Origin of the sequence: Candidatus Rhodobacter oscarellae (genome assembly GCF_001078595.1) — a bacterium.
Taxonomy (GTDB): Bacteria; Pseudomonadota; Alphaproteobacteria; order Rhodobacterales; family Rhodobacteraceae; genus Rhodobacter_B; species Rhodobacter_B oscarellae.
In genome coordinates this window covers 1,724,788-1,778,915 of the sequence record NZ_LFTY01000002.1, presented here as the reverse complement: position 1 = coordinate 1,778,915, position 54,128 = coordinate 1,724,788, and the positions used below count along the sequence as shown (strand labels likewise).

Annotated in this window: 61 protein-coding genes and 1 tRNA gene (2 of these 62 only partly in view); 42 read left to right on the top strand and 20 right to left on the bottom strand. The window is 64.3% G+C overall.

Annotation, left to right across the window (positions count from 1 at the left end):
• Positions 1-1,280, bottom strand: partial view of a malonate--CoA ligase gene (locus AIOL_RS13480; RefSeq protein WP_049643458.1) — the 5' portion only. It extends 232 nt beyond the left edge of the window; the window shows 1,280 of its 1,512 coding nt (coding positions 1-1,280); the start codon lies at positions 1,278-1,280; the stop codon falls past the left edge of the window.
• Between the two features lie 159 nt (positions 1,281-1,439).
• Here AIOL_RS13480 and AIOL_RS13475 point away from each other — a divergent pair, with 159 nt between their 5' ends.
• Both AIOL_RS13475 and AIOL_RS13470 read left to right on the top strand, forming a co-directional pair.
• Entirely contained in the window at positions 1,440-1,922 is a 483-nt protein-coding gene (locus AIOL_RS13475; RefSeq protein WP_049643457.1) for a hypothetical protein, read from the top strand.
• 50 nt (positions 1,923-1,972) lie between these two features.
• The gene (locus AIOL_RS13470) at positions 1,973-2,992 is read left to right on the top strand and encodes an NADP-dependent oxidoreductase (protein WP_049643456.1); all 1,020 of its coding nucleotides are present in this window, start codon (positions 1,973-1,975) and stop codon (positions 2,990-2,992) included.
• 100 nt (positions 2,993-3,092) lie between these two features.
• On the opposite strand, the gene AIOL_RS13465 is transcribed toward AIOL_RS13470, so the two are convergent.
• Together AIOL_RS13465 and AIOL_RS13460 are read right to left on the bottom strand one after the other, a co-directional pair.
• A complete protein-coding gene (locus AIOL_RS13465) occupies positions 3,093-3,518 on the bottom strand; it encodes a TIGR01244 family sulfur transferase (RefSeq protein ID WP_049645441.1) in 426 nt (141 codons plus the stop codon).
• A gap of 87 nt (positions 3,519-3,605) precedes the next feature.
• Positions 3,606-3,821 (bottom strand): hypothetical protein, encoded by a 216-nt coding sequence (locus AIOL_RS13460; protein ID WP_049643455.1) that lies wholly within the window; start codon positions 3,819-3,821, stop codon positions 3,606-3,608.
• A 126-nt stretch (positions 3,822-3,947) separates the two neighbouring features.
• On the opposite strand from AIOL_RS13460, the gene AIOL_RS13455 reads away from it, so the two are divergent.
• From AIOL_RS13455 to AIOL_RS13380, 16 genes are all read left to right on the top strand, one after another.
• Positions 3,948-4,202 (top strand): DUF2312 domain-containing protein, encoded by a 255-nt coding sequence (locus AIOL_RS13455; RefSeq protein ID WP_049643454.1) that lies wholly within the window; start codon positions 3,948-3,950, stop codon positions 4,200-4,202.
• A gap of 45 nt (positions 4,203-4,247) precedes the next feature.
• A tRNA-Thr gene (locus tag AIOL_RS13450) sits at positions 4,248-4,323 on the top strand.
• 507 nt (positions 4,324-4,830) lie between these two features.
• Complete coding sequence (gene phnF, locus AIOL_RS13445; RefSeq protein ID WP_049643453.1) at positions 4,831-5,547, top strand: phosphonate metabolism transcriptional regulator PhnF; 717 nt, start codon at positions 4,831-4,833, stop codon at positions 5,545-5,547.
• The gene (locus tag AIOL_RS13440; RefSeq protein ID WP_049643452.1) at positions 5,540-5,947 is read left to right on the top strand and encodes a phosphonate C-P lyase system protein PhnG; all 408 of its coding nucleotides are present in this window, start codon (positions 5,540-5,542) and stop codon (positions 5,945-5,947) included. Before phnF ends, AIOL_RS13440 begins: the two co-directional genes overlap by 8 nt.
• A complete protein-coding gene (gene phnH / locus AIOL_RS13435; protein ID WP_049643451.1) occupies positions 5,948-6,496 on the top strand; it encodes a phosphonate C-P lyase system protein PhnH in 549 nt (182 codons plus the stop codon).
• On the top strand, positions 6,496-7,560 hold the full coding sequence (locus tag AIOL_RS13430) for a carbon-phosphorus lyase complex subunit PhnI (RefSeq protein ID WP_049643450.1): 1,065 nt from the start codon (positions 6,496-6,498) through the stop codon (positions 7,558-7,560). The genes phnH and AIOL_RS13430 overlap by 1 nt, the downstream gene beginning before the upstream one ends.
• Positions 7,557-8,468, top strand: coding sequence for an alpha-D-ribose 1-methylphosphonate 5-phosphate C-P-lyase PhnJ (locus AIOL_RS13425; RefSeq protein ID WP_049643449.1), 912 nt, complete (start codon positions 7,557-7,559; stop codon positions 8,466-8,468). Before AIOL_RS13430 ends, AIOL_RS13425 begins: the two co-directional genes overlap by 4 nt.
• A 44-nt stretch (positions 8,469-8,512) precedes the next feature.
• A complete protein-coding gene (locus AIOL_RS13420) occupies positions 8,513-9,262 on the top strand; it encodes an ATP-binding cassette domain-containing protein (RefSeq protein WP_235439027.1) in 750 nt (249 codons plus the stop codon).
• Positions 9,263-9,390: 128 nt separating this feature from the next.
• Complete coding sequence (locus AIOL_RS13415; protein ID WP_049643447.1) at positions 9,391-10,110, top strand: phosphonate C-P lyase system protein PhnL; 720 nt, start codon at positions 9,391-9,393, stop codon at positions 10,108-10,110.
• Between the two features lies 1 nt (position 10,111).
• Positions 10,112-11,257: an alpha-D-ribose 1-methylphosphonate 5-triphosphate diphosphatase gene (locus AIOL_RS13410; protein ID WP_235439025.1), complete on the top strand. Its 1,146-nt coding sequence runs from the start codon at positions 10,112-10,114 to the stop codon at positions 11,255-11,257.
• Positions 11,258-11,354: 97 nt separating this feature from the next.
• Complete coding sequence (gene phnC, locus AIOL_RS13405; RefSeq protein WP_049643445.1) at positions 11,355-12,161, top strand: phosphonate ABC transporter ATP-binding protein; 807 nt, start codon at positions 11,355-11,357, stop codon at positions 12,159-12,161.
• 37 nt (positions 12,162-12,198) lie between these two features.
• The gene (phnD, locus tag AIOL_RS13400; protein ID WP_049643444.1) at positions 12,199-13,113 is read left to right on the top strand and encodes a phosphonate ABC transporter substrate-binding protein; all 915 of its coding nucleotides are present in this window, start codon (positions 12,199-12,201) and stop codon (positions 13,111-13,113) included.
• Positions 13,114-13,180: 67 nt separating this feature from the next.
• Positions 13,181-14,119, top strand: a complete 939-nt coding sequence (gene phnE / locus AIOL_RS13395) for a phosphonate ABC transporter, permease protein PhnE (protein WP_049643443.1) — start codon at positions 13,181-13,183, stop codon at positions 14,117-14,119.
• 29 nt (positions 14,120-14,148) lie between these two features.
• Positions 14,149-14,973 (top strand): phosphonate ABC transporter, permease protein PhnE, encoded by an 825-nt coding sequence (gene phnE, locus AIOL_RS13390; protein WP_235439024.1) that lies wholly within the window; start codon positions 14,149-14,151, stop codon positions 14,971-14,973.
• A gap of 23 nt (positions 14,974-14,996) precedes the next feature.
• Complete coding sequence (locus tag AIOL_RS13385) at positions 14,997-15,596, top strand: DapH/DapD/GlmU-related protein (RefSeq protein ID WP_235439022.1); 600 nt, start codon at positions 14,997-14,999, stop codon at positions 15,594-15,596.
• Positions 15,589-16,341 (top strand): Stf0 family sulfotransferase, encoded by a 753-nt coding sequence (locus AIOL_RS13380; protein ID WP_082152583.1) that lies wholly within the window; start codon positions 15,589-15,591, stop codon positions 16,339-16,341. The genes AIOL_RS13385 and AIOL_RS13380 overlap by 8 nt, the downstream gene beginning before the upstream one ends.
• Before the next feature lie 198 nt (positions 16,342-16,539).
• Here the strand turns inward: AIOL_RS13380 and AIOL_RS13375 are convergent, their stop codons facing one another.
• The 5 genes from AIOL_RS13375 to AIOL_RS13355 are packed head-to-tail and all read right to left on the bottom strand — an operon-like array spanning position 16,540 to position 20,893.
• Positions 16,540-17,757 carry an alpha-D-ribose 1-methylphosphonate 5-triphosphate diphosphatase gene (locus AIOL_RS13375; protein WP_049643439.1) on the bottom strand — a complete coding sequence of 406 codons (1,218 nt, stop codon included), beginning with the start codon at positions 17,755-17,757 and terminating at the stop codon, positions 16,540-16,542.
• 3 nt (positions 17,758-17,760) lie between these two features.
• Positions 17,761-18,423 (bottom strand): class I SAM-dependent methyltransferase, encoded by a 663-nt coding sequence (locus AIOL_RS13370; RefSeq protein ID WP_049643438.1) that lies wholly within the window; start codon positions 18,421-18,423, stop codon positions 17,761-17,763.
• Positions 18,420-19,226 (bottom strand): phosphonate ABC transporter, permease protein PhnE, encoded by an 807-nt coding sequence (gene phnE, locus AIOL_RS13365; protein WP_049643437.1) that lies wholly within the window; start codon positions 19,224-19,226, stop codon positions 18,420-18,422. Before phnE (AIOL_RS13365) ends, AIOL_RS13370 begins: the two co-directional genes overlap by 4 nt.
• Positions 19,219-20,034: a phosphonate ABC transporter ATP-binding protein gene (locus AIOL_RS13360; RefSeq protein ID WP_235439021.1), complete on the bottom strand. Its 816-nt coding sequence runs from the start codon at positions 20,032-20,034 to the stop codon at positions 19,219-19,221. Before AIOL_RS13360 ends, phnE (AIOL_RS13365) begins: the two co-directional genes overlap by 8 nt.
• Positions 20,027-20,893, bottom strand: coding sequence for a PhnD/SsuA/transferrin family substrate-binding protein (locus AIOL_RS13355; protein WP_049643436.1), 867 nt, complete (start codon positions 20,891-20,893; stop codon positions 20,027-20,029). The genes AIOL_RS13360 and AIOL_RS13355 overlap by 8 nt, the downstream gene beginning before the upstream one ends.
• A gap of 68 nt (positions 20,894-20,961) precedes the next feature.
• Here AIOL_RS13355 and AIOL_RS13350 point away from each other — a divergent pair, with 68 nt between their 5' ends.
• Positions 20,962-21,183 carry a Hint domain-containing protein gene (locus AIOL_RS13350; RefSeq protein WP_049643435.1) on the top strand — a complete coding sequence of 74 codons (222 nt, stop codon included), beginning with the start codon at positions 20,962-20,964 and terminating at the stop codon, positions 21,181-21,183.
• 52 nt (positions 21,184-21,235) lie between these two features.
• On the opposite strand, the gene AIOL_RS13345 is transcribed toward AIOL_RS13350, so the two are convergent.
• Positions 21,236-21,706, bottom strand: coding sequence for an RrF2 family transcriptional regulator (locus AIOL_RS13345; protein WP_082152581.1), 471 nt, complete (start codon positions 21,704-21,706; stop codon positions 21,236-21,238).
• Between the two features lie 104 nt (positions 21,707-21,810).
• Between AIOL_RS13345 and AIOL_RS13340 the strand changes: the two genes are divergently transcribed.
• The 8 genes from AIOL_RS13340 to AIOL_RS13305 are packed head-to-tail and all read left to right on the top strand — an operon-like array spanning position 21,811 to position 28,842.
• Entirely contained in the window at positions 21,811-23,025 is a 1,215-nt protein-coding gene (locus tag AIOL_RS13340; RefSeq protein ID WP_049645438.1) for a GTP-binding protein, read from the top strand.
• Positions 23,022-23,294, top strand: a complete 273-nt coding sequence (locus AIOL_RS13335) for a DUF6525 family protein (protein WP_152912525.1) — start codon at positions 23,022-23,024, stop codon at positions 23,292-23,294. Before AIOL_RS13340 ends, AIOL_RS13335 begins: the two co-directional genes overlap by 4 nt.
• 10 nt (positions 23,295-23,304) lie before the next feature.
• Positions 23,305-24,828, top strand: coding sequence for an ABC transporter substrate-binding protein (locus tag AIOL_RS13330; protein WP_049643433.1), 1,524 nt, complete (start codon positions 23,305-23,307; stop codon positions 24,826-24,828).
• Entirely contained in the window at positions 24,825-25,508 is a 684-nt protein-coding gene (locus tag AIOL_RS13325) for an ATP-binding cassette domain-containing protein (protein WP_049643432.1), read from the top strand. Before AIOL_RS13330 ends, AIOL_RS13325 begins: the two co-directional genes overlap by 4 nt.
• 35 nt (positions 25,509-25,543) lie before the next feature.
• A complete protein-coding gene (locus AIOL_RS13320; RefSeq protein ID WP_235439019.1) occupies positions 25,544-26,227 on the top strand; it encodes an ABC transporter ATP-binding protein in 684 nt (227 codons plus the stop codon).
• Positions 26,224-27,162, top strand: coding sequence for an ABC transporter permease (locus AIOL_RS13315; protein WP_049643430.1), 939 nt, complete (start codon positions 26,224-26,226; stop codon positions 27,160-27,162). The genes AIOL_RS13320 and AIOL_RS13315 overlap by 4 nt, the downstream gene beginning before the upstream one ends.
• Entirely contained in the window at positions 27,155-27,949 is a 795-nt protein-coding gene (locus AIOL_RS13310) for an ABC transporter permease (RefSeq protein WP_053101271.1), read from the top strand. Before AIOL_RS13315 ends, AIOL_RS13310 begins: the two co-directional genes overlap by 8 nt.
• Positions 27,946-28,842 carry a DMT family transporter gene (locus AIOL_RS13305; protein ID WP_049643428.1) on the top strand — a complete coding sequence of 299 codons (897 nt, stop codon included), beginning with the start codon at positions 27,946-27,948 and terminating at the stop codon, positions 28,840-28,842. The genes AIOL_RS13310 and AIOL_RS13305 overlap by 4 nt, the downstream gene beginning before the upstream one ends.
• Before the next feature lie 96 nt (positions 28,843-28,938).
• Here the strand turns inward: AIOL_RS13305 and AIOL_RS13300 are convergent, their stop codons facing one another.
• From AIOL_RS13300 to AIOL_RS13285, 4 genes are read right to left on the bottom strand one after another with little or no spacing between them, the layout of a single operon-like run.
• Positions 28,939-29,712, bottom strand: a complete 774-nt coding sequence (locus tag AIOL_RS13300; RefSeq protein ID WP_053101270.1) for a heme ABC transporter ATP-binding protein — start codon at positions 29,710-29,712, stop codon at positions 28,939-28,941.
• Positions 29,709-30,770 (bottom strand): FecCD family ABC transporter permease, encoded by a 1,062-nt coding sequence (locus AIOL_RS13295; RefSeq protein ID WP_235439017.1) that lies wholly within the window; start codon positions 30,768-30,770, stop codon positions 29,709-29,711. Before AIOL_RS13295 ends, AIOL_RS13300 begins: the two co-directional genes overlap by 4 nt.
• A gap of 19 nt (positions 30,771-30,789) precedes the next feature.
• Complete coding sequence (locus AIOL_RS13290) at positions 30,790-31,626, bottom strand: heme/hemin ABC transporter substrate-binding protein (protein ID WP_049643425.1); 837 nt, start codon at positions 31,624-31,626, stop codon at positions 30,790-30,792.
• On the bottom strand, positions 31,626-32,669 hold the full coding sequence (locus AIOL_RS13285) for a hemin-degrading factor (RefSeq protein ID WP_049643424.1): 1,044 nt from the start codon (positions 32,667-32,669) through the stop codon (positions 31,626-31,628). Before AIOL_RS13285 ends, AIOL_RS13290 begins: the two co-directional genes overlap by 1 nt.
• 198 nt (positions 32,670-32,867) lie before the next feature.
• On the opposite strand from AIOL_RS13285, the gene AIOL_RS13280 reads away from it, so the two are divergent.
• The 10 genes from AIOL_RS13280 (at position 32,868) to AIOL_RS13235 (ending at position 41,552) form a co-directional block, all read left to right on the top strand.
• The gene (locus AIOL_RS13280; RefSeq protein WP_049645437.1) at positions 32,868-34,838 is read left to right on the top strand and encodes a TonB-dependent receptor plug domain-containing protein; all 1,971 of its coding nucleotides are present in this window, start codon (positions 32,868-32,870) and stop codon (positions 34,836-34,838) included.
• 113 nt (positions 34,839-34,951) lie between these two features.
• Positions 34,952-35,374: a hypothetical protein gene (locus tag AIOL_RS13275; protein ID WP_049643423.1), complete on the top strand. Its 423-nt coding sequence runs from the start codon at positions 34,952-34,954 to the stop codon at positions 35,372-35,374.
• 4 nt (positions 35,375-35,378) lie between these two features.
• Complete coding sequence (locus AIOL_RS13270; protein WP_049643422.1) at positions 35,379-36,032, top strand: MotA/TolQ/ExbB proton channel family protein; 654 nt, start codon at positions 35,379-35,381, stop codon at positions 36,030-36,032.
• The gene (locus AIOL_RS13265; protein ID WP_235439016.1) at positions 36,016-36,408 is read left to right on the top strand and encodes a biopolymer transporter ExbD; all 393 of its coding nucleotides are present in this window, start codon (positions 36,016-36,018) and stop codon (positions 36,406-36,408) included. The genes AIOL_RS13270 and AIOL_RS13265 overlap by 17 nt, the downstream gene beginning before the upstream one ends.
• A complete protein-coding gene (locus AIOL_RS13260) occupies positions 36,405-36,791 on the top strand; it encodes an ExbD/TolR family protein (RefSeq protein ID WP_049643421.1) in 387 nt (128 codons plus the stop codon). Before AIOL_RS13265 ends, AIOL_RS13260 begins: the two co-directional genes overlap by 4 nt.
• Positions 36,788-38,125 carry an energy transducer TonB family protein gene (locus AIOL_RS13255; RefSeq protein WP_049643420.1) on the top strand — a complete coding sequence of 446 codons (1,338 nt, stop codon included), beginning with the start codon at positions 36,788-36,790 and terminating at the stop codon, positions 38,123-38,125. Before AIOL_RS13260 ends, AIOL_RS13255 begins: the two co-directional genes overlap by 4 nt.
• A gap of 191 nt (positions 38,126-38,316) precedes the next feature.
• Positions 38,317-39,186, top strand: coding sequence for a formate dehydrogenase accessory sulfurtransferase FdhD (gene fdhD / locus AIOL_RS13250; RefSeq protein ID WP_082152579.1), 870 nt, complete (start codon positions 38,317-38,319; stop codon positions 39,184-39,186).
• Positions 39,179-39,790: a molybdenum cofactor guanylyltransferase MobA gene (mobA, locus tag AIOL_RS13245; RefSeq protein ID WP_049643418.1), complete on the top strand. Its 612-nt coding sequence runs from the start codon at positions 39,179-39,181 to the stop codon at positions 39,788-39,790. The genes fdhD and mobA overlap by 8 nt, the downstream gene beginning before the upstream one ends.
• Positions 39,787-40,299, top strand: a complete 513-nt coding sequence (mobB, locus tag AIOL_RS13240; RefSeq protein ID WP_049643417.1) for a molybdopterin-guanine dinucleotide biosynthesis protein B — start codon at positions 39,787-39,789, stop codon at positions 40,297-40,299. Before mobA ends, mobB begins: the two co-directional genes overlap by 4 nt.
• A complete protein-coding gene (locus tag AIOL_RS13235; protein ID WP_049643416.1) occupies positions 40,299-41,552 on the top strand; it encodes a molybdopterin-binding protein in 1,254 nt (417 codons plus the stop codon). The genes mobB and AIOL_RS13235 overlap by 1 nt, the downstream gene beginning before the upstream one ends.
• Before the next feature lie 45 nt (positions 41,553-41,597).
• On the opposite strand, the gene AIOL_RS13230 is transcribed toward AIOL_RS13235, so the two are convergent.
• Positions 41,598-42,167: a YcbK family protein gene (locus AIOL_RS13230; RefSeq protein WP_049643415.1), complete on the bottom strand. Its 570-nt coding sequence runs from the start codon at positions 42,165-42,167 to the stop codon at positions 41,598-41,600.
• Positions 42,168-42,540: 373 nt separating this feature from the next.
• Between AIOL_RS13230 and AIOL_RS13225 the strand changes: the two genes are divergently transcribed.
• The 4 genes from AIOL_RS13225 to AIOL_RS13210 are packed head-to-tail and all read left to right on the top strand — an operon-like array spanning position 42,541 to position 46,758.
• Positions 42,541-44,109 (top strand): L,D-transpeptidase family protein, encoded by a 1,569-nt coding sequence (locus AIOL_RS13225; RefSeq protein ID WP_049645435.1) that lies wholly within the window; start codon positions 42,541-42,543, stop codon positions 44,107-44,109.
• 53 nt (positions 44,110-44,162) lie between these two features.
• Positions 44,163-45,260 carry a UDP-3-O-(3-hydroxymyristoyl)glucosamine N-acyltransferase gene (gene lpxD / locus AIOL_RS13220; RefSeq protein ID WP_049643414.1) on the top strand — a complete coding sequence of 366 codons (1,098 nt, stop codon included), beginning with the start codon at positions 44,163-44,165 and terminating at the stop codon, positions 45,258-45,260.
• A gap of 29 nt (positions 45,261-45,289) precedes the next feature.
• Positions 45,290-45,550 carry an acyl carrier protein gene (locus tag AIOL_RS13215; protein ID WP_049643413.1) on the top strand — a complete coding sequence of 87 codons (261 nt, stop codon included), beginning with the start codon at positions 45,290-45,292 and terminating at the stop codon, positions 45,548-45,550.
• Positions 45,547-46,758, top strand: coding sequence for a beta-ketoacyl-[acyl-carrier-protein] synthase family protein (locus tag AIOL_RS13210; RefSeq protein ID WP_049643412.1), 1,212 nt, complete (start codon positions 45,547-45,549; stop codon positions 46,756-46,758). The genes AIOL_RS13215 and AIOL_RS13210 overlap by 4 nt, the downstream gene beginning before the upstream one ends.
• A 4-nt stretch (positions 46,759-46,762) precedes the next feature.
• Here the strand turns inward: AIOL_RS13210 and AIOL_RS13205 are convergent, their stop codons facing one another.
• Positions 46,763-47,410, bottom strand: coding sequence for an invasion associated locus B family protein (locus AIOL_RS13205; RefSeq protein ID WP_049643411.1), 648 nt, complete (start codon positions 47,408-47,410; stop codon positions 46,763-46,765).
• A gap of 420 nt (positions 47,411-47,830) precedes the next feature.
• Between AIOL_RS13205 and AIOL_RS13200 the strand changes: the two genes are divergently transcribed.
• Positions 47,831-49,399 (top strand): helicase HerA-like domain-containing protein, encoded by a 1,569-nt coding sequence (locus AIOL_RS13200; RefSeq protein ID WP_049643410.1) that lies wholly within the window; start codon positions 47,831-47,833, stop codon positions 49,397-49,399.
• Positions 49,400-49,529: 130 nt separating this feature from the next.
• On the opposite strand, the gene AIOL_RS13195 is transcribed toward AIOL_RS13200, so the two are convergent.
• The 5 genes from AIOL_RS13195 to AIOL_RS13180 all read right to left on the bottom strand — a co-directional run.
• Entirely contained in the window at positions 49,530-50,702 is a 1,173-nt protein-coding gene (locus AIOL_RS13195; RefSeq protein ID WP_049643409.1) for a cytochrome P450, read from the bottom strand.
• 49 nt (positions 50,703-50,751) lie between these two features.
• On the bottom strand, positions 50,752-51,567 hold the full coding sequence (locus AIOL_RS13190; protein WP_152912524.1) for an alpha/beta fold hydrolase: 816 nt from the start codon (positions 51,565-51,567) through the stop codon (positions 50,752-50,754).
• A gap of 88 nt (positions 51,568-51,655) precedes the next feature.
• Positions 51,656-51,817, bottom strand: a complete 162-nt coding sequence (locus tag AIOL_RS25520) for a hypothetical protein (RefSeq protein ID WP_160314484.1) — start codon at positions 51,815-51,817, stop codon at positions 51,656-51,658.
• A gap of 52 nt (positions 51,818-51,869) precedes the next feature.
• A complete protein-coding gene (locus AIOL_RS13185; RefSeq protein ID WP_049643407.1) occupies positions 51,870-53,174 on the bottom strand; it encodes an HlyC/CorC family transporter in 1,305 nt (434 codons plus the stop codon).
• Positions 53,175-53,677: 503 nt separating this feature from the next.
• On the bottom strand, positions 53,678-54,128 hold the final stretch of the coding sequence (locus tag AIOL_RS13180) for an AEC family transporter (RefSeq protein ID WP_049643406.1). It continues 479 nt past the right edge of the window; the window shows 451 of its 930 coding nt (coding positions 480-930); the start codon falls outside the window, past its right edge — the gene reads right to left on this strand; it ends in the stop codon at positions 53,678-53,680.

The following is a 54,128-nucleotide window of genomic DNA, read 5'->3' as shown; positions in this document are numbered from 1 at the left end:
GCGCTTTCCTGCACGCCCGGCTGGTCGTCCAGCGCCAGCTCCACCTCCTTGGGGTAGATGTTGTAGCCGCCCGAGATGATCAGGTCCTTGCCGCGGCCCACGATGGTGACGTAACCGTCCTCGCCCTGCTTGGCCAAGTCGCCGGTGATAAAGAAGCCATCCGCGCGCAGCTCTTCGGCGGTCTTTTCCGGCATCTGCCAGTAGCCCTTGAAAACGTTCGGCCCGCGCACCTCCAAAGTGCCGATCTCGCCGCGCGGCAGCTCTGCGCCCTCGGCGTCGCAGACCTTGGCCTCCACCCCCGGCAGGGGCATGCCGACGGTGCCTGCGCGGCGGTCGCCCTCATAGGGGTTGGAGCAGTTCATATTGGTCTCGGTCATCCCATAGCGCTCTAGGATGCGGTGCCCGGTGCGGTCCTCGAAGGCGCGGTGCGTCTCGGACAGGAGCGGCGCGGAGCCCGACACAAAGAGCCGCATATGCCGCGTCAGGGCCTGGTCGAACCGCGCGTCCTCCAGCAGGCGGGTGTAGAAGGTCGGCACGCCCATCATCGTCGTCGCCTCGGGCAGCCGCGCGATCACCTGATCCAGGTCGAACTTGGGCAAAAAGATCAGCGCCGCGCCGCTGAGCAGCGCGATATTCGTCGCCACAAAGAGCCCATGCGTATGGAAGATCGGCAGCGCATGCAGCAGCACGTCATCGCCGGTGAACCGCCAGGCTTCGGCCAGCACGTGCGCGTTCGACAGCAGGTTCTCTTGGGTCAGCATCGCGCCCTTGGAGCGCCCGGTGGTGCCGGAGGTGTAGAGGAACGCGGCCATGTCGCCTGGCGTGCGGTCAACGGTTTCAAACACCTCGGGGCTGAGGGCGGCGCGCTGGGCGAACCCGCCGGTGCCATCGCCGTTCAGCACCATCAGCGCGGCGCCATGGCGGTCGGCGATCTCGGCCAGGGCGGGCCGCATGGCGCCATCGCAGAGCATCAGCTTGGCGCCGGAATTGCCCAGGAAGTAATCCACCTCAGAGGCGGTATAGGCGGTGTTCAGCGGCAGAAAGATGACGCCGGTTTGCGCGCAGGCGGCATATACGGCGAGGGCTTGCGGGGATTTCTCGATCTGCACGGCCAGCCGGTCGCCGGGCTCCAGCCCCGCATCCGCGATCACATGCGCAAACTGCGCCGCCATGGCCACGAAGGCCCCATGGGTCAGCGTGCCGCCATCCGGCAGATGCAAAAACACCGTGTCCTTGCCCGCATGGGCCCCAAACAGCGCGTCATATAGGGGATTTGCCATAAGTCACCTCCGGGCGCCCATTTCACCGATCCGGCGCGCAACGTAAAGTCAGTTTCGCCGGGACACAAACGCCCTGCGCAACGCCGGACCCAACTGCATGTTGCCGATGACGCGATATTGTGCGCTGATATCCTGACGCCGGTGAATTGGGACGCAGACATGGATCATCTGGAAGCCTACAGAGCGCGCGACGTCCTCGCGCTGCCTTTGGTCGCCCAAGATGGCTGGCGCATTAAGCAATATGCGATCCTCAGCGCCGAGCGGGTCTTGTCGCGAGACGTCACAGACGCGGCCGCAAAGGCCATGATCGAACGTCTGCCTCCGCCTGGTGGCCTGGACAGCGCCGACGGGAACCACGGCATCTGCATCCAGATCGTGCATTTCGCGCAAGTCGCAGTCGTGGCGCCCGCAGTATATTGGCAGTGGGGAAGCGTGCTGGCGCGGCTGGATCAAATGCGCGCCCCTTGGGAGGAACCCACAGATTTCAAAGCCGGGGTGCCAGAGGTCTTGGGCTGCGTCTGGGAAATGGACGTGATCGCAGCCGAGGTCGCGCTGTGGCGGGACACGGTGCTGTCGCATCACGGTGCCCCCGAAGAGCGCCTAAAGCATTATCTTTCGAAGATGCCCGGCGCCAACGCTTGATCTTGCGCCGCGCATAAGGCGTAACTTGCAGGCAAATCTAGGAGCACCCCATGACCGACCACACCCGCATTGCCCTCGCCAGCCGCCCGCAGGGCGCGCCCACGCTCGAGAACTTCCGGCTGGAGACCGCCGCCCTGCGCGACCCCGGCCCGGGCGAGGTCCTGGTGCGGGTGCTGTGGCTGTCGCTCGACCCCTATATGCGCGGGCGCATGGACGACGTGAAGTCCTATGCCGGCAAGGTCGAGCTGGGCGACACGATGGAGGGCGGCGGCGTGGGCGAGGTCGTGGCCTCGAACTCCAAGCACTACGCCCCTGGCGACATCGTCGTTGGCCGCACCGGCTGGGCCAGCCATGCGGTGCTGTCTGAGACCGAGATGCGCAAGGTGGATCCGGAACTGGCGCCGATCTCTACGGCGCTGGGCGTTCTGGGCATGCCGGGCCACACCGCCTGGGTGGGGCTGAACGACATCCTGGCCGCGCAGGAGGGCGAGACCATCGTGGTCTCGGCGGCCACGGGTGCTGTGGGCTCGCTGGTGGGCCAGCTCGCCAAGCGCAAGAACATGAAGGTGATCGGCGTCGCGGGCGGGGCGGAGAAATGCGCCTATGCGGTGGAGCATCTGGGCTATGAGGCCTGCATCGACCACCGCTCGCCCGACCTGGCCGCCGAGCTGAAGGCGCTGACGCCGGGCGGCGTCGATTGCTACTACGAGAATGTGGGCGGGGCCACGCTGGAGGCGGTGCTGCCCCTGATGAACGATTTCAGCCGCATTGCGATCTGCGGCATGATCGCCTGGTATTCCGGCAAGGGGCTGGAGGACGCGATGCGCCTGCCGAAGATGTGGCGCTCGATCCTGGTCAAGCGGATGCGGGTGCAGGGGTTTATCATCTTCGACCACAATGACCGGTTCGCGCCGTTTGCGCGCGAGGTCGGCCCGCTGGTGAAGTCCGGCGAGATCCACTATCGCGAGAGCGTGGCCGACGGGCTGGAGAACGCCCCCGCGGCGTTCCTGGAACTGCTCGGCGGCGGGAACTTTGGCAAGCAATTGGTGAAGGTGGCGGACAAGTCATAGCCCGCGCACGCGCCCCGTGCCCCGCTTTGCCGGGTGCGGCCCGCCCACCCACCCCCGCCCCCGCCAAACCGGGGCACGGGGCGCGTGCGGTTGGACACGCTCAGCGTTCCGCCAGCGCGTCCACCTGCGAGGCAAGCTGTGGCAGGTCGTAACCGGCTTGCGAGAGCGCCGATAGAATCTCTTGCGTGGGGCGCGCGCCGGCCTCGGACAGCGCCCAGACAATGGAGCATCGCGTCCCAGAGCGGCACCAGGCAAAGACCGGTCCCGTGGATGCCTTGATCGCTGCGCCCTGGGCCTCGACCATCTGCATGGTCAGCGCGCCGTTCACCACCGGGTTGGCCACATATCGCAGCCCCGCCGCCTCGGCCGCGCGGCGCATCTCGTCGCAGCACAGATCCGGCGTGATCTCGGCATCGGGGCGGTTGTTGATGACGGTGGTAAAGCCCTCGGCGGCCAATGCGGCCATGTCTTGGGGCGCAATCTGCGGCGAGACGGCGTAGTCGGGGGTGATGCGTCGGATATCCATGCGCCCGAGTTTAGGGTTGCTGCGCCGCGGCGTCGAGCCGTTTTGCAACCGGCGGCGCGCTATTGCTGCGCGGCGCGCGCGGATTGATCAGCCCAGCAGGATGCCCACGACCACCATCATCAGCCCAAATGCGGAGAGCATAAGTGCGGCCATGTTCAGCGGCATCACCCGCCCCAGGGCCTGGCGCATCTGCTCTTCGGGCAGGTTGGCGCGACGCGCCCGCAGCACGATCAGGATGCACCATACAAGCCCGCCAAGCCCGATGACGGACAGCAGTGCTCCGATCCAGATTAGCCATTCCATTGCCATGCCCTCCCGTGTTGCGCCGCGCCTAGCGCACCGAAACCGCGGGGGCAAGCGTTTGGGGCTTGAAGGCGCGGCGGGGCAAGGCTAGGCAATGGCTCCGACATCCCGACAAAGGCCTGCCCCATGAGCGATATCTCTGACACGACCTACCGCGTCACCGCGGACGAATTGCGCCAGTTCATCGAGCGCTACGAGCGGCTTGAGGCCGAGAAAAAGGACGTCGCCGAGCAGCAGAAAGAGGTGATGGCCGAGGCCAAGGCCCGCGGCTATGACACCAAGGTCTTGCGCAAGGTCGTGGCATTGCGCAAGCGCGACAAGGATGACATCGCCGAGGAAGAGGCGGTGCTTGAGATGTACAAAGAAGCGCTGGGCATGTAACGCCTCTTGCGCGGGCGCGCGCAAGCGCTTAAATCCCGCCGCAGTGCCGGTTTAGCTCAGCTGGTAGAGCAACTGATTTGTAATCAGTGGGTCGGGGGTTCGAGTCCCTCAACCGGCACCATTCACAACATCCCTGTCGAGATTTACCCCTGAGGCTTTGAGCGGAAGGCTGATTTTTTGGAGTTCTAGCGCCCTCATTTCGGGTGTGTTCAAGACGCTCGAGAAAGGCCGGTTTCAGCACCGTCCGACGTAGAGAAAGGTGCCCAGTTTCCCAGAACTTCCAAGGGTCTGCGGAGAATGTGAGGGCCGGTTCTCGTCTTTCGCCGAACGATCTTGGATTTGGCATTTGCGCTTGCACTTTTCGTCCATTCCGTCCTTGTCTCGTTCCAGTTCGGCCGTCTTGCCTTCATAGGTCGCGATGATGGTCGCGTTGGATGCGGAGAGGATGCGACCCAAGACCACACCGATTATCTTTTTGGTTTACGCCAGTTGGCGCTTTGCAGAGCGCAGATGAAGGCACAGAGATTATACCACGTCCTCGGACGTCAATTTTGCGGGTTTGCTTTCGCTTTTGTCACGCGTCTGTCATGACTTCGACGTAACTAGAATTCATTCGGATGAATCGAGCATGACCAAGAACACCTGGACACAGATCAAGGATCAACTCACCACCGATATCCGCTCGGGGCGGCTGTCGGCGGGGGACCAATTGCCAACGGAGCCGCAACTGGTCGCCCGTTTCGGCGTGGGTCGCCACTCGGTCCGCAAGGCGCTTGAAGCCCTGGCGCGCGAGGGAAAGCTTAGCATCGAGCAGGGCCGCGGGACCTTTGTGAACGCCACGCCGCGCCTGACCTATCAGATCGGCAAGCGCACACGGCTTAGGCGCAACCTGATCCCGCAAGGGGTCACCGTTTCAAGCCAACTGCTCGACGCAGGCCGCATCCATGCGCCGGAGAACGTATCGCAATCCTTGCATTTGGACCCCGGCGCTTTGGTCGTCCATAGCCAGCGCATCACCTCGGCCAATGATGTGCCGGTGGCCTTTGGGTCATCCTATTATTGCGCGGCGCGGTTCCCGGATTTCGTCGAGCGCCGCGACACGTTAGGGTCGACCACAGAGGCGATACGCAGCTACGGGATAGCGGATTACTTCCGCAAGAGCACTTCAATGCATTCCCGAACCGCAAGCGCAGAAGAGGCCCGCACGTTGCGGCAACATCCTGATGTCCCGGTGATTGTCGTGCATGCGGTTGATGCCAGTCCGGACGGTACGCCGCTCTCGTGCAGCCGCGTAATCTGGTCGGCCGCGCGCGTGACCTTCACAATGGAGCATTCAGATGACTGACGCGCTTAGCACTTTGGCGCGCGCGGACGCGGCGCGGCTGAAGAGCTTTGCAGAGACCTTAGTGCCGGAATTCGCAGAGATTGAGGTGCTACAATCCCGCAGCGGCCTGGTGATGCTGCCCATCCGGGACACGGCCAAGGGTGTGGCCTTTCATCTTGGCGAGGTCTTGATGAGCGAGGCGCATATCCGGTCGGGCGACGCCCAGGGGTATGGCATGCGAAAGGGCCACGATCTAGAGGCGTCGATGGCCATGGCCCTGGTGGATCTCGCGTTGACCCAAGGCATCGCGGCAGAGCGATGCCAGGCGTTCTGCGAAAACGAGGCCGCCGCGCTTTCGCAGCGGGACATCGAGACCTTGCGCCGCGTCGAAGCGACCCGCGTGGATATGGAGACCTTCTAGATGTTGGCGGCCCCAGAACCCAGCCCAGACCCAAGCCTTTCCGAGACCGACGCCAACCAGACATTTGACGCGCTGATATGGGCGCTCAGCCGTCCTGGAATTCCGCGCGGACTTCCGGCTGCGGGCGAGGCGCGGATCATCCGGGCGCTCTTGGATCGCGAATGCCGCGCGTATTCTGCGGATCCCCTAATTCTGCCAGAGATCATGCGGACGGGCGCTCAGATTGCCGAAATCGACGCCGCCGACCACGTCTTCCTCGGGGCCCTGCAGGATCTCGCGCCGCTTGATCGCATCGCGCTTGGCAGCGACCTCTATCCTGATGACGGCGCGACCGTGGTGCTGCGCGGGCAGATTGGGCAAGGCCCGGGCCTTCGTCTGTCGGGGCCAGGGATCGAGTCCACGCTCACAGTGCAAATCGGCGGGCTGCCATCCGGGTTCTGGCAGAAACGCCGCGCGCTGATCCGCTACCCGATGGGGTTTGAGATCTTCATTCTCGATGGGGCTGCGGTGATTGGCATTCCACGATCCACAGATATCGAGGTGCTCTGATGGCCTATGTCGCAACGCGCGGGGGCGAGCGCGCAATTGAGCAGTCCGAGCGGCTGTTTCGCGAGGCAATGGGCGGGTTCGACAAGGCCCGCGTCACCGAAATCAAGCAGAGCCTGCCTTATTTGATCGACCGCGTGATGGGGGAGGCCTCGCTTTACGACGAGGATCTTGCGGCAATTGCCTTGGCGCAAACCGGCGGCGAGCTTTATGAAGCCGTGCTCTTGCTGCGTGCCTGGCGCACAACCCAGCCGCGCCTGCAGGTGGCAGCACCCGTTGAGCAAGAGCAGCTCTTCACCCATCGTCGCATCTCGGCCGCCTTCAAGGACATCCCCGGCGGCCAGGTGCTTGGCCCGACGCTTGATTATGCGCATCGCATCTTGGCGACGGAGGTGTTGCAGGGCGCAGACTACAAACCCGCGCCGGTCGATCCGGCGGAGGCACCAAGCCCCGCCTATCAACCCAGCGTCAGCACCTGGCAGGCGGAAAACGACCTGTTGGATTTGCCCGACCCGGACGGCACCGAGGGCAATGACATCCCCGACCTCACGCGTGAGCCGCTTTTATTCCCGTCCAAACGCGCCCACACGCTGCAAAGCCTGGCAAGGGCCGAGACGGGCGGCGTGTTGGCGCTCGGATATGCCGCGATGCGCGGCTATGGCCAGGCGCACCCCACGGTGAACGAGCTGCGCTTGGCCGAGGCAGAGATCGAAGTGACGCACCCAGATGGGCGCAGCTTCAGCGCTGGGCGGGTCAAGGTGAGCCAAGCCGAGGTGGTCGACAAGAAGGGCGAGAAGCTCGGCATCGGTTACGCCGCGACCTTCGGCTGGAACGAGGTGAAATGCATCGCCGCCGCAACGCTCGACCTCAACAGCCCCGGCGCCGACAAAGGCGCGCCCACCGAGGAGGAATTCTTTCTTTACCACACCGAAGGCGTCGAAAGCTCGGGCTTCTGCATCCATTTCAAGCTGCCGCATTACGTAACATTCCAATCCTCGCTGGACGCCATGCGCGATGCCAAGGCCAAGAAGGCGGCCGCGAACATTGCCAAGGAACCCGCGGAATGAAACTGGCCGATCTCACCAAGCCTTGGGAGGCGCTGAGCTATGGCTTCCTGGACGCCTCCGCCAAGCGCGAGATGCGCCGCAAGATGCTCAAATCCATCGCGGTGCCCGGCTGCCAGATGCCCTATGCCAGCCGCGAGGTGCCCATGGCCCGGGGCTGGGGGACCGGCGGTTTGCAGGTCTCTTTGACCCTGGTGAACCCGCGGACCCGCGTGAAGGTGATCGACCAGGGTGCAGACGACAGCGTCAACGCCGCCTCGATCCGCCGCTTCATCGCGCGCGTGGCAGGAACGCCGACCACGATGGATACGCTTGAAGCGGGTCTGATCCAGTCGCGCCACCGCGTGCCAGAGGAGATCCTGCGCGACGATCAGGTGCTTGTCTTGCAGGTGCCCAACCCCGAACCCCTGCGTTCGGTCCAGCCCAACATGTCGATCGCCCGGCAGATGCATGCGGATGCGGATTACGGGCGGATGTGGTTGCAGCTTTACGAGCAGATCGTGCGCTCAGGCCGGGTGATGCAGGGTGCCAGCTACCCCAGCCTGGTGCACGGCCGTCACGTGATGACCCCGTCGCCGATCCCGCGCTGGGACGTGCCAAAGCAGCATATGGCCAGGCATCTGACGATCCTATCCGCGGGCCGCGAAAAGCGCATCTTCGCCGTGCCGCCCTTTACCCGCGTCGAACCGCTTGTGTTCAGCGACGTGCCCTACAAGGTCGAGGATCACGGCGACCTGACCTGCACCCGATCCGGCACGCGCGGCTATTTCATGAACGAGATCCCGCAGAATGACGGGACATCGGCCTACGAGGTCTCTGACAGCGAATGGGGCGTGAAGACGATCCGCGCCGCTGAGGATGGCGGCGAGACCCGCGGCGAGACCTGGTACAAAGACGGGAAAATGTCATGACCTTGGCTTTAGATGCCCCGCGGATAGTCCAGACACGCCCCCTGTTGCAGGTCCAAAGCGTGTCGAAATCCTATAGCGACGTGCACGCCTTGCGCGATGTCTCGGCCATCGCCTATCCGGGTGAAGTTCTGGGGGTCGTGGGCGAAAGTGGCTCTGGCAAGTCGACGCTGTTGCGCATGATGAATCTCGAAGAGACGCCGGACACGGGCAGCTACACGCTGGATCTGCCAGATGTGGCCGGGAACCTCTTTGAGCTGGATCGGTTCGCGCGGCGGATGCTCTGCGCCACGCGCATCGGCATCGTCTACCAGAACCCGCATCTGGGCCTTTTGATGAAGCACTCCTCCTCCGGCAACGTGGCCGAGCGGCTATTGGTGGCGGGCGAGCGCAGCTTTGCCGTGCTGCGTGAAAAGGCAACCACCGCGCTCGAGGCCAGCGAGTTCCCACTTGAGCGCCTCGACGCGCCACCGATTGAGCTTTCGGGCGGCATGCAGCAACGGGTGCAGCTGGCCAAGGCCATCGCCTTAGAGCCCGCGCTACTTTTGCTGGATGAGCCCACCACCGGGCTGGATGTTAGCGTGCAGGCCCTTGTGCTCGACACATTGAAGCGCCTGCAGCAGGACCGCCAAATCACAATGGTAATCGTCAGCCATGATCTGGGTGTCATACGCACGTTGGCTGATCGTGTGATGGTGATGCGGCGCGGCGCGGTGGTCGAGGCCGGGCTGGCGGACCAAATCTTTCAAGACCCGCAACACGCATATACGCAGCAATTGGTGCACGCAAAGCTATGACCGATATGTCAACCGATGCGATGGATGCGACGGCGCCGGAAACTTTGAAAGTTTCCGGCCCGATTTCTTTTAAAGAAATCGGCGCGTCGGAGCCGTGGGTGCGCGGTCGAGTCACAAGAGGGCGCTGAATGCCGACAGTTCTTGACGTCAACGGCCTGTCCAAAGGCTTCACGCTGCATCACCTTGCCAAGGAAATCGCCGCCTTTGACGAGATTTCCTTCAGCGTGGCCGCTGGCGAGTTCCTGCTTCTTAAGGGCGCAAACGGGGCGGGCAAATCCACGCTTCTACGCACGCTTTATCGCAGCTATCTGCCGCAGGCGGGTGTCATCCGGTTTCATTCCGACCATGGCCCGATTGACCTGGCCCGCGCGGCGGATGTGGACATCGCGCATCTGCGGCGCACCGAGATCGGCTTTGTCACGCAGTTCCTGACAGCGCGGCCCAGGGTCAGTGCCGAGGCGCTGGTGGCCGAGCCGCTGCGCCTGGCCGGTGTCGCAACCCCAGAGGCCCTGGACCGTGCCCGCGCTGCGCTGGAAACCTTCGGCGTCAAGCCCGAGCTTTGGCCCGCCTATCCCACGACTTTTTCGGGCGGCGAGCAGCAGAAGGTCAACCTCGCCCGTACATTGATTTTGCCGCAGAAGCTGCTACTGCTGGACGAGCCGACCGCCTCGTTGGACGCCAACGCCCGCGCCGCCCTGGTTGCAAGGCTCGCTGAACTCAAGGCGCACGGCACCGCGGTGATCGGCGTGTTCCACCACCCCGATGACGTGCTTCACCTGATCGACCGCGTCGTTGATCTGACCCCTAACGCGATACGGGAAGAGGTAAGAGACGATGTGGCTTTCTGATATGAGGCTGGTCCTGGCGGACCGCGTCGTCGAGAATGGCTGCCTGCGGATCGAGGGCGGCATGATCGCCGAGATTGTCGAACAGCCCGGCGCCGGGTCAGGTCACACGATCTATCCGGGCTTCATCGACATGCATGGCGACATGATCGAACACGAGCTAGAGCCGCGCCCCGGCGTGGACTTTCCGATGGGGGTCGCGGTCGCGCATCTGGACGCGCGGCTTGCCGCTTCGGGTGTGACGACGGCCTATGCGGGCGTATCCTTCTCGCGCACGGCCAACAAGGGCGAGCGCCGCTCGTTCGAGCACACAACCGGCATCATCCAGGCGCTGAAAACCACGATCCAAGATACCCGCGTCGATCACCGCATCCATGCGCGTTTTGATGTGACCTATACGGATGCCATTGCCGCGTTAGAGGGGCTCTTGGATGCAGGCGCCGTGGACCTTGTGTCGGTGATGGACCACACGCCGGGCCAAGGCCAGTATCGCAATGTCGAGAAGTTCATTGCCTACCGGATGCGCACCGGTTCAATGTCAGAGGAACAAGCGCGCGCGCAGGTCCAGGTCCGCATCGATACCGCGGTCCCCGCAGAGCAGCTGCTGCGCAACCTGCAAGAGGTTTCGCGGCTGTGCGGTTCGCGGGCGGTTGCCATGGCCAGCCATGACGACGACACGGTCGAGAAAACAAACCTGATGGCGGACATTGGCGCGGTCATCAGCGAGTTCCCCGTCACCATGGAGGCCGCCAAGACCGCCGTTGATCGCGGGCTCATGATCGCGATGGGCGCGCCGAATGCGATGCGCGGGCAAAGCTATTCGGGGAACCTCTCGGCACGGGAGGCCCATGCCGCAGGTCTCTTGCACATCCTAGCCGCCGATTATCACCCCGCGGCGATCTTGCCCGCGATCCATGCCTTGGCCGCGCAGGACCCGGACGGGCTGGTTGGCGCGACCCGTCTTGCCAGCGCGAACCCGGCCAAAGCCCTGGGGCTCACCGATCGGGGAGAGATCGCCATTGGGAAGCGTGCCGATCTCGCCATCGTGGACGCCGAGAACCGTGTGGCCAAGGTTTTGCTACGCGGTGAAGTGATCCACTCCAATGGCACTGTCCGGCATGTGACAGCAGCGGCCGAAAAGGCGGCTTAAGTTCTTTAAACTGTCACATATTGGTTAGCCCCCATTCACACGACTCGCCCAGAGTTACGACAAGAATTCATTCGAATGAATTTCCTGGGGGTCGTATATGTCTGCTTCTCTTACCTTGGCGAGCGTCTCTAAGCTTTTTGACGAGACCTGCGCCGTCGACAATGTCAGCCTGGAGATTTCCCCAGGCCAGTTCGTGGGCGTCATAGGGCGCTCGGGGGCCGGAAAATCCACTATGCTGCGGCTTGTGAACCGCCTGATCGACCCAACCGAGGGGGCGATCTCGTTTGGCGGCACAGAGATCACCGCGCTTCGGGGCAAGGCTCTGCGGGAATGGCGGCGCGACTGCGCCATGATCTTCCAGCAGTTCAACCTGGTGGACCGGCTGGACGTGCTGACCAATGTGTTGATCGGCAGGCTCGCCGAGCATGGGTTCCTGTCCTCGATGGCGATGCAGTTCACCGATGCAGAGCGCACGATGGCGCTGCAGGCGCTGGACCGGTTAGGCCTGGTGCCGCAGGCGCTGCAGCGCGCGGGCACCCTGTCCGGCGGTCAGCAGCAGAGGGTGGCCATCGCTAAGGCCCTGGTGCAGCGGCCGAAAATCATGCTTGCGGACGAACCGATTGCCTCGCTCGACCCGGCCAACGCCACGCTGGTGATGGACGGCCTACGGCAGATCAACAGAGAGGACGGGCTGACCGTTCTGGTGAACCTGCACACGCTGGATACCGCGCGCGCCTATTGCGACCGGATCATCGCGATGCGCGCCGGGCGCATCTTCTTCGATGGCACCGCGGCGCAGCTTACCGATGACGTGGTGCGCGACATCTACGGCACCCAGGGCCTGCGCGAGTTCAACGAGGCCGTGACCTCCACACAAGGCAGCATCGCCGTTCCCGCCCAATAGATTTCAATCGCCAATCCAACCTCAAGGGAGAGACCCCATGAAATTTCTGGCAACTACCGCAATAGCAGCGCTTATGGCGACGGCCTCCGTCGCTGCGGACTGGAAAGAGGACTATCAGGTCATCAAGTTCGGCATACTGTCGGGCGAGAACGAACAGGACCGCATCAAACGCTGGACACCGTTCATCGAGTATCTGGAGCGCGAACTGGGCGTTGACGTCGAGGTCTTCACCGCCGGCAGCTATGATGGCGTGATCCAGGCAATGGCAGCCGATCAGATCGAGTTTTCTCGTTTGGGGTCTTCCTCCTATGCGGCGGCCTACACCGCAACGGATGGTGGCGTGATGCCGTTTCTGACGCCAAAGAAAGCCGATGGTACGACCGGCTATTACTCTGTGGTCACGGTGCGCTGCGACTCTGGTTACGAGTCGCTGGACGACCTAGAAGGCAAAGTCCTTGCCTTTGCCGACCCCGATTCGACGTCCGGGTATGCTGTGCCCTTTTTCAACATTGCCCAATCGTATGACATGAAGACCTTTTTCTCCGACACGCCCTTTTCCGGCAGCCATGAGGCCGGGGTGGCCGGTGTTGTGCAAGGCACATTTGACGCAGCGGCAACGTGGCAGAACAACGAAGTCGACGGACGCTGGCAGCGAATGATCCAAAAAGGCATGATCGACGAAGGCCAGATTTGCGTGATCTGGGAAAGCCCCGAGATCACCACCGGGCCGTTTACCGCCCGTGCCAACCTGCCTGCTGAATTGATCGAAGCGGTGGCCTCGGCCATAGAGGAGATGCCCGAGAAAGATCAAAGTGCCTTCCGCCTGTTGCAAAACTGGACGGACGACAATCCGAACAACGTAGTCAGCTATGAGCGCGTCGACCACGACCGCTATCAGTGGATCGTTGACATGCGCGCCTGGCTCAAGCGCGAGCGTCGCTCCAACTCCTAAGCGCGCGGCAACCGTAGGATGGGGTTCAACCCCATCCTACCCCCCCAAACGACACGGGACATCCCCAATGACCGCCATCGGAGAACCGACAGTTACGCCGCTGCGCCCGCTGGACCAGTTCGAGCTGGACTATGCCGGGCTCCGCCGACGCACCAAGACGATGTGGCTGGTCGCGTCCCTCATTTTCCTCGCTGCGTTCACCTTCTCGGCCTGGCTTGGCGACTTCTTCAAGGTGACGCAGTTCACGCTCCAGGACGGCTCGCGAGAGTGGCGCTGGATCCTCCCGGCGGGCCTGCCGCGGCTGGGCGAGTTCATCGAAAAGACATTCCCCGTGCTGCGCTGGGAGAGCTTGGGCGCCGATCTGGCCGAGTGGTTCTGGCGCTGGCGGGTCTGGGCGAACCTGCTCATCGAGACGATCCTGATCGCCTTCATGGCAACCGCGCTGGGCGTCTTTGGCGGGTTCATGCTGTCATTTCCCGCGGCGCGCAACCTGGCCCCAAACAAATGGGTTCTGTGGATCAGCCGCCGCTACCTGGAGATCGCGCGGACGGTGCCAGAGCTGGTCTGGGCGTTGATCTTTGTCTTCTGCTTCTCGGTCGGGCCGATGGCCGGGGTGCTGGCCATCGGGCTGCACGCCACCGGCGCCCTGGGCAAGCTTTACTCCGAGGTGAACGAGAACATAGACATGCGCCCCCTGGAGGGCGTCAAGGCCGCCGGCGGCACCTGGTTTGATCAGATCCGTTATGGCGCGGTGCCGCAGGTGATGCCCAACATCATCAGCTACACGCTCTTGCGGTTCGAGATCAACGTCCGCGCGTCGACGATCATCGGCTATGTGGGCGCGGGCGGTCTGGGCCAGGAATTCCGCGAGGCACTGTCTTTGCAGGAATACACCGACCTCTCGGCGCTCTTCATCATCATCTTCGTTACCGTGATGGTGATCGACTACGGCAGCGAGAAGCTGCGTCACCGCGTTATCGGAATGGAGAAAGGGCCTGCAGCATGACCCCATCCCAAGACCAAATAGACGCTGCAATGGGTGCACATCCGCTGGTGTTCCGCGACCCACCCTTGGTGCGCGCGCGCAAAATCGCGCTTTGGGTCGGGTTCTTTGGGCTCTTCGCTTGGTGTCTCTATGACTTCAACTTTTCGCCCGAACGCATTTGGGTTGGGCTGGGCCGGTTGGGCCGCGTGATGTCCTTCATGTTCCCGCCCTACCTCTGGCAGACCTGGGCGGAGTGGCTAGAGATCCTCACGGCGCTGGGCGAGACCATCGCGATGGCGTTTATGGGCACACTTCTGGGGGCGATCGTGGCCTTTCCGCTCAGCTTCCTGGGGGCCAAGAACATCAACCGCATCTTCTGGCTGCGCCAGGGCACGCGGCGCGGCTATGACGTGATCCGGGCGTTTGAGACGCTGATCCTGGCGCTGATCTTCATTCGGGCCTTTGGGTTGGGCCCGCTGCCGGGCATCCTGGCCATCGCGGTCTCTGAGATCGGCACGTTCTCCAAGCTCTTCTCGGAGGCATTAGAGAACACCTCAAGGAAACCCGTCGAGGGCGTGGTGGCCTCTGGCGGATCGCGGGCGCAGTCCATCCGCTACGCCATCATGCCGCAGGTGCTGCCCGTGCATCTGTCGGTCCTGCTTTACAACTTCGAATCCAATGTGCGCTCGGGCACGATCCTGGGGATCGTCGGGGCGGGCGGCATCGGGTTCCTGCTCAGCGACCGGATCAGCACATACCATTGGGACCAGGCCTGGACGATGATCTTTATGATCATCGCGATGGTCTATCTGATCGACTATCTATCGGGCCTGATCCGCACGAAACTGATTGGCACGGCGGATCTGGCGAAATGAGTGGCGCTGGATCCAAGCATCACTTGAGCGAAGCCCCCACGATCCACGAAAACGCCATCGTCAGTGACTTCGAGCTGGGAATGTGGACCGAGGTCGGCAAGGGAACCATATTAAAGGCGGGCTCGATGGGGGATTGGTCCTACATCACGCGGGACTGCCATGTAGTATGGACGAGCATTGGCAAGATGTGCTCGATTGCGAATGCGACGCGGATCAACCCGGGCAACCACCCGACCTGGCGGGCGGTGCAGCATCACAGCGTGTACCGGGCCGAGGCCTATGGGCTGGGCGAGGACGACCAGGACTTCTTTGAATGGCGCAAGGCGGATTGGGTCACCATCGGGCATGACGTCTGGATCGGCCATGGCGTGACGGTGACCGCCGGTGTGAGCATCGGCACCGGCGCGGTGATCGGCGCCGGCGCAGTGGCGACCCGCGACGTGGCCCCCTACACGGTGGTCGGCGGCGTGCCCGCGCGCGTCATCAAGCGCCGCTTCACGCCCGTGCAGGCTGACGCGCTGCAACAGATCGCCGTCTGGGACTGGCCGCGCGAAAAATATAAGGCCGCCCTGCCGGATATCCGTGCGCTGGAGATTGAAGCGTTTATAGAGAAGTATGGTTGAAACACCGGGATACATAATCTGCACGTCTCCCCGTTCCGGCAGCACGCTCCTGTGCCGGATGTTGGCAGAGTGCGGCGCGGGCGATCCGGAATCGCTATTCTATGCGCGCGACATGGCCGGATGGGCCAAGGGGCTGGATGTCCCGCGCCAAGACGACCAAACCCGTTGGATGGAGGCAATCTGTGCGGCCGCGGTCGCAAAGGGGCGCGGTGATACGCCGGTCTTTGGCTTGCGCCAACAGGCCAGCAGCTTTCCCGCTCTCTGCGGCGCCCTGGGGGAGACATACCCCGATGAAGCAATTGACCTGACGCGTTTGACGCGCGCACTCGGGCCACTCAAATTCGTCTATCTGCGGCGCGATGACAAACTGCGCCAAGCGGTCTCGCTGTGCCGTGCCATGTCCTCGGGTGTTTGGCACGTGAACCACGATGGCTCGGATTATGAGCGCCTGCCGCCGAGCGATCCAAACGCTTTGAACGTGGATGAGATCACCATGCAGGTGCAGATTCTGCAGGGCTATGATGCGGCCTGGAACAACTGGTTTGCGGGCCAGGGCATCACGCCGCTGATCTTGCACTACGAGACCCTCGCGGAGGATCCAATCGCGACTTTGACGCAAGTTTTGGATTTTCTAGGAATGCCGGCCAGCGCCTCCAAGCGGGTGACGCCGCCGCTAAAAAAGCTCTCTGATGAGGCGACCGAGGCGTGGGTGACTCGGATGCAAACAGCTCAGATACGCAGCTAAGTCACGCGGGTTGCGTCACCACACCAATCCAAACGATTGCAGATACATGAAGCCCGCCGGGATGTCGGATTTGCGGCGCAACTCCAGCACCAGATGAGGCTCGGAATTGCATTCGGCCCCGCGCGCGGAACACTTCCGGCCAATGGATCTCGCCCCCTCCCGGCGCCGATCTTAAGAGCTGTCATGGCGGGATATCCTTTAAGCGGCTGAAGGCAGGGCGGCGTAGGCGCAGCGCCCCGCCGAATAGGTGGCTCTGACGGCGGGCGCGTGCCCGTCTGGCCAATCCACCAGCACCAGATCAGCGCGTTTGCCGACCGCGATGTCGCCGCGATCCGTCAGGCGCATGGCCTTTGCTGGGCCAGAGGACACCTGCGACCAAAGCGCCAGGCGATCAGCGCGCCTCTCTCGGTCGAGTCGGTCCACTGCCGCCAGCATCGCGGGGTAGTAGTAATCCGAGGCCAACGCGTCACAGAGCCCGGCCTCGACCATATCCGCCGCCCCCAACGATCCGATATGGCTGCCCCCGCGCACCGCGTTGGGCGAACCAAAGATGATCATATCGCCCGCCTTGCGGGCTTGCTCCACCGGGCCCATGGTCATCGGGAATTCCGAGGTGGTGGCGCCAATCTCGTGATAGAAACGCCGGGTTTCGGCCTGGGTGTCGTCATGGCTGAGCATCGGGATGCCCCTTTGCCGCGCCTTGCCTGCGACGCGCTTCAGGGTTTCGAGCACCTCCGGCCTTCGGTCCCAGACCTTGTGCACCAACGCCTTGTGGTCGTCATAGTCGAGCCCAGAACGTTCCGTGTGCTTGCGATAGCGCTTCTCAAAAAGGGCGGCGTCCGCCAGGTCCATCGCCGCAAATCCCGGGTTGTGCTCGAACAGTCGGTCTTGCATGACGGTATCGGCGCTGCGCATCGCCATGCTCAGATGGTCGTTGAAGGCCAAGGACGGTTTCAGCGGCGCGTCCATCGCCCAGTCAAGCAGGTCCAAGGCTTCAAAGGCGAAGGTCTCCCAGCGCAGCTGAATGCGGTTCTCTACCGTCAAGCGCGGCGCAAGATCCTGGATCGCCTGCATCATCACCCGGGCCCGCTCGACCGAGCGCAGGCCGGGTTCATAGCTCAACGTGATCGAATGATAGGTTGTGGCGATGCCGTTCGCGGCCAATTGCCGGTCGGTCTCTAGAACGGCGGTCTCTATGGGGAAGAACACGCCCGGACGCGGCATGACCTGGCGCTCGAACGCGTCGCCATGCACATCGATCAGGGCCGGGGCCAGGATCAGCCCACGACCGTCTATCGTGTCGCCCTGCGTGGGCCCGCCAATCTCGGCGATGCGCCCTTCAGAGACGGTCACACTCGTCTCGGCGATCTCGCCCGGCAAATAGACGGTCGCGCCGGTAAAAGTCTGGGTCGTCATGTTTCAGACACGCTCCAATATCAGGTGCCAATGGCCGTCGCGGTCCGGGTCCAGCACCTCGTCCTCAAGGAGCATGACTTCGAAACCCGCAAACAGCCGCACAATATCCGCCGCACGGCAGAAGTGATGCGGGTGCCGTTTATCACCGATATCGTCCTCGAACACCCAGGTATTGCGGGAAACCTCGCGCCCGCCGGGCAGCTCTGCCTGGGTCATCGCCAGGCCGCGATGGGTCAGCATCGTGCCTTGATAGCTGCCACCGGGTCGCAACACGCGATGGATCTCGGCGATTGTGCGCGACAGGATCTCTTCGTCCGCGTGATAGATCACGTTGAAGGACAGGACGTGATCAAAGCTTTGGTCGTCAAAGGGCAGCGCGTCCATCTTGGTCAGGCGGGTCTCGACGCGCAGTCCCGCCGCCGCAGCCGCCTGGTCAAGCTCTGCCAACCCATCCGGGGCGGCGTCTATGGCCGCGACCTGGTGGCCCGCGGCGGCGTAATACAAAGCGTGGCGCCCCACTCCGCAGCCCAGGTCAAGGACGCGTCTGTTCGGCGGTAGGCTCCGCGCATAGGCGACGATGCGCGGGTCGGGGGTTTCCCATTTCGCACGCCTTTCCTCATCGGACCATGTGCCGTTCCAGTATTCATGCGCGGTGTCGGTCTTCATCGCTGCTCTCCGATGATCTTGGTGCGGGCCCAGCCCGACAGTTGCTCGATGGCGATGACCACGACGGCGATCATCAGGATCACGGTCATGGCCGTTGGGTAGTCGAAAAGGTCAAAGCCCACCTTCAATTCGATCCCGATGCCCCCCGCGCCGACAAGGCCCAGGATGGTCGAGGACCGCACGGCCTTCTCGGTGGCAAACAGCGAGGTCGAGATAAAGGCGGGCATCGCCGCAGGGATCGTGGCGCAGGCCACCACGTCCAGCTTGCGGGCGCCGGTGGCGGTCAGGCTCTCTGCCGGTCCCTTCTCGGCGGCCTCCATGTCATCGGCAAAGAAGCGGCCGCAGAACCCGATAGTGTCAATGGCAATGGCCAGCATCCCCGCAAAGGGGCCCAGCCCCACAGCCACGACGAACACCAGCGCCCAGGCGATGTCAGGCACGGCGCGGATGAAGCTTAGGACTGTGCGGGTAATCTGGTTCACCCAATGCCCCGCGATCAGGCCGCGCGCGGCCAGAAGGGCGATGGGCACCGACAGGATCACACCGATGACGGCCCCCGCCAGGGCAATCTGCAAGGTCTCCAGCATCTTCCAGCCCAGCCGAACGAGCACCTTCGGCTCTATGTTGGGCGGGAAGGCCCGGTCGAGGAAGTCGGCAAAGCGCGGCGGCGAAGAGATCACCTTGTCGACGGAGAACCCGGCTCCGGCGAAGGACCACAGGATGATCACAACGGCTCCGGCATAGCCCAGGAAGGCCAGGGCCGACGGGCGTTCGTACCGCGCGGGGGGCGATAGATCAGTCATAGAGCCCCCGCAGGTCTTTCACGCTCAGGGTACTGGCCCGCGTGTCCAGCTGCATCGTCCCATCGGCGAGCCCGAGGATGCGGTCGCCGTACTCCAGCGCGTGGTCGATATTGTGAGAGATGAAGATCACGGTGACGCCCTCTTGGCGGGCCAGCGAAAAGAACAGCTCCATCACGTCCTCGCCTGCGGCGGGGTCCAGCGACGCGGTCGGCTCGTCGGCGATCAAGATGTTCGGGCGCCCCACCAAGGCGCGGGCAATCGCCACGCGCTGAGACTGCCCGCCCGACAACCGGTCGGCGCGGCGGCTCGCCAGATGGGCAAGCCCAACCTTCTCCAGGGCGGTTATCGCCGCTTCGCGGGACGTGGCGGGGGCAAAGGATTGGCTCCAATGACGGATGCCGGGATGTTTCCCCAAGAGGCCCTGCACCACATTCGACAGGACCGAGAGGCGCGGAACAAGGTTGTGCTTCTGGCTCACCAGCCCCATCTGGGCGCGCATCGCCCGTAGGGCGGGACTTGTCCCGCCCACCACCTCGGTGCCCAGCACCTGCACCGATCCGGCGTCCGCCTGGATCAGCCCGATAAGGCAGCGCAGCAGGGTGGACTTGCCGGTCCCGTTCGCGCCCACGATGGCGGTGGCCTCGCCGCGCGGCAGGGCGAAGGACACGTCAGCGAAGATCTTCGCGCCGCCAAAGGTCTTGGCCAGGCCCGACACGCGGATATCGGCAGGCAGAACCGAGGCGGATGGCTCCGCCCCGGCGATGACCAGCGTAGGCTTTGCCTGCGCCTGCGCTGTCACATCAGTCACCGATGAAGTTGTCGAACTGGGGATAGCCCGCATTCGAGTACATCGCGCGCACGTAGTCATAGGCGCTGTCCTCGATCTCGACCAGATCCATGCCGCCATATTTGGCGTTCTCTTCATGGGCGGTGATGCCCGCGATGATCGAGGCTTTGTTGTCGATGATCGCAGCCTGCACCATCTCGGCGGCCTCGGCCGGCACATGCGCGCCCACCATGATCATGTCGTTGGGCAGATCGCCCGAGCGGGCCAGGATCTTGAAGAAGCCGTAGGGCAGGGCGGTCTCTTTGTTGCGCACCCGCAGCCAAGAGGTGGCGTTGGAGCCCAGGGCATGCACATCGCCGTTCTTAAGCGCCTCATGGGCGATGTTGCGGCTGGTATGGGTCTTCTCGATGTCGTTGACCGGGTCCAGGCCGTAATCGGCCAGGACCTGCATCGGGCAGAGCATGTTCGACGTCGACCCGATATCGCCAAAGGCCACTTTCTTTCCCTTGAGGTCGGCCACGGTGTTGATGCCGCTATCAGCGCGCACAACGATGGCGCAGTGATAGTCGGGGCGCCCAAGGCCCACAATCGGCGTGGCCTGGGTCAGCTTGTTGATCACAACATACTCGGCCGGGCCGGAGACAACGAAATCAACGGTCTTGCCGCGCAGGGCCTCTGCGGCGGCGGTCCGTGAATTGACGGCGAAGAACTCAAAGCTCTCGCCGGTTGCCGCCTCCAGAGCCTCTTTGAAGGGCCCCCACTCAAGTTGCAGGCGCTCCATGCCCTCAACGTCGGTCACGGCGAGCCTCCAGGTTTCGGCCTGCGAGGCGGCGGCGGAAAGCAATACCGCAGCGGCGGCGATGATCGAACGGAACTTCATGGTATTCTCCCTCATTGAAATTCATCCGAATGATTGGGAGGCGTCTGTGACGTGCGCGTGACAGGCGCATGAAGTTCTGGATTCAGATGGTGGATAGACACTTCTTGAAAGTGCCGTCGCGCGACCTTTACGTCTCTCCTGACCACGCGGTTGAGATCGACGGGGTGCTGATCAACGCGATGGCTTTGGACAACGGCACCACGATTACGCAAGTCGCCAAGATGCCGCTGGATGGCTTCACCTATTACCATGTGGAAACCGAGACGGCCGCATTGCGGCGTGCATCCTAGCCAAGCACGGGCACTCGTTGACCGCCTAAAGGGCGCGCTAGAGGAGTTGCCGCTACAAGGGTCGCGACGGCTTGCTGATGAGCGGCGCGACCCGCTCTGGGCTGTGCGCCATGTCGTTGGCTTCGCGCACTTCGGCGATTGTCGTGACGGCGAGCCGCTCTATCAAGCCGCGCTCGACCTCCTCCAGAACGGATGCGACCTTTCTTTGCAAGGCGTGCTCGATTGAGCAGGAGGGCGCATCTTCCTCTTCCGCGCCGCCGGCGACCAGGCGCTCATCAAGGGCGAGATAGACATCCGCCAGCGTAATCTGCTCGGGCCCGCGCGCCAGCCGCCAGCCGCCGGCATGTCCTTTCTCAGAGATCAGCAACCCAGCCTCCCGCAGCTTGCCCAAGACGCGCCTGACGACGACCGGGTTCGTCCCGGCATGCTCCGCAATATCCGCCGATGTGCGAATGCGGTCTGGGTCGCCCGCCATATGGCCAAGGGTGTGGAGGGCAAGCGACAGGCGCGAGTTGCGTTTCATAGGCAAGTATTCTCCAAGTTGGAGGCATGTGTAACATTTCATGTTGCATCAATCTAGTAACCGAGTAAGTTACCTGACTTGCAGAGCAACGAGTGGAACAAACCGTGTCAGACACACGCCTTCCTGTTACCGTCCTCTCTGGGTTTTTGGGCGCGGGGAAGACCACGCTGCTCAACAGGGTGCTGAACAACCGCGACGGGCGTCGCGTTGCGGTGATCGTCAACGACATGTCCGAGGTGAATATCGACGCGGATCTGGTGCGGGCGGATACCGAGCTGAGCCGCACCGATGAGACCCTGGTCGAGATGTCCAACGGCTGCATCTGCTGCACCCTGCGCGACGACCTGCTGGACGAGGTGCGCCGGCTGGCCACGGAGCGGCGCTTTGACTACTTGCTGATCGAATCCACCGGCATCTCAGAGCCGCTCCCCGTGGCGGCGACGTTCGATTTCCGCGACGAGTTCGGTGACAGCCTGTCCGATGTGGCGCGGCTGGACACCATGGTCACCGTCGTGGACGCGGCGAACCTGCTGAACGACTACGCCTCTCACGACTTCCTGCGCGACCGGGGCGAGACCATGGGCGACGAGGACGAGCGCACCCTGGTGCACCTGCTGACCGACCAGATCGAGTTCGCCGACGTGGTGATCCTGAACAAGGTCGCGGCCGCCGGGCCGGACAAGGTCGACTCGGCGCGCAAGATCATCCGCAGCCTGAACGCCGATGCCGAGATCATCGAGACCAACCACTCCGCGGTCGCGGCGGACAAGATCCTCGACACCGGGCTTTTTGACTTCTACCAGGCGCATGAGCACCCGATGTGGGCCAAGGAGCTTTACGGCTTCGCCGACCACGTGCCCGAGACCGAGGAATACGGCGTCGCCTCATATGTCTACCGCGCGCGGCAGCCGTTCATCCCCGAGAGAATCCAAGAGGTCCTGAACGGCGACCTGCCGGGCGTCATCCGGGCCAAGGGGCATTTCTGGCTGGCGACGCGCCCCGAATGGGTGGCGGAGTTCTCGCTTGCCGGCGCGCTGTCCAGCGTCAAGCCCATCGGGACATGGTGGGCGAATGTCCCCCAGGAGCGCTGGCCACAGCATGTGCTGGAATCTGACTACATCAAACAGCATTGGTCAGAGCCATGGGGCGACCGGCGCCAGGAGCTGGTCTTTATCGGTGCCGGGATCGACTGGGCTGCGCTGAGATCCACGCTGGACGGCTGCCTTGTGCCCGCCGCTCTGGCCGCCGGGCCGGAGGCGCTGCCGCTGGACCTGCCCGACCCGTTCCCCGGCTGGCGGCAGGTGGAGAACGCGGCGTGACCCATAATCTTGGTGAAATCAGGCTGCGCCGCAAACGCCGGGCCGCTGACCCTATGCGGACCTATGATGCTCTGCCGACGCCGCTGCGCCGGTGGTTGTCGCAGGCCGCCTTGCCATGGTCGCCTACCTCTGCCCGCAAGATCTGGGCGCGGGCGCAGGCAAAAGGCCTCGACCACGACGAGGCGCTCGCCCTGTTAAGCCGCGCCGAAACCAACGCGCTCGCGCGCGACAAGCGCGCGAAGGGCCAATCTACCCACCCAACAAAATAAGGACTATCCCATGTCATTCATGACACGGTTCGCGGCTGCCGCTATGCTTTCGTTTTCCACCGCGCTGCCTGCTGCGGCGCAGGACGGCACGCTCAATATCTCTGTGGGCTTTATCTCCAGTGATCCCATCCCGGACCCGCGGGCAGGCTATAACGGCTGGATGTTGAACCAGACCGGCGTAACCGAGACCCTGATGGGGATCGACTACGAGCTGAACCTCTACCCCCGTCTGGCCGCAAGTATCGACCAGGCCGCTCCCACCACCTGGCGGGTGACATTGCGTGAGGGGCTGAGCTTTCACGATGGGGCGCCGGTGACGGCGCAGGCCGTGGTGGACGCGATCACGCCGATCTCTGTTGAGGGCCACCCCGGCTACAACGCCCGCATCGCGAACCTGCTCGACCTGGCCTCCGTATCGGCGGATGGCGACCGGGTTGTGGTGTTCTCGACGAACGCGCCCAACGCCGCCTTCCCATGGACGCTGTCAGAGCCGGGCATTGCCATTCTGGGGGCCGCATCGGATGACTTCCCGATCAACGGAACCGGGCCCTACATGTTCCAAGAGGCGATCCCGGACCAGCTCTACCGGGTCGCCGCGAACACCGAATACCGCCTCGGCGCCCCCGGGTTCGAAGAGGTCCGCGTTGTCGGCATCCCCGATCCCGGCGCATCTGCGCTGGCGTTTGAGGCGGGCGAGGTTGATATGGTGATCAACTACCCAGAGACGGATTTCGCGCGCATTCAGGAAACCGGAGCGATTGGCTTTGCGGCCCCAACGGCGCGGCTCTATTTCTACACGGTCAACGCAGCCAGCGGCCCGATGGCAAATCCGCTGATCCGGCGCGCGGTATCCGCCGCCATTGATCGCGACGGCATCGTGCAAGCGGCACTGTCCGGTGTGGGCGGCGTACCGGCTGGTACGGTGTATCCTGCTGGCATGGGCTGGGCTGCGGATATTGCTCCGGTCTATGACCCCGCTCTGGCCGAGGAGTTGCTCGCCCAAGCAGGTGCCGTCAAAGAAGGTGGCACGTGGATGCTGAACGGCGCGCCGCTTGAGATTGACATCGTGACATATTCTTCGCGCGCTGCCCTGCCGCCCACGGCCGAACTGACCCAGGCGTTCTTGCAAGCCATCGGCGTGAAGGCCAATGTCAGCGTTGGCGAATACGGGGCCAGCAACGACGCCATTGCGGCGGGGGATGCTGATATGTTCCTGCAGGCGTGGGTGACCACCCCACAGGGCGACCCCGGCGCGGTCTTGGAGACGCTGCTGAAATCCACCGGCGGATCCAACACGGGCGGCTACTCGAACCCAGAGCTGGACCAGCTGCTGGCGGACGGTCGCACGACCTTTGAGCAAAGCGGGCGCGAGGCGATCTATGATCGCGTGCAAGAGATCATCGCGGCGGACGCGGCCATGATCCCGGTCTTCCATGTCAGTCAGACGAATGTGGCACGGGCGGGCTTGACCGGCTATGCAGTGCATCCGACCGAGACCTATTGGCTCACCCATGAGACGAAAATGACCGAGTGACGATCTTCGCGAACGGCCTGAGCGCGACACGCTCAGGCCGCACCATACTACACTCGACTGATGTTGAGATCAGGCCCGGCGAACGCGTCGGGCTTGTTGGTGCGTCAGGCTCCGGCAAATCGACGCTCGGCCATGTGCTGATAGATGCGCTGCGCGCCCAGGGCCAAAGCGTGGCCCATGTCCCGCAAAGCCCGGACGAGGCGCTCGATCCGCTTCGGTCCATGGCGTTTCATTGGCACGAGGCCGAGCGGGCGCTGGACCTATCGCCAGACCCTGATCGCCAGCAATCGCTCTTCCGGGCCCTGCACATCTCAGGCGGGGATCTGCGCAAACGCCCCTGGGGCTGGAGCCGCGGTATGCAGCAGCGCTTTGTCATTGCGATGGCTCTGATTGGCACCCCAGATCTTCTGGTGATGGACGAGCCGACCTCGGCGCTGGACCCGGTGGTCGCGGCGGGCACGATGGAGCTGCTGGAGGCCTACCTTGCCGACCGGGACACCGCGCTTTTGCTGATCACCCACGACCTTGGCCTCGCGGCCCGCCGTGTGGGGCGCCTGCTGGTCATGGATGAAGGCCGCATCGTCGAGGACGCGCCAACCGAGCAGTTCCTTTCGGCACCGGCAACCCCGGCCGCCAAGGCGCTCTGCGCGCATCGCAGCTGGTTGGAACTGCCATGCTGAGGGTGGATCACGTGACTGTTAGGCGCGGTTCTGCCGTGACCCTGGATGATGTGTCGCTCTCGCTGGCAGCGGGCAAAACGCTTGCCGTCGTCGGCGAAAGCGGGGCGGGGAAATCGACGCTTATTAATGCGATCCTTGGGCTGGTGCCCTGTCATGCCGGAGAGGTGACATGGAAGGGTGCGCCTGTGCGTCAGTGCAGGCCCGCGCTTGTGATGCAAGAGCCGCGCAGCGCCTTCAATCCGCGCCTGGCCCTGCGCCGCTCGGTGTTGGAGCCGCTGGCGGCGCGCGGCGCAGGCCTTGACCATGACCGCCTAAACACGCTTTGCGCCGGTCTTGAGATCGCGCCCGATATGCTGGACCGCCGGCCGCAGGACGTCTCCGTTGGCCAAGCGCAGCGCGCGGGCATTCTGCGGGCCTTGATCGCCGCCCCGCCATTGGTTCTGTTTGACGAGCCCTTGTCGGCGCTGGACGCGGTCACACAAAAACACACCGCCCGCCTGATTGCGCAGTTGCAGCGCGAGGAAGGCTTTGCCGCGTTGATCGTGACCCATGACCTGGGCTACGCCGCCGCATTCGCGGACGACATCGCCGTGCTGCGCGCCGGACGGATCGAAGAGCTGGGGCCGGCGCGCGACGTTGTTGACGCCCCGCAATCCGAATATGGCCAAACGCTGCGCGATGCGGCCTTCGCTCTTGGCGCATTGGAGCGCGTCTCGTGATCGGCATCCTTGCGAACCTGCTGCTGCGCGCGGTTGTCGTGCTGGTCGGGGCCGCGCTGGTGACCTTTGTCCTGCTCTGGCACGCGCCCGGCGATCCCGCGCTGGCCATCGCCATGGCCCGCTACAATGCGGTGGTTCCCGCGGATGTGATCGATGTGGTGCGGGCCGAGGCGGGGCTGGACGCAGGGTTTTGGCCCGCGTTCAAGGCATGGATCACGCCGCTGCTGATGGGCGATTTTGGGCGGTCATCAGTCACCGGGCGGGACGTCTGGCCGGAACTCTTGACGGCGATATCTTACACGGTTCCGCTGGCGCTGTCGGCTCTGCTTGTCGGCGTGTTGCTGTCCGTGCCCCTTGCGCTTGTGGCCACGCGCCGCCCGGGCAGTTGGTTGGATCGCGGCGCCGTGGCTTTGGCGTCCATCGGGGTTGCTATTCCGGCGTTCTGGCTGGGTCTCTTGCTGATCCTGCTCTTCGCGGTTCAGCTGGGCTGGCTGCCGGCCATGGGGGCGCGAACCCATGCGCATATCATTCTGCCGGCGCTGACGCTGGGATTGGGGGTTGCGGCCTCGCTGACCCGTATCCTGCGGTCGGGCATTCTGGAGGCGCGCGAGCAGCCTTTCCTGCCCGCGTTCCGCCGGCGCGGCGTGGCGGGCCGTGACATCGAGCGCGACCATGTCGCACCGCATGCCGCCGTGCCCTTTGTGACGGTGTTTGGCCTTGAACTGGCCTTCCTGCTCGAAGGCATCGTCGTGGTCGAGGTGATCTTTGCGCGCCCCGGCCTTGCCAGCTTTCTGGTGAGCGCCATCGGCGCGCGCGACTTCCCCAAGGTGCAGGCGGTGGTGTTGGTCACGGCTGGGGTGTTCGTCGTGGTCAACCTGCTGATCGACCTGTTCTATCGCCTCCTCGACCCCCGGATCGGAGAGCGCGATGCGTAGCGTCATCACCCTGATATGCGTCTTTGTCGGACTGGCCACGCTGGGGCCGATGCTCGCCCCCTATGATCCCACGCAGATCGACATCCCGAACCGGCTGAGCGCACCTAGCGCCGCGCATTGGCTGGGGACCGACGCAATAGGGCGCGATATCCTGTCACGGCTCCTGCACGGCGCGCGCTGGTCGCTGGGGCTCGCCTTCTTGATCTCGGTCACCGGGTTGGTGATCGGCAGTTTGGTGGGCCTGCTCGCCGCGCTTGGGGGCAGGGCGACCGATTGGGCCGTGATGCGTGTCACGGACACATTCCTGGCCTTCCCAGAGCTTGTCGCCTCGGTTGTGATTGCCGGATTGCTGGGGGCCAGCACCGGCAGCCTGATCTTCGCGCTGACCGTGACAAGCTGGATGCGCTATGCCCGGGTGGCGCGGGGGATCGGGCTGTCGCTCAAGACGCGCGGCTATGTCATCCAGGCGCGTCTGGCGGGCCTATCGCCATGGGCCATCGCGCGCTGGCACTACCTGCCGTCCCTGCTGCCCTCGCTGACCGTTGTGTGGACGGGCATGTTCGCGCGGGCCATCCTTGGCATATCCGCGCTGGGGTTTCTTGGCTTTGGCGTGCAGCCCCCCATGCCGGAATGGGGCACGATGCTGCTGGATGCGCGCATCCATATGCGCTCGACGCCGCTTCAGATGATCTGGCCGGGCCTGGCGATTGTCATCTGCGTGCTGGCCATCAATCTGTCCGGGGACGCCCTGCGCGATGCCCTGGCTAAGCAGGAGGACCGGGGATGACCGCCATGGATCGTCCAGGCCTTGGCATCGGGTTGCGCGTCCTGTCCGGCGTGCTGATGGCGTCGATGTTGGTTTGCGTCAAGGCCGTGAGTGCGGACGTACCTCTGGGCGAGATCGTCTTTTTCAGATCGGCCTTCGCCGTGATCCCGCTGATCCTTTTCCTTTGGCTCCGCGGGGAGTTCCCGCAGGGGCTGGCCACCAAACGCCCGATGGGCCACCTGCTCCGCGCGAGCTTTGGGGCGCTGGCGCTTTTCGCCTCATTCGCCGCCATCGCGCGTCTGAACTTGGCAGAGGCGATCTTGATCGCGCAGCTCTCTCCCATCCTGATGGCCATCGCCGCGGTCGCGTTGCTGGGCGAGCGTCTGACGGTCTGGCGCGTTGGCGGGCTGGCCTTGGGCTTTGCCGGGGTCGTGGTCATGGTCTGGCCCGAACTGGGCGCGGATGGCGCCTCGGGCATGCGCTTTGCTGGCCTCTTGCTGGGGTTGCTCTCTGCCGCGCTGACGGCGCTTGCGCTGATCATGGTGCGCAGCCTCAACCGCACCGAAAGCCCGGGCGCGATTGCGCTTTACTTCGTTCTTGCGTCAATGCTCGGCGCGCTTGCGACGCTGCCATGGGGCTGGGTCATGCCAAGCAGCGGGACGCTTCTTTTGCTGGTGTTCGCGGGTCTCTTCGGGGGCTTTGCGCATATCGCCATGACCCTGGCGTTCCGCTACGCCGAGGCCACCCGGCTGGCCCCGTTCGAATACATAGCCTTGCTTTGGCCGATCCTGGCGGACCTTTTGATCTTCCGGCTCTCGCTTTCAACAAGTTTCCTGCTGGCGCTGCCTTTGATCATGCTAGGCGCGTTCACGGCGGCGGCAGAGAAGACGCGAAGCCCAACCCGACCAGCATGAGCGGAGAGGGGCTTGGGTTGCGCCCAAACCCCTCCGAAGATTGCTGCATCACCCCATCCATCGCGCCGGCAAGACCGCGCCGTCGGTTGCGGGCCCCTAGCTGAGCACAGGGCTCAACAGCGGCGCGGAGCCTCCGTTCGGGACCGCGCGCAGGGTGCAGTGATAAATCTCGGACAGCAGGTCCGGTTCCAAGACATCCGCGATCTTGCCGCGCCGCACCACGCGCCCCTGGTGAATGAGGCAGGCGGCATTGGCGTAATGCGCGGTGAGGTTCAGGTCATGCATCACCGCGATCACGCCGCCGCCCTCGGATGCGTATTGCGCGGCGATATCCATGATCGCCACCTGGTGCGCGATATCCAGGCTCGAGACCGGCTCGTCTAGCAACAGCCATCGCGGCACGCCATTCACCACCGGCTGCCAGACCTGCGCCAGCACGCGCGCGCATTGCACGCGCTGCTGCTGACCGCCCGAGAGCTCTTGATAGAAGCTGTCGGCGTGATCGGCCAGGCCCACGCGGGCCAGCGCCTGCAGAACCACCTCGCTGCGATCGCCGGAGATGCCCGCGCTCAGGCCGATCTCGACCACCTCGCGCGCGGTGAAGGGGAAGGTTAGCGACACCGATTGTGGCAGCACCGCCCGGCGCCCCGCCAGCAGCGGGGCAGGGACGTCCTGGATGTCGTCGCCCTCCAGAGTGACCTGCCCGGTGTAGCGCAGCTCTGCCGTCAGCGCCTTCATCAAAGTAGACTTGCCAGACCCGTTGGGGCCAATGATAGCCGTCACCTCGCCGGGCTGCGCGACGAAATCCACGCCGTGCAGGACCTCCTTGCGACCGTAGGAGACGCGAATGCCACTCGCCATAAAGCTCATAGGTCCACCACCCCGCGGCGCCGCAGCAGGATCCACAGGAAGACCGGCCCGCCGATCACCGCCATCACGATGCCGATGGGCAGCTCCGACGGGGCCACGATGACGCGGGACACGATATCGGCGAACAGCAGCAGCGCCGCGCCCATGATCGCCGCGTTCAGCAACAGCGTGCGGTGATCCGGCCCCACCGCCAGGCGCAAGAGATGCGGCACGATGATTCCGACAAAACCAATGCCTCCAGAGACCGCCACCGCGGCGCCGGTCATGGCCGAGACCGACAGAATCGACCTGCGCTTTAGGCGCTGCACGTCGATACCGATGTGATGCGCCGTGGCCTCGCCCATGCTCAGACCGTTCAGCCCCTGGCCCAGCGACAGGGCCGCCAGCGTCGCAAGCCCCATGACCGGGGCGGCGACCAAGAGCTTGGACCAGGTCGCCCCCGTCAAGGCGCCCATGCCCCAGAAGGTCAGCTCTCGCAGTTGGATGTCATCGGCCATATAGACCATGATCCCCGACAACGCGCCCGAAAGTGCTGCGATCCCGATCCCGCCCAGCAGCATTGTGGCCACCGAGGTGCGCCCCGCGCGGGTCGCCAACGCGTAAAGCGCGATCATCACCGCCCAGGCGCCCACAAACGCCGCCAAGGGCAGCATGGCATAGCCGAAGAACTCGAGCACCGCGGGCGGCAGCACCGCCCCGGAGACGACGATCACAAAGATCGCGCCAAGCCCGGCCCCAGAGCTTACGCCCAATAGCCCGGGATCCGCCAATGGGTTGCGAAAGAGGCCCTGCATCACCGCGCCGGACACCGCCAACGAAGCGCCGACCAGCATCCCCATGAAGGTGCGCGGCGCGCGGATGTCCCAAAGCACCGTGCGCTCTAAGCGGCTTAGCTCTTGGCCCGTCAGCAGCTTCCACAGCACCTCCCACAAAGAGATGCCCGTTGCCCCGATGGTGAGGCTCGCCACCACCGCAACGCCGAGGATCACAAGCAGCACCGACCGCAGGGCCAGCGCCTTGCTGCGGCGCGGCGAGGCCAGGCCAACCGCCGCTCGCATTTGATCGGACGCCGCCATGTCAGCCGCCATACAGCGCGTCGGCGAGGTCCTCGATCGCGTCAGGCGTGCGCGGACCAAAGCCAAGAAGGTAGAGCCCATCCATGCGGATCACGCTGCCGGTGTCGAAGGCTGGCGTCAGCGTCATGCCCGGCACCGCAAAAAGCTCTTCGTTGCTGGCGCCGTGGTTATTGTCGCGCGAGATCATCAGAATCGCATCGGGCTTGGCTTGGCTGATCGCTTCGCTGTTCAGCGGCTTGTATCCGGTGAAGCTGCCCAGGGCGTTGATCCCGCCCGCGAGCTTGATCATCGCGTCCGCAGTCGTGTCGGCCCCCGAGGCGAAGGCCCGCCCGTTCTGCAGGGAAAGGATGAACATCACCCGCTTGGGCGCTTGTCCGTGGCTGGTCGCCTTTTCAAAGGCGGCCTCAACGCGCGCCTGCGCGTCGGCGGCCATGGCGGCGGCCTTTTCCTCTTCGCCCAGGGCCAGGCCGACGGCGTTGATCTTATCGGCCAGGCCCTGCGCGGTTGGCGACTCGGGGATGATGATCAGGGGGATTTCGGCGGCCTCGAGCAGCGCCACCGTTTCCTTGGGGCCCAGGTCGTGCTCGGCGATGATCATGTCGGGGTTCACCGACAGGACGCCCTCGGCGGCGACATTGCGGATGTAGCCCACATTTGGCAGGTCGGCCACCTCGGCGGGGTAGCTGGATGTGGTGTCGCGCGCGATCACCCGGTCGCCTGCGCCCAGGGCATAGATGATCTCGGTCAGCGAGCCGCCGACGCTTACGATCCGTTCACCCTCGGCAAGGGCGGGCGTGACCAGCAGGGCCGCCAGGCCCGCAAGGAAGGCGCCCCGCATCAGGCCATCTCCTCTTGCAGGCCGGGAAGCTCAGCCACCATCGCGTCCCAGCGCGGGCGATCGTTGACGTCCCATTCGGGGCCGGTGCCGAACATCATCGCGATCAGCATGCCGTCCTTGTCGAAGGCCTCGACCGAGACGACATCGCCCTTGGCGGATGGCTTGGTGGCGGACCAGACCTCGGCGATGTGATCCAGCCGCAGGTGCAAATCGAACCCCGGATCCAGCACGTTCTGCCAGGGCCCCATGCTGCGCAGGTTCTGCACCGGGCCAGAGTGGATCTGGATGCAGCCGCGGTTGCCGACGAAGACCATCACCTGGATCCCGTCCTGGGCCGCAAGGGTCAGGGCCTGGTTTATCGCCTCGGGCCGCAGGCGCCGCGTCCAGGGCTCGCCCACGCAGCGGTAGGCGCCGAGCCGGTTCATGCCCAGCTTCTTGGAGAACATCATGAACTGATGCGAGTCGGTCATCCGCGACCAGCGCTCGCGCAGGTTCTCGACATTCTCGGGGGCGTATTTGGCGGGCTCGGTGGGAACGCGGGGCTCGACGGACAGCTCGGGGCTCTGCACGTCCGTGGACAGGGCCACCTGGGCGCTTTTCCATACATTGAGATCCGAGCTCTCGCGCAGGAAGATCTTGTGCACCGCGTCGCCGGCGGCATCGAAGACCTGGATCGAGCGGCGCATCCCGTTGTCGAGCTGTTTTTCCACCATGAAGGCGTGCTGCCAATGGCTGGGGAACATGCGCAGGTCGATCTCGCGATTGAACACCATCGCCGCATGGCCGCCGCCGCGGTAGTTGCCATAGCGCCCGACCTTCTCGTGCACGCAGGACGCGTTGCGGGTCAGGGCCATGACCTCGCCAAGCCCCTCGGCCACGGCCATCAGCTTGTCGATATCGGACTTAATGCGGGTCACGCCGTGCCCGGTATAGGCCGCCAGAAGCTGCGCCTCGCTAAGTTTGTGCTTCTCTGCGAAGTCCCGCTCTCGGGATTTCGGATCGTCTGCGCGCAGGGCGCGTATGTCTGCCGCGGTCAGTTTCATGGCTGCATTTCCGAGTTTGGGCCGGACCGTGGCTGCCATCTAAGTGGCTGGCTGCGTGGGCAAAATTATCTTGACTGTTTTGGTCGGGTACCCTATCGCAGCATTCGGCCCTCCGCGCAAGGAGGCAACACTCAAAAAAACTCGCCGTCGCAAGCCTGAAGCAAGCTCTTGGCGCATTCATCTTGGATGGGGAAACAGATGACTAAACTAGGAAGGGCAGCCTGGCTGTCCGGAGCGTCCGTTGTGGCGCTCGTTGCGGCTGCGCCGCTTGTGTCGGCGCAGAGCGTTGACCTTGGCACGATCATACTGGGCGAAAGCCGGCGGGATGTGCAAACCGACACCGCCGTGCCGGTGACCGTGGTCGACCAGAAAGAGCTGAACGACAGGCAAGCAGACACCATCGCCGAGCTGGTGGATTCGGTTCCGGGGGTCACCCTGGTGAATGGTTCCACTCCGCAGGGCTCGGGCATCAACATCCGCGGCTTTGGGGCGAATAGCACGTTCGGATCGGACCAGAAGGTCCTTATCCTGGTGGACGGGGCCACAACTGGCGCCGAGGAAATCTACCGGATCGGAACGCAGCTATTCACCGACCCCGCGCTTTACAAATCCGTGACCGTGACGCGCGGCTCCGTCGGCGGCTTTGAGTATGGCACGGGCGTGATCGGCGGGCTCGTTCAGTTGGAGACCAAGGACGCCTCTGACTTCACCGGGGGCGAGATCGGGTTCCGCTTCAACCAGACCCTGCAATACGACACCAACGACCAGGGCGCCGCAACGTCCTCGATCATCGCTTGGCAGCCTGACAATAACCTAGAGTTCCTGGCCAACTACGCCTACCGCGAGAGCAACGATGCGACCGATGGCGGCGGCAACACGATTGGCAACAGCTCCGTGGCGCTGCCGTCCTACCTGGTGAAGGGCGCCTACACTTTCGGGGACGGGGACGCGCACCGGCTAGTGTTCAGCTACTCCGACACCTCCGCGCAGGACCGCGATGTGCCCTATGATACGTTCATGACCACGGCGGGTGTTTTCGGAAATGTCGACCGGGACACGCAGACCAAAACGGCGGTGCTGAGCTATCGCTACAACCCGGCGGATAACGACCTGATCGACCTTGAGGTGGACCTGACCCACGCGGATCAACAGATAGACAGCATCGGCGTCAGCGGTCAGACGTCGCCCCGGGTTGTCCCGCTGGTGAACGCGGATCACCGCTACCGGACCACCAAGCTGACCGTGAAGAACAACATGTTCTTCACCACGGGCAATGTGGATCACGATCTGCGGATCGGTGCCGAGGCGATCCGCAAGGTGCGGCTGGACGCCAGCTCGGCCCCCGGCGGTACGGATAACCGTTTTGCGGTCTTTGCCGTGGACGATATGAGCTTTGGCAATTTCGAGCTGACGCCCGCCCTGCGCTACGAGACGTCGCGGATCGTGGGCTCCACCGCGCCCAACGACGGCACGTTTGAGAACGACGCGCTGGTGGGTGGCATCTCGGCCAAGTACAACTTTGCGAGTGGCTTCTCGGTCTTCGGCTCTGCCGCCTATACCGAGAACCTGCCGATCATCGATGACCTGGGCAACGTGCAGCTGATGGAGCAAAGCGAGAAATCCCGGTCCGTTGAGTTGGGCTTCTCCTTTGATAACGGCAACGGCTTGGCCGCCAAGGTCAACGCCTATGACACACGGCTCTGGGACGTCACCTCTTATCGCGGCTTTTCCGTCGCTCAGCATATCCAAGAGGTCGACATGCGCGGCGTCGAAGTGGAAGTCTCCTATGCCGCGGATAGTGGCACATATGTCGACCTGAACGCCAACTTCTCGAACGGCGCCGAGACCACGCGAGCCTCAGTAGAACGTCGCTGGAGGCAAAGCCCGGCCGACAGCGTGCAGCTGACCTTGGGCCGCAAGTTCGAGAACGGCTGGGATGCCAGCTGGGAGGCGGTGGTCGCCGCTTCGATCGACTTCGGTCGCGACCATATTCCAGGCTATTCGGTGCACAACCTGCGCACCACCTGGGCACCGCAGGAGGGGCCGCTTGAAGGCGCCGAGTTCCGCTTTGGCATCGAGAATGTGTTGGACCGCGATTACAGGCCTGGGCTTTCCTCGCGCAACGCGCCGGGCCGTACCTTCGTAGTCACCGTAATGAAGACGTTCTAAGCGTCGAAAAAGACCATGAGTTCCCTCTCGAAGAACCTTCTCATGGTCAACTTGGCAGCGGGGGAAACCTCGCTGCCTTTGTCTTCCAACCCTAGCAACGGAATGAAGCCGCCATGCGCCTGAGACCCTCCGTCCTTATCGCAGCTATGATGCTTGCGCCCCTCGCCGCCAAGGCCGATGACACGCAAGCGCAAATCGAGCTGGAACTGAACGCGCTGGACCCGGGCGAGGGCTCCTGCCGCCTGACCTTCGTGGTTGTGAACAGCCACGAGACGCCGCTGGATAAGCTGGTTTATGAAACCGTGCTCTTTGACGCGTCGGGCCGCGTGGAGCGGCTGACACTTTTTGACTTCGGCGCGGTGCCCAGCGGGCCGCCGCGGGTGCGCCAGTTCGACATCCCCGGGCTGGACTGCGGCAATATCGGCCGGGTGCTGATCAACGGCCCCAGCGCATGCGACGGCGCGGGCGTGGACCCCATGATCTGCACCGGGCCATTGAAGCTCGGCAGCCGCACCGACGCTGAATTGATCGGCTGAGCCAATGGGGAATGTCGATTGGCAATCGCTCATCGGGCCGCTCTTGCAGCTCGTGGATTTGGGCGGCCCGGTGGTGGCGGTGCTCGCGGCGGTGTCCGTGCTGACGCTGGCGGTGGTCCTCTACAAGCTCTGGCAGTTCCAGCGCGCGGCGGTGGGCCGGCATAGAGCGCTGACCCTGGCGTTGGAGCATTGGGACCGCGGCGAGGCCGACGCGGCCAAGGCCGCATTGGCCAAGAGCCGCAGCTACCTCGCGCCGGTCTTCGCTCTGGCCATCGCCCAGAGCGCGGCGCCCGAGGGGCTCTCGGATCGCCTTATGGCCGAGGCGGACACCCGCTTTGCCAAGCTCGAGCGCAGCTTTCGCTTCCTCGATTCGGTGGCGCAGCTTGCGCCCTTGCTGGGCCTGTTCGGCACCGTTCTGGGCATGATCGAGGCGTTCCAATCGCTGCAAGGCGCGGGCGCACAGGTCGACCCGTCGATCCTTGCGGGCGGCATCTGGGTGGCGCTCTTGACCACCGCCGTCGGGCTGGCGGTCGCGATGCCGACATCGCTGGTGCTGTCTTGGCTCGAAAGCCGGATGCAGGCCGAGCGCGTGCTGGGCGACCGTCTGATCGCCGTCGCTTTGCGCCCCGCCTCGGTGGGCGATGCCCGTGCGGCTTAGCCGCCCGGCCCGGCGCCGCGCGCTTTCGATGACATCGCTGATCGATGTCATCTTTTTGCTGCTGCTCTTCTTCATGCTCAGCTCGACCTTCTCGAAATTCGCCGAGGTCGAGCTTGCGGCGGCAAGCGCGGGCGGGGCGGCAGAGGGGGAAGCGCCCAAGATCGCATTCCTTGAGCTGGACGAGGCGCGGCTGCGCCTCGACGGGCAAGAGCTGGCGCTGGCGCAGGTCGCGGTAACCCTGAACGAGCGCGCCGCGGAGCCGACGCTGGTGCTGGTGCAGGTCAGCCAGGCCGCGACCGCGCAGCGCCTAACCGACCTCCTTGTCGCGCTGCGCAAGATCGATGGGCTGCTCGTCAACGTTATGGCGCCGACTTGAGACAAGCCGCGACAAAGCCCAAGCGCGAGCCCACAATTGCCCTGATCAACGTGGTCTTTCTGATGCTAGTGTTCTTCATGGTGGTGGGCACAATCGCGCCGCCGCTGGATTCTGAGTTGGCGCTGGTGGAGACGCAGGACCTGGAGGGGCGCGAGCCGCCGGACGCTCTGGTCGTGCATGCGGATATGCGCCTGACCTATCGGGGCGCCGCGGTGAGGGATGCGTCCGAATTCCTCGCGTCCCGCCCCGGACTTAACGGCGCCGCCGTGCGCATCGTGCCCGACCGCGCGCTGCCCGCTGCCGATCTGCTGCGTGTCGCGCAAGACCTGCGTCGCAGCGGCGCGGGCTCGGTCATGATCGTCACCGAAAGGGCGCTGCAGTGATCGCCGCGTCGCGCAGCGTTGCCTGCCTCGCCCTCACCGCCGCGGCCGGGCTGCACCTGGGGGGCATCTATGCCTTCTTCGAGCCCGAGCCGATACAGATCCAGGGCGGCGGCGCGGGCGCCGTGGCGCGGCTTGGCAATGCATTCGCGGATTTGGTCGAGGGCGTGCCGACCCCTGTTGCGGTAGACGACGTGGCGGAGACCGTTGAGAAACCGGAACCGCTCGAGCCCAGAACCGAGACCGAAACCGCTGACGCTCCAGAGGTCACCGAACCGGCGCCGATCGTCCCCACGGAAACGACGCGCGCGACAACCGACGAAAGCGTCAAACATCGCGCGCAGGTTGACGAAACCACCGCTCGGGAGGCAGTCGAGAACGCGGCCGCCAATCCGCCCGATCCTGCGCAGACCCCAAGCCCCGAGGCGATCCCTGCTGCGCCCGTCGAACCTGTGGAGCCCGTCGAGCCCGTCCCGACCGACGCCGACACCACATATGCCAGCCAAGTGTCCGTGCCCGTTGAAGTAAGCACCACAAGCGTGGACGCTGGCGTCGCCCTTGCCCGCAGTGCCGCGACCACGGTCAGTGTGTCGCCAAGCGCTACCATAACGGCCGCCGCAACCGCTGTCGCGCTACCAACAGAGACCGTCACGGCTAAGCTGCAAGAGGCCTCTCCCAAGCAGGTCACAACCGCTTCTGTAACGCCTGCCTTGGCCGCACCCGCCGTGGTCGCCGCCGCCTCTCCTGTGCCTGTGACCGTCGCCAAGCCGGTCTCGCAGACGTCACCGGTCCAGCCAGAAGATGTCGCCGCGTCCAGCACCGTCACCGAGACATCGGTTGCCGAGGACGATACCGAGGCCGCCGTCTTGCGTTCTCCCAAGCCGTCGGTCCGTCCGCAGAGGGTCGAGGCCCCAGAGGTCGCAAAAGCACCGCCCAAGCCCAAAAGCAAACCAAAACCCGCGCCCGCCGGCAACAGCGCCACCCGTGCCGTCGCGGGGTCCTCGACCGGCAGCGCCGAGAGCAAGAACACCTCCGCCGGGAGGAGCACCACCACCAACCCCGCAAAACCAGGCAACGCTGCCGTGTCGAATTACCCCGGTAAGTTACTGCGCTGCGTGTCTCGCGCGGCGCGGGCCAAGGGCAACTTCCGCGGCACGGCGGAGATCGGGTTCAAGATCAGCGACGGCGGCGGCGTGGCCGTGGTGTTTGTGGCGCGCAGCTCGGGCTCGGCGGCGCTGGACAATGCCGCCATGCGCGCCATCCGCCGCGCGGGGCCCTGCCCAAAGCCGCCACCGGGCGCGCAGCGCAGCTACTCGATCCGGGTAAAGGGGCGTTAGCCCGGTTTCAGCAACAACGGCGCGCCTCACAAATGCGTCTCGGCATATCGGCGCGTTTTGCATAGGAATTTCCTTGCAATGCCCGCGTGGCTGAGAAACTCTGTGCTGCGGGCGGGGCCGGGCGCCGGTCCCACGCATGCCCGACATATGCCCGACATATGCCCGACACAGGTCCGACGGAAAGCCGACGCATGAGATCGCCGCTTTTGATTGCCCCCAACCCAGCCGATCCGCGCCTGACCCGCGCGGTCGAGGGGATGGACCATACCGGGGCGAAAGTGCCTCTGAACGTGGTGACCGAGCGCCCGTTGACGATCTATCTCAACAGCCAAGAGATCGTCACGGCGATGACCATCGGCGACTACCCCGACTACCTGGCGGTGGGGTTCCTGCTGAACCAGGGCATGCTGCAGCGCTCGGATGACGTCACCGGGATCGACTATGATGACGAGTTAGAGACGGTCGTGGTTCGCACTGCAAGATCAACGGATTACGAGGAGAAGCTCAAGCGCAAGACGCGCACCTCCGGCTGCGCTGTGGGCACGGTTTTTGGCGATATGATGGAGGGGCTGGAGGGAATTGTGCTGCCCAAGGCAGAGCTGCGCACCTCCTGGCTTTATGCCCTGGCGCAGCAAATCAACACCGCGCCGAGCCTCTATCTTGAGGCGGGTGCCATCCATGGCACCGTGCTCTGCCAGCAGGATAAGCCGCTGGTTTATATGGAGGATGTGGGCCGTCACAACGCCGTCGACAAGATCGCGGGCTGGATGTTCCAAACAGGCGCCGAGGCGGGCGACAAGATCCTCTACACCACCGGGCGGCTGACCTCGGAGATGGTGATTAAATGCGCGCAGATGGGGATCCCGGCCTTGGCGTCGCGGTCGGGGTTCACGGCCTGGGGCGTGGAGATCGCCCGCGAGATCGGGCTGACGCTGATCGGGCGGATGCGCGGCAAGCGGTTCGTCTGCCTCTCGGGCGCCGAGCGGCTGGTCTGGGACGCGGATCTGGACGCCATCCCCGACGAAGGTAAGAAGCATCGCAGGAAGAGCGCTGATGGCTGAGATCCTGGGCGTGATCCTTGCGGGCGGGTTGGCGCGGCGCATGGGCGGCGGGGACAAGTCCCTGAAAACACTGGGCGCACGGCCCGTTCTGGAGCGTGTGTTGGAACGCCTGACGCCGCAGGTCGGCGCGCTCGCCCTGAACGCAAACGGGGACCCGGAAAGATTTGCCGGGTTCGGCCTGCCGGTGCTGCCCGACAGCGAGCCGGACCATCCGGGCCCCTTGGCCGGGGTGCTGGCGGGGCTCGATTGGGCCGCGGGTCAGGGCGCGCAGCGCATTGTGACCGTGGCCGCTGACACGCCCTTCTTTCCGACCGATCTGGTGGCGCAGCTGGCCAATGCCGGCGACGGGATCGTGCTGGCGGCCACGCCTCACCCAGAAAAGGGCATGATGCGCCACCCGACCTTTGGGCTCTGGCCTGTGGCATTGCGCGAGGACCTGCGCGGCGCCCTGCGCGGGGGGCTGCGCAAGATCGTCGCCTGGACCGATCAGCACAACGCAGCCACTGCCGCCTTTCCCGCCGAGCCTTTCGACCCGTTCTTTAACATCAACACGCCCGAGGATATGCTGGCGGCTGAAACGATCCTAAGGGACCACGCACCATGAAAATATTCGGCGTCGTCGGGTGGAAGAACTCGGGCAAGACCGGCCTCATGGAGCGCCTGGTGGCCGAGATCGCCGGTCGGGGTCTTCGTGTGTCGACGGTCAAGCACGCCCATCACAGCTTTGATGTCGACCACCCGGGCAAGGACAGCTATCGGCATCGCGAGGCCGGGGCGCATCAGGTCCTGTTGAGCTCGCGCAACCGCTGGGCGCTGATGACAGAGCATCGCGGCGCGGAAGAGCCGCCGCTTGCAGCGCTTTTGGCGCAGCTTGCAGAGGTCGACCTGGTCCTGGTCGAGGGCTACAAGCGCGACGCCCATCCCAAGGTCGAGGCGCATCGCGCGGCCACCGGTCAGCCGTTGATCGCGCCGGGTGACGCAAGCGTGCTGGCCGTGGCCAGCGATGCGGCACCTGACTTGGACCGCCCGGTGTTCCACCTGGATGCCACGGCCGAGATTGCGGATTTCATCCTGGCAGAGACCGGGCTAGCCGCTCTGTCGAAAACCGCCTGATGCAGCCGCCGCGTTTAAAGAACGACTGTTTCGCGCTGCCGCCCGGGGTGGACTGGACCCCGGTGGACGACGCGCTTGGGCATCTGCGCGAGGCGCTGCAGCCCGTGACAGAGGTCTCGACAGTCGCGCTGGCGGGTGCCGCGGGGTTGTTTCTGGCCGAGGACGCCATCGCGCGCCGCGCGCATCCGCCCGCGGCAAACTCGGCGGTGGACGGCTACGGCTTTGCCCATGCGGCAACGGGGCAGGGCGTGCAGATCTTGCCGCTGGTCGAGGGCCGCGCCGCGGCGGGAGCGCCTTTCACGGGCGCGGTGCTTGCGGGTATGGCGATCCGCATCCTGACCGGCGCGATCCTGCCAGAGGGTGTCGACACTGTGGTGTTGGAGGAAGACGTGACCGCCGAGGATGGACGCATCGCCTTTCATGGCGGGCTGAAACCCGGCGCCAACGCGCGCAAGGCGGGCGAGGACATCCACGAAGGCGCGGTGGCCGTCCCGGCCGGGCACCGTCTGCGCGCACAAGAGCTGGGTTTGCTGGCCTCGGTCGGCGTGGGTGAGGTCGTGGCCCATCGCGCCCTGCGCGTCGGCGTGTTGTCGACCGGCGACGAGGTGGTGGATGTGTCAGGGGCCGCCGCGACCGGACAGATATTCGACGCCAACCGTCCCATGCTGCTGTCGTTGCTGGCGGAAATGGGCTGTGTTCCGGTGGATTTGGGGCATGCTCGCGATGACGCCGCCGCCCTCAGCGCACAGCTGGACGCGGGCGCGGCGCAGGTGGATGTGATCTTGACCTCGGGTGGGGCGTCGGCAGGCGACGAGGACCATGTCTCCGCGCTCTTGTCCGAGACCGGCTCGATGGGGCTTTGGCGGATTGCAGTGAAGCCGGGCCGCCCCTTGGCGATGGGCATGTGGCGCGGTGTGCCGGTCTTTGGCCTGCCGGGCAACCCCGTGGCGGCCTTTGTCTGCACACTGGTGTTCGGCGCGCCTGCGTTCCGCTTGCTCGCTGGCGGTCGCTGGCGCGTGCCATCGGGCGTGATGGTTCCGGCGGCGTTCTCGAAGAACAAGAAGCCCGGGCGGCGAGAATACCTGCGGGCGCGGCTGGTGGACGGCGCGGCAGCGGTCTTTGCCTCGGAGGGGTCGGGGCGTATCTCTGGGCTGAGCTGGGCGGAGGGCTTGGTAGAGCTGCCGGACGGCGCCGTAGATGTGGGGCAGGGCGACCCGGTGCGCTATATCGCCTTCTCGGACTTCACCCTGTAACGCAAAAGCCGCCCAAGGGCGGCCATGTCTGCGGATTTAGGACGCTTAGCGGCCCCAAGAGCGGACCGTGCCGCAATCCATATGCACGAAGTTCGAACGGCTGTAGCGCCCGACACCGCCTGCGTTACAGGCTACTGCGGCTTTCGCCATCTGGCCAACGCTACGGGATTTCAGGCGAAGGTCGGCCGCCATGCCCTTCATATGCAACGAGTTTTTGGCAACCCCGCGCGAGCGCGAGCGCAGCATCGCATTGGTCTGCGGCGTGCGGTAGCCCGAGAGCAGCATGTAAGGCTCAGAAATGTCCATCAGGTTGTGGGACGCGGCCATGATGTCCACCGTGCGGATGTCCATCGACGTGGTGCGATCCGAACGCCAGTCCCGCATGAAAAAGTTGATCTCTTTGATGACCTCTTTGATGTACTCGCCTTCGATCCAATAGATCGAGTCCATCGATTCGCCCGTGCGGCTGGAATACATGCGAATGCGGCGAATATCGCCCGCCCCGCGCAAAAGTCCGGCGGCATTGGTGAATGTGGGCGCCGCAACCACGGTGGTCGCTGCGAAGGCCCCAAGGATTGCTCGGCGCGTAAATGCCGTCTTACCTGTCTCATACATCGTGGTTAGCGCGTCCCGTCGCTTGTATTTGTTCCGCTTTTACAGCGGGTTACAGTGCCCATCCCCAGGCGCATCCCGGTTATTGCACAGCAGAGTCGATTTACCAAGTGCATCTGTGTCATTCCTGCAGCTATCCGCCAAAATCGGCGAAATATTGCCAAACACGTGTTCGAATTTGGTTAACACGCCAGTTTTTCGGTTTCGTTGCCGGAATATGACAGTTTCCCCGCTTACGAATTTGTGATCGTTTCATGCCTATTGGTCTCCGATAACGTGCCATCATCGGGTACACCTGAGTCGTTTGCTCATTCGAAGGGTCTTATTGATGTCCGCTGCGCTGCTGCTGCCTACCAAGCTTCATTTTGTTCGTGTCATGACCGTGCTCGCCGCGGTTTTTTTGCTGTCTGTGCCCGCCAAGGCGCAGGTCACGCCGTTTATGCAGGCCGTGGCCGAGGCCGCTGCCTCGGATCCGGGGATCGCGGCGTTCTATAGGGCGAATGGGTACAAGCCCATTTGGACCGGCAAGGGTAACAAGGACCGCAACCGCCGCTCGGCGCTGCTGAAGGCGCTTAAGAACGCCGATGACCACGCGCTGCCGGTCGCGTCCTACAACACCGAGCTGCTGAAGGCGAACCTGCGCCGGATCACATCCAAGCGGGAGCCGGGCAAGGCCGAGGTCGAGATGTCCCGCATCTTCCTCAAATACGCCCGTGATCTGCAGACCGGTATCCTGACGCCGTCGCGCGTGGATAGCGAGATCGTCCGCGCGGTGCCGCTGCGCGACCGCACCAAGCTATTGATGGCGTTCACAAAGTCCAACCCGACAAAGTTCCTGCGCGGGCTGCCTCCTAAGGCACCGGAATATGCCCGCCTGCTCAAGGCAAAGGTCGCGATGGAAAAGCAGCTTGGGCGCGGCGGCTGGGGGCCGACGGTTCCCGCGAGGTCGCTGAAACCGGGGCAAAGCGGTTCCACGGTGGTGGCGCTGCGCAATCGGCTGATTGCCATGGGCTATATGAAGCGCTCGGCAAGCCAGAGCTACGACGCCGCGATGCAGGCCGCCGTGCAGCAGTTCCAGCTGGCGCATGGATTGGCGGCGGACGGTGTGGCCGGTGCGGGCACGATGACCGAGATCAACCGCCAGATTGAAGAGCGGCTGCCCAGCGTCCTGGTGGCCATCGAGCGCGAGCGTTGGATGAACCTCCCCCGCGGCAAGCGCCATATCTGGGTGAACCTGACGGATTTCACCGCAACTGTTGTCGACAACGAGAAGGTGACCTTCCGCACGCGGTCCGTGATCGGCAAGAACACCGCGGATCGTCGCTCGCCCGAGTTCTCGGACATCATGGAATACATGGAGATCAACCCGAACTGGAACGTGCCGCGGTCGATCTCAGTGAAAGAGTATCTGCCGGGCATGATTGCCTCGGGCGGTGGGTCTGCGGGGCATCTGCAGCTTATCGATGGCCGGGGCCGGGTGGTGAGCCGCTCTAGCGTGAATTGGGCGGCCTATTCGGCGCGCAACTTCCCCTACGACCTGCGTCAGCCGCCGAGCCGTGGCAACGCTCTGGGCCTGGTGAAGTTCATGTTCCCGAACCGTCACAACATCTACCTGCACGACACCCCCGCAAAGAACCTGTTTGCGCGGGAAGTGCGCGCCTTTAGCCATGGCTGCATCCGCCTGAACGACCCGTTCGATTTTGCCTATAAGCTGCTGGCCAAGCAGGAAAGTGACCCGGTCAACTACTTCCAGAGCATCCTGAAATCCGGCCGCAACACCCGCGTGCCGCTGGACGAGCATGTGCCGGTGCATCTGGTCTATCGGACCGCCTTCACCGATGCGAAGGGCCGGGTGCATTACCGGCGCGATGTGTATGGGCGCGACGCCAAGATCTTTAACGCTTTACGCAAGGCCGGGGTGGAACTGCGCGCGCTTCGGGGCTAAACCTCGCGCACCCTGCTGCGGGCTGGGCGTCAGGGTCAGGGTGCGGAGGCCAAATGCAGGCATTTAGTGTATCAGAGATCGGCGCGGCGCTGGACGCCGAGGTCGTGGGCGACACTGATCTAAAGATCACCGGCGCCGCTGAGCCCGCAGACGCGGGCCCAAGCGATCTCGCCCTGGCAATGGACCCAAAATACGCCGACGGGCTGGCCAAGGGCGCGGCGCGGGTTGCCGCCCTCTGGGAGGGCGCGGATTGGCAGGCGCTGGGGTTGCAGGCCGCGATCCTCGTAGGGCGACCGCGTGTGGGGATGGCGGGGCTCACCGCCTTGCTGGACCCCGGCCCGTATATCGCGCCCGGCATCGACCCGCGCGCGGCGATTGATCCCAGTGCCGAGATCGGACCGGGCGCCGCGATTGGGCCCTTCACCGTCATCGGGCCTGGCGTGCGGATCGGCGCGGGCGCGCGCATCGCCCACCAGGTCAGCGTCGCCGAGGGCAGTGAGATAGGCGCAGATGCGCTCTTGCATCCCGGCTGCCGGATCGGGCGCAATGTCAAGATCGGAGACCGCTTCATCGGCCAGCCCGGGGCGACCATCGGCGCGGACGGGTTTTCGTTCGTCACGCCAGAGAAGTCCCGCGCCGAGGCGGCGCGCGAGACGCTCGGTGAGGTTGAGGGGGTGAAGGCCGCGCAGCCCTGGACGCGCATTCACTCGCTGGGCTCGGTGATCATCGGGGACGACGTAGAGATCGGCTGTAATGCCTGCGTTGATGCGGGCACGATCCGGCCCACGCGGATCGGGAACGGCTGCAAGATAGATAACCAGGTGCATGTGGCGCATAATTGCGAGGTGGGTAAGGACTGTCTCTTTGCGGGCCAGGTGGGCATCGCCGGCAGCGTGAAGATCGGCAACAACGTGATCCTCGGCGGGCAGGTGGGCGTTGTGGACAACATCTTTATCGGCGACGGCGTGGTGGCGGGCGGCGGCACAGTGATCCTGTCCAACGCGCCCGCAGGGCGGGTGCTGTTGGGCTACCCGGCGGTCAAGATGGAAACCCATGTCGAGACATATAAGGCGTTGCGCCGCCTGCCGCGGCTGGCCGCTCAGGTGGCGCAGTTGCAGAAAGCGGTTCCCAAACCGGGCGGCAATGACTAAATCAGCGCCAAGACGCAAGGTGGGGTAATATGGCGGTCGGCGAGAAGGTCATAGAGATTTTGGCCAATCAGGCGCTTTTGGACGTCGGGGATGTAAATCTCGACGACAATCTAGCGTCGCTTGGAATCGATAGTCTGGGGCTGGTGGAATCGATCTTCGCCATCGAAGAGGAGTTCGACATCCAGGTGCCGTTCAACGCCAACGAGCCGGAGAAAAGCGAGTTCGACATCTCCTCGGTGGCAGCGATCGTCACGGCGGTGGAGACATTGGTCAAAGATCAGGCGTCATGACCAAGCGCGTCGTGATCACCGGCGCGGGCACGATCAACGCGTTGGGGCAGGACGTGCCCAGCACGCTGCGGGCCATGCGCGAAGGTCATTGCGGCATCGGTCCCCTGGATATCCCGGACGTGGACCGGCTTATGGTCAAGATCGGCGGGCAGGTGACCGGCTATGACGAGCACACGCATTTCAACCGCCAGCAGATATCGCTTTATGACCGGTTCACGCAGTTCGCGATGCTCTCGGCCGAGCAGGCGATCGCCCAGTCAGGCCTAGAGTTCTCGGGCGCGCTGGCGGCGCGCTCTGGGGTCATTCTGGGCACCTCTGGCGGCGGGCTGTCGACGCAGGACGAGAATTATCGCGCCGTTTATGAGGCGGGCAAGAACCGGGTGCATCCCTTCATCGTGCCCAAGCTTATGAACAACGCCGCCACCAGCCATGTCTCGATGCATTGGAACCTCAAGGGGCCGAGCTTTACCGTGGCCACGGCCTGTGCCTCGTCGAACCACGCGATGGGGCAGGCGTTCCATATGATCCGCTCGGGCATGACCACGGCGATGGTCACCGGCGGCTCCGAGGCGATGCTGTGCTTTGGCGGGGTGAAGGCCTGGGAGGGCTTGCGCGTGATGTCCAAGGACGCCTGCCGCCCGTTCTCGGCCACACGAAACGGCATGGTGCAGGGCGAGGGCGCCGGCGTCTTTGTGTTCGAAGAGCGCGAGCACGCCAGGAAGCGCGGGGCCGAGATCCTGGCCGAGGTGGTGGGCTTTGCGATGAGCTCGGACGCGGCCGATATCGTGATGCCCTCGCGCCAGGGCGCAGAGCGCGCCATCACCGGCGCGCTGAAGGATGCCGGGCTGAACCGCGAGGAGGTGGGCTATATCAATGCCCACGGCACCGGGACCGCCGCGAATGACAAAACCGAATGCGCCGCGGTGGCCGATGCCTTTGGGACGCACGCGGATAACCTGCTGATCTCGTCGACAAAATCCATGCACGGGCATCTGATCGGCGGCACCGGCGCGGTAGAGCTCTTGGCCTGCGTCATGGCGCTGCGAGACGGCGTGGTCGCGCCGACCATTGGCTATGAAGAGCCCGACCCGGAATGCGCGCTAGACGTCGTCCCGAACGAAGCGCGCGACGCCAAGGTGGACGTCGCGCTTTCAAATGCGTTCGCGTTTGGGGGCCTGAACGCGGTGCTGGCGCTCCGCGCGGCTTAGGATCTTACTCTGCGGGTGCCGCAGCCGCGGCGGCGGCAGCGCGGTCAACCAAGGATTTGAAACCAGCGGTGAAACCGGCCAGCGAGACCCGAAGGCCGATCTTTTGACTCGGATCGGCGACAGGCACGATGATCACATTCGCATTCACCCCGCGCCGAAAGGCGTTCACGTCCTCATCTGAGAAGCCAACGCGCGCGAAGCATCCGATCTGGCTGCACCAGCTGAAGGGGTATTTGCGCACCTGGCCGCCATCAATCGACAGACCAAGCTGTTGCGTCAGCAGCGTCTCCAGCGGAGTGATGATCGTGGCGCCCGCAGCGGGCTGACCCTCTCCCCCGATGGGGAAGATGTTGATCTCGGCGACGGGGGTGCCACCGTTCTCGCCTTGGCCGTCGCGGATCAGCTGATAGAGCTGGCACGGATCGTTGCCGTTCTCGGACTTAATGCAGCGGACCTCCCAATCCGTGAATTGCTCTTCCAAGTAGATGTCGCCGACATTGATGTCTGGCTCGCCCATCGAAAGCTCAAGCGGGTTCGGGGTCGCGCCCTCCTCGGCGTTCTCGGCCGCGGTGGTGTCTGTGGTCTGCGCAAATGCCGGGGCGGCGCCAGCAAGCAGCGCCGCGACAAAAAAGGATCTGATAAGCTGCGTCATTCGGGGTCCGGTTTTTGTTAACTGCGTCGTGGTGGTGGATTTAGCATGGCCCGAACGGACTGTCAGCGCCGAAATCGCGCCCGATGAGCGTCGTTTTGCTCAGTGGCTGGGCGGGTTAGAAAGAGAAGAAGGACCCGCGTTAAACGGGTCCTTCTTCAATCGTTTCTCTCCCTGCCGGACTGGCCGACGAATTATGTTGGGAACGCTACGGCCTTTGCCAAGTCACGTCAACAGGCAATAATTCACAAATTTGTTCGTCGGTCGGAAATAAAAAAGCCGCGCCCGTGGGCGCGGCAAGTCTGACAGGGAGGAAGTCAATCCAGGTGGCCATAGAGCCCTCTGGACGCGATGCAGACTGGCGCAGAAAGGTTAAGAATGTATGTTCGTGCTGTGGAAAAAATTTTGGGGACGGTTGCGAGTATGGACGATCACATTTTTGTTGGCAGCGGCGACGACGGATATGGCACTCAACAAGGGTTATCGCTGCAATATGCAAACCGGCATGGGCTGATCGCGGGGGCCACGGGCACCGGCAAAACAGTGACGCTTCAGATCCTGGCCGAGGGCTTCTCGAAGGCGGGCGTCCCGGTGTTCTTGTCCGACGTTAAGGGCGATTTGTCCGGTCTGGCGGCGTCGGGCTCGGAGAGCTTCAAATTGCACGACGCCTTCATGAAGCGCGCGGGCACGATCGGCTTTGCGGATTATGCCTACGAGGCCTTCCCGGTGACCTTCTGGGACCTGTTCGGCGATCAAGGCCACCCGATCCGCACCACCGTGGCCGAGATGGGACCGCTGCTGCTGGCGCGGCTCTTGGACCTCTCGGAGGCGCAGGAGGGCGTGTTGAACATCGCCTTCCGCCTGGCCGATGAAGAGGGGCTGGCGCTGCTCGACCTCAAGGACCTGCGCGCGCTGCTGGTGTTTGTGGGCGAGAACGCGCCGGATCTGTCGCTGATGTACGGGCATATCTCGAACGCCTCCATCGGCGCGATCCAGCGCCAGCTCTTGGTGCTAGAGAACCAGGGCGGGGCCGGGCTCTTTGGCGAGCCCGCCTTGGCGCTGGATGATCTTATGGCGGTTGACCCGGACGGGCGCGGGCGCATCAACATCCTGGCCGCCGACAAGCTGATGCAGTCGCCCAAGCTTTATGCCACCTTCCTGCTTTGGCTGCTCTCGGAGCTTTTCGAGGAGATGCCGGAGGTTGGCGACCCAGACAAGCCAAAGCTGGTCTTCTTCTTTGACGAGGCGCATCTGCTGTTTGACGACGCGCCCAAGGCGCTGATCGACAAGGTCGAGCAGGTGGCGCGGCTGATCCGGTCTAAGGGCGTGGGCGTCTACTTCATCACGCAGAACCCTGCGGATGTGCCCGAGGACATATTGGGCCAGCTGGGCAACCGCATCCAGCACGCTTTGCGTGCGTTTACGGCGCGCGACAAGCAGGCGCTCTCGCGTGCGGCGCAGACCTATCGCGAGAACCCGCGCTTTGACATCGAGGCCGCGATCCGCGAGGTCGGCGTGGGCGAGGCGGTGACCTCTATGCTTGAGGACAAGGGCGTGCCTGGCGTGGCCGAGCGGACGCTGATCCGCCCGCCATCCTCGCAGCTTGGACCGATCAGCAAGGCCGAGCGCGGGCGCGTTGTAGAGGCCTCGCCCTTAGCGGGGAAATACGAGGCGAAGGTGGACCGCGAAAGCGCCTTTGAGAAGCTGCGTGCGCGGGCAGATAAAGCTGCCGAGGACGCCCGCAGGGCGGAGGAGGCGGCCGAGCGATTGGAGCAAGAGGAGGAGCGCGAATACCAGACGGCGCGGCGCTATTCAGGTGGCGGGCAGCCGCGATCTTCGTCGCGCAGCTATGGCGGCAGCCGTTCGCGGGCGCGGGGTGCGCCCGAGACATTCGGCTCTGCGCTGCAATCCGCCGTTATCAAGGAGTTGAAGGGCACAACCGGGCGGCGCATCGTGCGCGGCATCCTGGGCGGGCTCTTTAAGGGGCGGTAGCTGTTACCAAAATGTGTGCTACCGCACGCTCTTTTTTATGCGTGTTGCGAGGCGACGCGGAACACAGGGGGGGCGGCGCGGGTTGCACGGGCAGCGATGCGTATTTGGAACAAGGTGAAGCGGAAAGCGCCTATTGCAGCCGCACTGGCAGCGTGATCGGGCCGCGAAACCCAAAGCCCTGCCACACGACATCGCCGGCCAGCTCCATCTGCGGGAAGCGGTCAAACAGCAGCGGCAGCATCACCTCGGCCACCGCGCGGCGCGCCACATGGGTGCCCTGGCAGAAATGCGGCCCATTGCCGAAGGCCTGATGCGGGGCCTTGGGACGCAACATATTATAGTCCTCGCCATCCTCACCGTAGATGTCTTCGTCGCGGCACGCGCTGGCCTGGATCGTCATAACCGTGTCGCCCTTGGGGATCGTAAAGCCGCGGATCTCGGTGTCTTGGGTCACCAGGCGCGAGCTGACCTGTATTGGCGCGACCCAACGCACCGCCTCCTCAAAAGCCGTGGTCCAGTCATTGCTTTCTTTCGCGTGGCGCAGTTGTTCGGGGTTACTGAGAAGCCCGTATAGCACCGTGCAGAGCGCGTCGCGCGGCTCGTTTATCCCGCCACCGATGGCGATCTTGATGTTGGCGTAAACCTGGCTCTTGGGGATCGGGTTTTCCGCATTCAGCATGACCGAGAGCGCAGAGGGGTTCGGTTCGGCCCTATGGCGGTCATTGAGGCTTTCAAAGAGCGCGTCCATCTCGTCATTGGCCGCGTCCGAGACCGCGAAGGGCTCCTCGCGCCAGCCGAAATTGCCTGCCCCGTCGATCAGAACCTGGCTCCAGCGGGCCATGTCGGCGTCGCTCGCCTCGTCCAGCCCCAGAAGATAGGCCAGACCCCGGGACGCGTAGGGCGCGGCCAGCGCCGGGAAGAGGTCGACCACCTCGCCGCGCGGCAGCCTGTCAACATACGCCTCTGCGGTCTTTTGGTAGAGCGGGGTCCAATGCTCTTTGATCACCTTCGGAGCAAAGGTCGGCGCCATCGCCATGCGCTCGGCCCGGTGGGTCTCGCCGTCCTTGCGCATCAAGGTGTGCGCGCGGAAGGCGCGCTGCATCGGCGTATTCGGGTCGTCGGAACTATAGAGCTCGGGGTTCTCCTTCACATATCTGGTATCCGCGGCCTTGGTGAGCATCGTGCGCCCAACCGACTTCACGCGCAACACGGGGGTCTCAGCGCGCAGGCGCCTGTAGATCGGGTAGGGGTCGCGGGTGAGCTCCGCGATGGTGATCTCTTCGTTTGATGGTGCCAGCGGCATGCTTAGTCCTCGAGTGGTTCGTGCGACGGTACAACCGACGACTGAAAAGTCAAACGCGTGCAAGCGTTTCCACGAGATGCCGCGCGCAGTCCTGGGGATGGGTGGTGATCAAGGAATGGTTGGCGCCGTTGACCTGGGCGGCATCGGCATGCGGCATCGCGCCTAACAGACGCGCCGTCAGAGCATGCATCACGGGATGCGCCTTGGCGCCGGTCACAAGCCGCGTTGGGAGAGCGAGCTGCGCGAAATCCTCCGCCCGGGCGGTGATCGAATGCACCCCGCGCCAGTCCAGCACGTTGGCCAGGCAGGTTTGGCGGCAGTATTCCCGGACCGGCTCGGGCATGGCAGCAAAGGCGCCGTCGCCGCCCCAGAAGTCGATGATCCGCCCCGCCGCGTCGACCTCACCGGCGAAATAGGCCGCCTCGAAGGCGGTGCTCATCGCAAGGGTTTCGTCATAGAGCGCCTGTTCAGAGGTGCCGCGCAGAATTGGGAAGATATTGGCCTCAAACGTGGTGAGGGTCAGCGCCTCAACCGCGCCCTGGAGCAGCGCCAAGAGCGCCACCGTGCCCCCCATGGAATGGCCGACCAGGTGCACCGGCTCTCCGATCTGACGCGCAGCGGTCGCGAGCGCCAAGACGTGATGCTCAAAGCCGCAATCGTGCAGGCTGCGGGTGTCCTCTGTGCGCCCATAGCCGCAAAGCGCGATTGAGACACGGCGGAACCCCTGCGGCAGCTGCGCTTGGATGGGCCGCCACGCGGCGGGCGTGCTGAACGAGCCTGGCACGAAAAGGATCGGTAGGCCGCTGCCGGTATCTGCGATCTCGACATGCATATGGCGCTCGCTTGCATCGCGGGGCCGCTTCAAATGGGCGCGGGCCCAGGTCCATTTTGGTTAAGCATACCTTCATCCGAATCGGACGACAATGGACCTGGGTGGGCCGGACCCGGCGCGCTCAGTATCGGTAGACCTTTGGCACGGTCACGCGGATATAGTGGCCCAGGAAGTTCGCCCGGTCCTCGGTGACGCGCAGCAGCAGGTCCTTACCAAAGCCGCGCTTGCGGACCGGCGCACTGTTTCCCCCGGTAACGACGGGTTCGATGTATGGCCGGTCCAAGCAGGGGGCCCATTCGGTACACCGCACCAGGCGCGGCACAGGGCAGATGTACCTAAAGCGGCCTGATCTTGAGCCGGGTGATGCGGTTGGCCTCGCGCTCGGCCACCTCGAAACGGAAGCCGTGGAAGGAAAAGACCTGGCCCTTGGTTGGGATCATCTGCGCCTCGTGGATCACCAGCCCGGCCACGGTGTTGGCCTCTTCGTCCGGCAGCGACCAATCGGCCGCGCGGTTCAGGTCGCGGATCGTCATCGCGCCGTCGATCAGGAAATGCCCGTCATCCGAGCGCAGCAGCTCGGGGTCGTCGCCCAGGTCAAACTCGTCAGTGATCTCGCCGACGATCTCCTCAAGGATGTCCTCGAGCGTAATGAGCCCCTGCAACGCGCCGTATTCGTCCACAACCAAGGCGAAATGCGTATGCAGGCGCAAGAATTCCCGCATCTGGTCGTCAAGCGAGGTCGTCTCGGGCACGAAATAGGGCGTCCTGGAGACCGCCTGGATGTCGAAATCCTGGAACGGGTCGTCCCCGGTGGCGTCGCGCCCATGGGCGAACATCGAGCGCAGCAGATCCTTGGCGTGGATGACGCCCACAATGTTCTCGGGGTCGTTCTTGTAGACGGGCAGGCGCGTGTGCGACGAGCCAAGGCATCGCTCCAGCACCTCCTCGGGGGTTAGGCCCGCGTCGATCATCTCGATGTCGCTGCGGTGGCGCATGATCTCGTCCACGGTGCGGTCGCCCAGGTCCAGCGCGCCCAGAATGCGGTCGCGGTCCTCTTTCTCCACGGCGCCCTCGGAATGGCCAAGCGCGATGGCGCCCGCGATCTCCTCGCGCACGGCGGAGAGCTGATTGGCCGGGTCGACCTCGACGCCAAAGAGCGCCAGGATGCCGCGCACCAGCGCCCGCACCGCTGCCACGACGGGGGCAAAGACCACAATAACCCAGCGGATGACCGGCGAGACCAGCGCCGCGGCGCGCTCGGAATTCGTAATCGCATAGGTCTTGGGCAGCACCTCGGCAAAGACCAGCACCAAGAGCGTCATGACCAGCGTCGCCAGCGCCACGCCGCTTTCGCCAAAGAGCCGGGTGAACAGCGCCGTGGCGAGCGACGCCGCCAAGATGTTCACAAGGTTGTTGCCCAAAAGGACCGACCCGATCAGCCGCTCGTTGTCCTCCGTGATCTGCAAGGCCCGCGCGGCGCCACGATTCCCACGGTCTGCCTGGCTGCGCAGCTTGCCCCGGCTTGCGGCGGTCAGCGCGGTCTCGGACCCCGAAAAGAACGCCGAGAGCACCAGCAGCCCGGCGATGGCCGCGGCACTGATCCAGAAAGCTGCATCAAGAATTGGCGAGGGGTCGTCCATAGCGCTTGTCATCCTTTTCTACAGGGGTCTTATGGGGCCGAGGGCGGCAGCTTTCAAGGAAACTAGGGGATGCGGGCGCGCGATCTTGGGTGGATCGACCGAGAAAACTTGATCTTAAGCGGTCCCTATTCCAACGCGCAGGGCCATGACGGCGTTTTGTGATGGTCCGTTGGTGGCCTGGGGCCGTCATTAGAAATCCGCCGCCCCGGGCTTGACCCCGGGCCTCCACCTTGAACCAAACGCGACCCGGGTAGCGGCCGACCTGGAGGTCGCTTGCGCTACAGTTCTGTCTTGCGAGCGATCTTCGAGAAGGCCAGCGTTCCAATGGGTTGTGACGTTGCAAAAGCGGCCTCCTGGGGGAGGTCGGCCGCTGCCCGAGGCAAGCTCGGGCGGTTGCGCTGTTTGGATTCCGTAGCGTCTGGTATCGGGAAGCGTTGTCTAAGCAGTGCGCCTGTTGGCAACGCTCCCTCTAGGCCAAGCGCCACCGTCATACCGACGGTCACTCAAGGCAAAAAAGACAACCAAATGGAGGCCGAGATCACCGTAAGCCCCGTGCCGATCAACACGCTGGACGCGACCACCCTGCGCGCAACCCCATACATGTTCGCGAAGATGTATGCGTTCACCCCCGGCGCCATTGCCGCGGTCAAAACGGCCGAGCGGAACTCGCCGGTCGACAGCTCCACCGTCCGGCCCAGCACCCAGACGATCAATGGGTGCATCAAGAGCGACACCGCGCAGACATAGGCGATGGTCGCCATGTCGCCTTCGGGGCGGTAGCGGAACAGGACGCCCCCCAGCCCAAAAAGCGCCGCCGGCAGGCCCGCGCGGGCCATGAGCTCCACGCCGTCCCAGGCGAAGTCGGGCAGGGGGATCCCCGTGATGTTGACCAGGAAACCCAGCGCGATGCCGATCATCAGGGCGTTCTTTATGATGGCGCCGCCAATGGCCCGC

Bases quoted from the DNA above. Each gene is read 5' to 3' on its own strand.
- AIOL_RS13475 (WP_049643457.1), top strand. From the start codon at position 1,440: ATGGATCATCTGGAAGCCTACAGAGCGCGCGACGTCCTCGCGCTGCCT.
- AIOL_RS13470 (WP_049643456.1), top strand. From the start codon at position 1,973: ATGACCGACCACACCCGCATTGCCCTCGCCAGCCGCCCGCAGGGCGCG.
- AIOL_RS13465 (WP_049645441.1), bottom strand. From the start codon at position 3,518: ATGGATATCCGACGCATCACCCCCGACTACGCCGTCTCGCCGCAGATT.
- AIOL_RS13460 (WP_049643455.1), bottom strand. From the start codon at position 3,821: ATGGAATGGCTAATCTGGATCGGAGCACTGCTGTCCGTCATCGGGCTT.
- AIOL_RS13455 (WP_049643454.1), top strand. From the start codon at position 3,948: ATGAGCGATATCTCTGACACGACCTACCGCGTCACCGCGGACGAATTG.
- phnF (WP_049643453.1), top strand. From the start codon at position 4,831: ATGACCAAGAACACCTGGACACAGATCAAGGATCAACTCACCACCGAT.
- AIOL_RS13440 (WP_049643452.1), top strand. From the start codon at position 5,540: ATGACTGACGCGCTTAGCACTTTGGCGCGCGCGGACGCGGCGCGGCTG.
- phnH (WP_049643451.1), top strand. From the start codon at position 5,948: ATGTTGGCGGCCCCAGAACCCAGCCCAGACCCAAGCCTTTCCGAGACC.
- AIOL_RS13430 (WP_049643450.1), top strand. From the start codon at position 6,496: ATGGCCTATGTCGCAACGCGCGGGGGCGAGCGCGCAATTGAGCAGTCC.
- AIOL_RS13425 (WP_049643449.1), top strand. From the start codon at position 7,557: ATGAAACTGGCCGATCTCACCAAGCCTTGGGAGGCGCTGAGCTATGGC.
- AIOL_RS13415 (WP_049643447.1), top strand. From the start codon at position 9,391: ATGCCGACAGTTCTTGACGTCAACGGCCTGTCCAAAGGCTTCACGCTG.
- AIOL_RS13410 (WP_235439025.1), top strand. From the start codon at position 10,112: ATGAGGCTGGTCCTGGCGGACCGCGTCGTCGAGAATGGCTGCCTGCGG.
- phnC (WP_049643445.1), top strand. From the start codon at position 11,355: ATGTCTGCTTCTCTTACCTTGGCGAGCGTCTCTAAGCTTTTTGACGAG.
- phnD (WP_049643444.1), top strand. From the start codon at position 12,199: ATGAAATTTCTGGCAACTACCGCAATAGCAGCGCTTATGGCGACGGCC.
- phnE (WP_049643443.1), top strand. From the start codon at position 13,181: ATGACCGCCATCGGAGAACCGACAGTTACGCCGCTGCGCCCGCTGGAC.
- phnE (WP_235439024.1), top strand. From the start codon at position 14,149: ATGGGTGCACATCCGCTGGTGTTCCGCGACCCACCCTTGGTGCGCGCG.
- AIOL_RS13380 (WP_082152583.1), top strand. From the start codon at position 15,589: ATGGTTGAAACACCGGGATACATAATCTGCACGTCTCCCCGTTCCGGC.
- AIOL_RS13375 (WP_049643439.1), bottom strand. From the start codon at position 17,757: ATGACGACCCAGACTTTTACCGGCGCGACCGTCTATTTGCCGGGCGAG.
- AIOL_RS13370 (WP_049643438.1), bottom strand. From the start codon at position 18,423: ATGAAGACCGACACCGCGCATGAATACTGGAACGGCACATGGTCCGAT.
- phnE (WP_049643437.1), bottom strand. From the start codon at position 19,226: ATGACTGATCTATCGCCCCCCGCGCGGTACGAACGCCCGTCGGCCCTG.
- AIOL_RS13355 (WP_049643436.1), bottom strand. From the start codon at position 20,893: ATGAAGTTCCGTTCGATCATCGCCGCCGCTGCGGTATTGCTTTCCGCC.
- AIOL_RS13350 (WP_049643435.1), top strand. From the start codon at position 20,962: ATGAAGTTCTGGATTCAGATGGTGGATAGACACTTCTTGAAAGTGCCG.
- AIOL_RS13345 (WP_082152581.1), bottom strand. From the start codon at position 21,706: ATGAAACGCAACTCGCGCCTGTCGCTTGCCCTCCACACCCTTGGCCAT.
- AIOL_RS13330 (WP_049643433.1), top strand. From the start codon at position 23,305: ATGTCATTCATGACACGGTTCGCGGCTGCCGCTATGCTTTCGTTTTCC.
- AIOL_RS13310 (WP_053101271.1), top strand. From the start codon at position 27,155: ATGCGTAGCGTCATCACCCTGATATGCGTCTTTGTCGGACTGGCCACG.
- AIOL_RS13305 (WP_049643428.1), top strand. From the start codon at position 27,946: ATGACCGCCATGGATCGTCCAGGCCTTGGCATCGGGTTGCGCGTCCTG.
- AIOL_RS13300 (WP_053101270.1), bottom strand. From the start codon at position 29,712: ATGAGCTTTATGGCGAGTGGCATTCGCGTCTCCTACGGTCGCAAGGAG.
- AIOL_RS13295 (WP_235439017.1), bottom strand. From the start codon at position 30,770: ATGCGAGCGGCGGTTGGCCTGGCCTCGCCGCGCCGCAGCAAGGCGCTG.
- AIOL_RS13290 (WP_049643425.1), bottom strand. From the start codon at position 31,626: ATGCGGGGCGCCTTCCTTGCGGGCCTGGCGGCCCTGCTGGTCACGCCC.
- AIOL_RS13285 (WP_049643424.1), bottom strand. From the start codon at position 32,669: ATGAAACTGACCGCGGCAGACATACGCGCCCTGCGCGCAGACGATCCG.
- AIOL_RS13280 (WP_049645437.1), top strand. From the start codon at position 32,868: ATGACTAAACTAGGAAGGGCAGCCTGGCTGTCCGGAGCGTCCGTTGTG.
- AIOL_RS13275 (WP_049643423.1), top strand. From the start codon at position 34,952: ATGCGCCTGAGACCCTCCGTCCTTATCGCAGCTATGATGCTTGCGCCC.
- AIOL_RS13270 (WP_049643422.1), top strand. From the start codon at position 35,379: ATGGGGAATGTCGATTGGCAATCGCTCATCGGGCCGCTCTTGCAGCTC.
- AIOL_RS13265 (WP_235439016.1), top strand. From the start codon at position 36,016: ATGCCCGTGCGGCTTAGCCGCCCGGCCCGGCGCCGCGCGCTTTCGATG.
- fdhD (WP_082152579.1), top strand. From the start codon at position 38,317: ATGAGATCGCCGCTTTTGATTGCCCCCAACCCAGCCGATCCGCGCCTG.
- mobA (WP_049643418.1), top strand. From the start codon at position 39,179: ATGGCTGAGATCCTGGGCGTGATCCTTGCGGGCGGGTTGGCGCGGCGC.
- mobB (WP_049643417.1), top strand. From the start codon at position 39,787: ATGAAAATATTCGGCGTCGTCGGGTGGAAGAACTCGGGCAAGACCGGC.
- AIOL_RS13235 (WP_049643416.1), top strand. From the start codon at position 40,299: ATGCAGCCGCCGCGTTTAAAGAACGACTGTTTCGCGCTGCCGCCCGGG.
- AIOL_RS13230 (WP_049643415.1), bottom strand. From the start codon at position 42,167: ATGTATGAGACAGGTAAGACGGCATTTACGCGCCGAGCAATCCTTGGG.
- AIOL_RS13225 (WP_049645435.1), top strand. From the start codon at position 42,541: ATGACCGTGCTCGCCGCGGTTTTTTTGCTGTCTGTGCCCGCCAAGGCG.
- lpxD (WP_049643414.1), top strand. From the start codon at position 44,163: ATGCAGGCATTTAGTGTATCAGAGATCGGCGCGGCGCTGGACGCCGAG.
- AIOL_RS13215 (WP_049643413.1), top strand. From the start codon at position 45,290: ATGGCGGTCGGCGAGAAGGTCATAGAGATTTTGGCCAATCAGGCGCTT.
- AIOL_RS13210 (WP_049643412.1), top strand. From the start codon at position 45,547: ATGACCAAGCGCGTCGTGATCACCGGCGCGGGCACGATCAACGCGTTG.
- AIOL_RS13205 (WP_049643411.1), bottom strand. From the start codon at position 47,410: ATGACGCAGCTTATCAGATCCTTTTTTGTCGCGGCGCTGCTTGCTGGC.
- AIOL_RS13200 (WP_049643410.1), top strand. From the start codon at position 47,831: ATGGACGATCACATTTTTGTTGGCAGCGGCGACGACGGATATGGCACT.
- AIOL_RS13195 (WP_049643409.1), bottom strand. From the start codon at position 50,702: ATGCCGCTGGCACCATCAAACGAAGAGATCACCATCGCGGAGCTCACC.
- AIOL_RS13185 (WP_049643407.1), bottom strand. From the start codon at position 53,174: ATGGACGACCCCTCGCCAATTCTTGATGCAGCTTTCTGGATCAGTGCC.